The organism is Novosphingobium subterraneum (genome assembly GCF_000807925.1).
GTDB classification, from domain to species: Bacteria; Pseudomonadota; Alphaproteobacteria; order Sphingomonadales; family Sphingomonadaceae; genus Novosphingobium; species Novosphingobium subterraneum.
The window spans coordinates 114,178-163,377 of sequence record NZ_JRVC01000010.1 but is presented as its reverse complement, the minus strand read 5'-3'; the positions used below and the strand labels follow the sequence as shown (position 1 = coordinate 163,377).

The window sequence follows — 49,200 nt, the reverse complement described above, 5'->3', positions numbered from 1 at the left end:
GGCGCCGACAACGGCACCGCCATGCGCGACTACATCGCAGACTGGTGCGCCCAAACATTCAACGAAATGGTGTAGACTGGATCTGACGAACGCCCCGGTTGCAAAGGAGAATGCGCATGATCTTCGCCGATCCCCGCGTGGCTCGCGTGTTCGACCGCTACCGCGACCGCGCAAGAGACGATGGGGATCGCATGAAGACGCTCGGCCTCGCCGGGTTTGCCGTCCGTGACGAATTCCTGCTACCAGTAGGCGAGGATGCCGGACGTTTCATGCATTCGCTAATCCTCGCACGCCGCCCGGCACGCATACTCGAACTCGGCACCAGCTACGGATATTCGACGCTGTTCCTTGCAGATGCCGCAGCGCAGATCGGTGCGCTTGTCGTGACCTGCGAATTGGCCGACTACAAACAGACTTACGCCCGCGAACAACTGGCAGAGGCAGGACTGGATCACTTCGTCGAATTTCGGTGCGGTGACGCTCTGGATTGTCTTCAAGACGATGAAGGGCTTTGGGACTTTGTGCTTCTCGACATCTGGAAAGAGCTCTATTTGCCTTGCTTCGAGGCATTCTATCCTAAACTGAGCGACGAAGGCGTTATTGTTTCCGACAACATGATCGAACCCGAATTCGATCGTCCTAGTGTTCGCCAGTATCGTAACGCAGTCCGCTGCAAGCCCGATCTGCAATCCGTGCTGCTGCCCATCGGCAGCGGAATCGATCTGACCGTGCGCTGGAGCGCCGACAATCCGAAGCTTTGAAAGACCATCGATGATTCACGAAATCGCTGCGCTCACCATTGATCCCGCCCGCATGGACGAATTCGAAGCCGCGGTGGCACAGGCCCGTCCACATTTCGAACAGGCGAGGGGATTTGTATCGTTCGCGTTGCAGAGGGTGATCGAGGAACCGGGAACCTATCGCCTGGTCGTGGGCTGGACCAGCGTGGAAGCCCACATGGTCGACTTCCGGGAAAGCCAGGGCTTCCAGGAATGGCGAGCCTTGGCTGGTCCATTTTTCACGGCCCCGCCTTGCGTCGTGCATGTCGAGAACGTGATCTGACGCCGCTCGGCCGCATGATCATCTTCCTCGGTTGTTTGTTCCCGAGTTGCAGTCAGTTCCGCCCTGACCGACCACTTCCCGCTTATTGATCTTCTCGAACTGCGGCATAAGGTGCGGAAGATCAGCGCGGGGGGCGGCACTCCTTTGTGCCGAAGATAAGCATGGCGCACGACATTAGCGGGACATTCGAACGGCCTGCGCTTGCCTCTCTGGCTGACGAAATGGAGCGCCACGGGACAAGTCGCGATGCCCCCGTGCGCGAAATCATGGCGCTCCTCGGTGACCGGTGGTCGACTCTGATACTTCTGGTGCTTGCTACCGGAGAGCTTCGCCACGCCGAACTACGGCGCCTGCTTGCCAGGCTCTCAGCCGAACGCGCCATTTCCCAGCGCATCCTCACAATGAAGCTCCGCACATTGGAACGGGATGGCTTTGTCACGCGCAGGATCAGCGGCGATGTGCCACCGAAGGTAAGCTACAACCTCACCCATCTGGGGGAGTCCTTGCACGTTCAGACGCGCGGCTTGATCAACTGGATCAACGCCCACCAGGACCTCATCCGCGCTTCCCGCGCGGCGTTTGACAGTGAGGAAGAGTAGCCCCCTCCATCAACGCAAGGAATTGTTCATCCGCCACGGGGACTTTGCGGTCCCGACGAAGTCCGGGTCGACGCGCTCTCTTGCCTGGCCGCTCCGAAAAGTTAGGCTGCAGCAAGCAGTGCGCGGCTTTCGGGAAGGCATCCGTGATGTTTGATTTTATTCGCAAGCAGTTTGTCGATGTCATCGAGTGGCTGGAGCAGCCCGGCGAACTGGCTTGGCGCGTGCCCTTTGCCGATCGCGAAATCCAGCACGGCGCCCAGTTGACGGTGCGCGGAGGACAGATCGCGGCATTTGTCAATGAAGGCCGCATCGCAGATTTCTTCGGACCGGGCCTGCATACGCTCGAAACCGCCAACCTGCCCCTGTTGTCCAACCTGATGAACTGGGACAAGGCTTTCAAATCGCCATTCAAGTCGGACGTGGTGTTCCTCTCGCTGAAGGAGCAGCATGGCCTGAAGTGGGGAACTGCCCAGCCAGTTACAGTGCGCGATGCTGAATTCGGCGCGCTGCGCCTGCGTGCATTCGGCTCATATTCCTTTCGCGTAAGCGAAGTCGCACCATTCGTCTCGCGCGTGATGGGGACGCTGGCCGGCATCTCGGTGCCCTCGCTCGAACCGCAATTGCGTGCCGCGATCCAGACCGCGATAGCCACTGCCCTTGGCGGCAGTGGCATTGCCTTCCTCGATCTGGCGGCAAACCAGCAGGCGCTTTCTGACCAGATCAAGCTCGAGGTCGACAAGGCCTTTGCGCAGTGGGGACTGACCTGCCTTACGTTCTACGTCGAAAGCGTGTCGCTGCCCGATGAAGTCCAGGCCCATCTGGATAAGGCCAGTTCGATGCGAGTGCTTGGCGATCTCGGAAATTACACTCGTTTCCAGGCGGCAGAAGCAATCGAGGATGCTGCAAGCCAGGATGGCGGCGGGGTGGCCGGTATCGGCGCCGGGGTTGCTGCTGCAACGGTATTGAGCGGCGCGATGGCCCAGGGACTTGGCCAGGCAACGATCCCCGCAACTGCTCCCGCTGTCACCCAAGAAGATCCCCTCGCGATGATCGAGAAACTCCACAGGCTGGTAACGCTGGGCGCATTGAGCCAGCAGGAGTTCGATGCCAAGAAGGCCGAGCTGCTCGCGCGAATCCGCTGATTGCGCGCTCGCATTGGGGGGAAGAGGGACGTGATGAAATGCCCTTCGTGCGGAGCGCAGGTGCCGTTGCGAGGCCCGTCCCTTCCCTATGCGACATGCCCCTACTGCCAGACACTGATCCTGCGCCACGGGCTCGGTATCGAGGATGTGGGCAAGGTTGCAGTCCTGCCATTCGATGTTTCACCGATCCAGCTTGGCACCACGCTGGTGGCCGAGGGACGCAGCTTGGTCGTGGTCGGCCGGGTGCGCTGGGCCTGGGCCGGGGGCTCGTGGAACGAATGGCTGGCCATGGCCGAAAGTGGCGCGCAGTTCTGGCTGGCCGAGGCAGCTGGCATGTTCATGCTGACAGCCGAGTGGCCACAACTGCTCGACCGCGCGGACGTCCGCGCCTTTGCGGAAGGCGGCACAATAACGCCGGGAGACGTGATCGAGGTTGATGGACGCCAGTTGTTTGCAAGTGACATCAAGCAGGTCGAATGCCTTGGCAGCGAGGGTGATCTGCCTATCCCCACGCAGATCGGCACGAAGATGACCAGCGTGGACTTCCGCTCCGCCAGCGGCGAAGTCCTTTCCCTTCAGCGCGATGAGCGCGCGACAACGGCGTGGTTTGGCGATAGCTGGGACCTGATCAGCCTCAAGCCCGGAAACCTGCGTCAGATCGAGGGCTGGACTGTGCCCGGAGAATTGCGGTGACTGCTGGCTCTGCAGGCGCCAAAGCGGTCACCTGCCCGGCCTGCGGCGGGACGATCGAAGTGCGGGCGGCGGGATTTACGGTCAACCTTGCCTGCCAGCATTGCGGATCGCTGCTCGATGTATCGCGGCCGGAAGTGGCGCTGATCCGCAAGTACAAGCGCGCCAATGAGAATTTTGCCTTGGAACTGGGCAAGCGCGGCACGCTGTTCGGGCAGGAATGGGAGGTCGTCGGCGCGCTGCGCCGCAAGGACCAGATCACCATCTGGCAGGAGTTCCTGCTGTTCAACCCGTACCTCGGCTATCGCTGGCTGGTGGCCTGCGATGGCGAATGGCAATTCGGCACGATGCTGGCGGATCGGCCTCAAGGCCCCCGTGACAGGGTCTACTGGCGGAGTACGCCATTCACGCGCATGGGCCGGGACCAGACGACCTCGACTACCGCGGTGGCGGGGGAATTCTACTGGCGCGTGAAGGCAGGCGATACGGCAACCGCCACGCTGTTCCAGTCGGGCCAGACCATGCTCTCGCGTGAGGTTTCGGAAGGTGAGGAGAACTGGACACAGCTTGTGCCGGTGCCTGAAGCCGATGTCGAAGCCGCCTTCGGCCTCAGGCGTCGCAGTCTGCCGAGGCGCAAGGCAGCGAGAGGGCCGATGCTGTTCCGGCCCGCGATCGGCATGGAGCAGGACGACCTTGGCAACATGTTCAAGCTCGCACTGGCTGTCTCGATCATCGCCGCGATCGCCATGGCTGTACTCGCCGGGCCGAGCACCAGGACAAGTGCGATGGTTCAGGTTCCGGTCGGCGGGCAGATCGCCCCGGTCAAGGTCGGCACGATCATCGTGCGCAGGCCATGGCAGTTCGTTACCATCGAAGCGGACACCAACCAGTTCGAAAACCGCTGGGTCGATCTCGAATACAACCTGGTCGATCGTTCAAGCGAGCAGTCGATCGATGCGTTCGGTCTGGTCGAGCACTATGCGGGCACCGATTCCGATGGGGCGTGGAGCGAAGGCAGCCATCATGGCGACACCATGTTTGGCCACGTGCCGCGCGGCACCTACGATGTCTACGTCAGCGGTTCTGCGCATGGCTGGCCGGTCGACCCTGGAATCAACGACGCCTGGGGCTCGGTCGAGACGATCAATGTCTGGGTGGAAGCAGAGACCGGCGCAATGTCGTGGCGAATGTGGTGGACATTGGTCATTGTCCTGTTCGCCTGGCCAGTCACCATCCTGTGGTGGAGGTTCCGCGACAAATGACCAGACGCCTGATCCTGTTCGCGCTGTGGAGCCTTGCGCTGCTGGCAGCGGCGCTGTTCGCCGCCTTCAACGCCTATTCGTTCTACAGCGACGAGGAAGACCGCCCCGTCGCATCGGGCCACACCGGCCCATCGCACAAATGATCACCGGATCCTGAAAGGAGCCTGCCATGCTCACCGCAAACGTCTTCCTTGCCACGATGCTCTATGCCGGACTGGGGATCGTCATCTTCATCGTCAGTTTCGTATTGGTCGACAAGCTGACCCCGGGCGAGTTGTGGCGCGAGATCATCGAGCGCAAGAACCTGGCCGTGGCGCTGCTCGCCGGAGCCGTTGCCATCGGCATATCCAATATCATCGCCGCCGCCGTGCATGGATGAAGCACCGCTTGCCGTCAGCAACGCCGGGCGGGATGCAGCGCCGGCTTCGCTTGCGGTCATCCTGCTGGTTTCGGTCCTAGTCGTTGCCACCTGCGGCCTGATCTATGAACTGCTGGCGGGCACGCTGGCAAGCTATCTGCTCGGCGACAGCGTTACCCAGTTCTCCACCGTCATCGGGACGTACCTGTTTGCGATGGGCGTCGGCAGCTGGCTGTCGCGCCATGTGCGTTCGGGCGAGATGGCGGTGTTCGTCCGGGTGGAAATCCTCATTGCAGCGCTGGGGGGATGGTCTGCGGCCGGTCTGTTCCTGCTTTTCCCGCTGGTGGGAGACTTTCGGGTTGCGCTCTATGCCCTGGTGATGACCATCGGCGTGCTGGTCGGGCTGGAAATCCCGCTGCTGATCCGCATCCTGCGCCACCGGTTCGCCTTCCGCGAACTTGTCTCAAACGTGCTGACGTATGATTATGTCGGTGCGCTGATCGCCTCGTTATTGTTCCCTCTGGTGCTGGTGCCCAAACTGGGCATGATCCGCACCGGCTTCGTTTTCGGCCTTGCCAACGTGGCCGTAGCGATCGCCTTGCTGATCGCTCTGCGTCGCCAGGAACGCATCTGGCGCGACATGATCGCGGCGGTGCTGGTCGCCGCCTCGCTGCTTGGTGGTCTTGCCTTTGCCGACCGGCTGCAGCGCTGGAGCGAAGTTGCGTTCTACAACGAGCCCGTGGTCTATGCCCGCTCCACGCCCTACCAACGCATCGTGCTTACGCGGCAGGACGGTGATCTGCGGCTTTATCTCAACGGCAATCTGCAGTTCTCCACGCGCGACGAATATCGCTATCACGAAGCATTGGTGTGGCCGGTGCTGGGCCGGGTCGCTGCGCCTCGGCAGGTGCTGATACTCGGCGGCGGCGATGGCCTTGCCGCCCGCGAGGTGCTTCGTGACGGCCGCGTTGGGCATGTTACGCTGGTCGATCTCGATCCCGAGATGACCCGCCTCTTCCGCGATACGCCGCAACTGGCGCATCTCAATGCCGGGGCGCTTGCCTCCCCTCGGCTCACGATGGTGAATGCCGATGCCTTTCGCTGGGTGCGCGAACAACGGCGCCAGTTCGACGCGATCATCGTCGATTTTCCCGATCCCACCGAATTTTCGCTGGGCAAGCTCTATACCGAGACATTCTACCGCCAAGTCGCTCGCCTCCTCGCCCCGGGTGGCGTGATGACGGTGCAGAGCACCTCCCCGCTCATTGCGCCGCGCTCCTATTGGACCGTCGCCAGCACGCTGGAGGCCGCCGGGCTCACCGTGCGCGGTTATCATGCCTATGTGCCGAGCTTTGGCGAATGGGGCTTCACCATGGCTGCCCACGTCTTCCCGTCCGATGCGGTGCAACTGCCGAAAGACCTCCGATTCCTTACCCCCGCCAGCGAACGCGCAATGTTCGATTTTCCGCCCGATATGGCCCGTCGCCCAGCGCCCGTGAACAGGCTCGACAACCAGGCCCTGGTGCGCAGCTTCGCCGCGGAGTGGGGCCGCTATGAAAGCTGAGCCAACCCGGCGGCAGGTGCTTGCTGGCGCAGCGGTCGGAGCGGGGGCGACGGCGCTGCTCGGGGGATGCAGCCAGCCAGCGCTGCCCGGCACCCTGTCCGGCACCGATTGGCAGCGGGGCCACCTGATCCGGGAAGGCCGGTTTCCGGCACCATCAGGCCCGGTAGAGGAAATCGACATCCTGATTGCGGGCGGCGGTGTCGCAGGCCTTGCCGCCGGCTGGCGCCTGGCCGAAGCCGGCTTTACCCGCTTTGCCCTGTTTGAACTTGAAGACGCGCCCGGCGGCAACGGGCGATCGGATCGCAACGCCATCAGCGCCTATCCGCTTGGCGCGCATTACCTGCCGGTGCCAAACCGTGAAGCCCGCGCCCTGCGGCACATGCTGAGAGGCTTCGGCATGATAACGGGCGAAGCGAACGGCGCGCCGGTCTATGATCCGCTGCAGCTTTGCGCCGACCTTGAGGAGCGATTGCTATGGCGCGGCAAATGGCAGGAAGGTCTTGTCCCCCAGACCGCGCTTTCGAATGACGATTACGCCCAGCAGGCAAGGTTCACGTCTGCGATGTCCGGGTTTCGTGAGGCCATCGGGCGGGATGGCAGGCACGCATTCGCGTCACCCATGGCGCTCTCTAGTACGGATGAGCGATACCGCTCGCTCGACCGGCAAAGCTTCGCGCAATGGCTTGATGAACATAGCTATACTTCAGCCCCATTGCGCGCCCACCTGCGTTATTGCTGCAGGGATGACTATGGCTCGGAGCCCGAGAACGTCTCGGCCTGGGCGGGCATCCACTATTTCGCCGGGCGTCGTGGCTGGGCAGCGGGCGCCGACGGTGACCGCGAAATGACCTGGCCCGAAGGCAATGGCCGGCTGGTCCGGGCAATGGCTGACAGGATCGCGCTACATCTGCGCTTGGCGCGGTCATTGATCCGGATCGAAACGGACGGATCAGGGGTACTCGCCCATGTCTTCGATCATCGCGCCAGCGCCACACGCATCGTTCGCGCCCGCGCCGCCGTCCTCGCGATGCCCCACTTCGTCGCCCAAAGAATAGCGCCGCAACACACGGCCAGCGGTCACTTCACCTATGCGCCGTGGGTCGTGGCGAATGTCACGGTCAGCCGCCCGCCGCGTGGCAAGGGCGCACCATTGGCGTGGGACAATGTCTCGGCAGCGAGCGAAAGCCTCGGGTATGTCGTCGCCACGCACCAGACCTCTTCGGCGGATGGCGGTCCGACCGTACTGACCTGGTATGTCCCGCTCAGCCGTGAAACGCCGAGCCAGGCCCGCAAGATTCTCATGACCCGCACGTTGCAAGCCTGGCAGCGCATCGTGCAGGATGATCTTCTGGCGATGAACCCCGATCTTTCGGGCGCGATCGAGCGGATTGATGTGTGGCGCTGGGGCCATGCCATGGTGCGGCCCGAGCCGGGCTTTCTGTCGGATCCAGCCAGGATGGCGGCGCAGCGCGGGGCACCGCCGCTGTGGTTTGCCCACTCCGACCTTTCGGGCCTTTCCCTGTTCGAGGAAGCGCACTATCGCGGCGTGATTGCCGCCGAAAGCGCCCTTGCCCATCTTGCGCATCCGTTCGAAAGTCTCGCCTGATGGTTCATCTTCCCGGCACGAGTGTCCATCTCATCGCCGATCTTGATGGATGCTGCAGGCTTGATGATGCCGTGCATGTGGAACAGGTCCTGCGCATGGCTGCTAGCGCGGCCAAGGCGCACGTCGTCGGCGTGCATCTGCACCATTTCGGTGAAGCCATGGGATTGACCGCGGTGGCCATGCTGGCGGAATCGCACATATCGATCCATACCTGGCCGGAGACCGGAGTAGCGGCGGTAGACCTGTTTGTCTGTGGCGAGAACGCCGATGCTGCGGCTGGCTTGGCGGTAATTGCCTCCATGCTCGGTGGCAGGATTGCGCGGCAGCATTCGCTGCAGCGTCTCGGGACTGACAAACCCTGCCACTTGCCCTAAGGGCGCGGCATGGAATCTTCGGTCACCGTCGCAGCGCTTTACCGTTTCACGCCAATCGCGGACCCTGCCGCCTTGCGCGATGCGCTGGAAAGCACCTGCAAGGCGCAAGGCATCAAGGGTACGCTGCTGGTTGCCCACGAAGGGCTGAACGGCACTATCGCCGGTAGCGCCGAGGGCATTGCCCATGTGGTGGATTTCATCCGTGCCCAGCCCGATTGCGCGGATACCGACGTCAAGTACTCCCACGCATCCGCCATGCCGTTCTACCGCATGAAAGTGCGGATCAAGCGCGAGATCGTGACGATGGGCGTCGAGGGCATCGACCCGCGCGCAAGCGTTGGCACCTACGTTTCGCCGCAGGACTGGAACGCGCTGATCGCCGATCCCGAAACCATCGTGATCGACACCCGAAACGACTACGAAGTGGCCGCTGGTACCTTCGAACGCGCCATTGATCCGAAGACGACAACTTTCCGCGAGTTCCCCGGCTGGTTCCGCCGTGAACGCGAGCGGCTGCTGGGTAAGGGAAAGACCCCCAAGGTTGCCATGTTCTGCACCGGCGGCATCCGTTGCGAGAAATCCACCGCCTTCCTCAAGGCTGAAGGCATCGAGGAGGTTTACCACCTGAAAGGTGGCATCCTGAAATACCTCGAGGAAGTGCCTGAAGATGAAAGCCTGTGGCGCGGCGAATGTTTCGTCTTCGACGAGCGCGTGACTGTGGGCCATGGCCTTGCGCTCGGCAGCCACGTCCTTTGCCGTGCCTGTCGCCGACCCGTGGATGAGGAAGGGCGTGCTTCACCTCTCTATGAAGATGGGGTCTCCTGCGCAGGTTGCTACGATGAGCGGACAGACGAACAACGCGCTTCGGCCCGCGAACGTGACCGTCAGGAGAAGCTCGCGCGCGCCCGCGGCACGAGTCACATCGGTGCTACACGCCCCTGATAAACGCGACCATCTCATCCGTAAGACGGCGATCGGCGGTGCCGATGTGCATGGCCATGGAATAGTGGTTATGTCCGGACAGGATCATGCCGTTCGGTAAAGCGCCGTGCCGTTCGAGACGCTCTGCCATCAGGCCAAGGAATTCGGCCTGGAAGCGTGGAGGATCGTACTGCGCACAGCAGATGAACAAGGGGATGCTGGTCGAGGCAATGGCCTGACGCGGCATTCTGGCCGCGTAGTCCTCGTTCAGGCCGTAGTACGGCTCGTCCTTGGCATCCAGCGGGGTGTAACCATACAACCCCGAAAGCAGCACCGCCCCGGCCACCGGCAGATCCGGCTGCAGCTTCAGCGCCGTGGCGATATGCACCGCCCCCGCCGAGGTGCCAACCACCACGATCCGCGCCGGGTCACCACCATGCTCTGCGGCGTTGTCGCGAAGCCATTCCACCGCCGCCGCCACGTCCTCGCCACCCTGCGGCCAGCGCGCATCGGGCAGGAGCCGGTAGTTCATCGCCGCGCCGAGGAACCCGGCCTCCGCCATCGTCCGAGCCACCGCGGCATTTTGCCAGGAACCTTCATCACCCTTGTCGCCAAGCCGGAAACCGCCCCCGTGCACGAACAGGACGACCGGCAGGTCGCGATCGGCGGCAGTACGATAAAGGTCGAGCCGATGGCGCTCATGCGGGCCATAGACGCAATCGACGGCCAAGGCCGGCACGCGTGCGGCAAGCCCGCGCTGCTCGTCATCGAACAGCGCGCGACAAGCCTCGACCACCTGCGGGCCGAGCGCACTGCCCATCGCGGCAATCGCATCGGCAGCAGACATCACGCCTCGTCGATGACGGGGTTGGTCAGGGTTCCGACCTTGCCGATCGAGATTTCGGCCACGTCTCCGGCCTTCATGTAGAGTGGGGGGGTACGCTTGTCGCCCACGCCGCCGGGGGTGCCGGTGGCGATGACGTCGCCGGGTTCCAGCGTGGTGAAGGTCGAGCAGTATTCGATCACGAAAGCCACGTCCCAGACCATGTCCGACACAGGCTGGTCCTGCACGAGCTGGCCGTTGATCCGGGTCTGCACGCGCTGTTCGGCCAGATCGGGCAGTTCGTCAGGCGTGACGAGCGCAGGGCCGAAGCCGCCGGTGCCGGGGAAGTTCTTGCCGGGCGTGAACTGGATGTTGTGGCGCTGCCAGTCGCGCACCGAACCATCGTTGAACACCGAATACCCGGCGACGTGCTCAAGTGCCTTTTCGCGCGGGATGCGACGGCCGCCCTTGCCGATCACCACGGCGAGCTCGCCCTCGTAATCAAAGCGGGTGGTTTCGGGCGGGCGCACCAGCGGTTCGCCATCGGCGATCAGGCTGTCGGCCCAGCGCGTGAAAATCGCCGGGTATTCCTTCTGATCCCGCCCGGTTTCAGCGACATGCGTGGCATAGTTGAGGCCGACGCAGAGGATCTTGTTCGGGTTGGGGATAACCGGGAGCAGGCGCACGTCGGCGCGGGCATAGCTCGCGGTGGCAGCCAGCACGGAAAGGTCACCTGCCACGGCGTCCTTCAACCATGCCGCAGCGCCTTGGGCGCCGAGGTCATGTACGGTCTCGCCATCGAGGCGGCCGAAGCTGGGGGTCCCGTCGGGACGGCGGAAACTGATGTAACGGGCCATGGTCTTGTCTCCCCTGAGGACGCCTTTTGCCTGCACCGCCGATCCGGTCAGTGCAAGGGCGGCTGCGCCGCCGACGAAACCTCGTCTGTCGATGTTCAAAGTGGTGCCGGTTCCCAGTCACGGCGGCAGCGGAAGCGCTCCTCGGCCACACGCAGGCCGGCAAAGTCCTTGTCCGAGATGCCCCACTGGTCGATGCGCTGCTCGGGCCAGGTCCAGTCGTCCGGCTTACCGGTGCGATAGTCTGCCGGAACCTTCTCGACTGCGGTCGAATACTCGATCACCGGGCCGAACGGGGCGATGTAATAGGCATAGACATTGTCGCCGGGGCCGTGGCGGCCGGGGCCCCATGCCGGTGCAAAGCCGTTGTCGCGCATCCAGCCAATGCCGCGCATCACCGCATCGAGATCGTCCATCTCGAACGCTACGTGATTGAGGCTGGCAAAGCCGGCGCGGGCAAAGGCGGTCGAATGATGGCTGTCGTTGCAACGCACGAAGACCATGCCCTTCGTCCGGTCAGAGACGCGGAAGCCCAGCACCTCCTCCACGGCGTGACCAAGGAGTTCGGCATCGGCAGAGTTGAACACCACGTGCGTCAGCTTGACCGGCGACACGCGCTTGCTGGCCTTGGCAAAGCCGTCGATGGCCTCGACCTCGCTCGATCCGGCCAGGAAGCGAAGGATCGTGCCCTCGGGCAGTTCGACAAGCAGGCCCGCACCCTCGCCGGGATCGGCAGAGGTTACCGGCTTTGCTGCCCAGCCCTTGTCGGTCACGCGCGCCTTGATGGCGGCAAGTTCCTCGCCGGAACACACGAAAGTGGTCGACCGGACGTATTCCTCATCCGATTGCTCGAACGCGACGAGGTAGGGCATCGTGCCGGTGCCGCGCAGGTAATGCGTGCTGCCGCGCACATCGGCGGGATAGAGGCCCCAGACGTCAACCATCCACGCGGCGGCGCCGGCGGGATCGGGCAGGGCAATTTCGATGCTGCGCAACTTCACGCCGGTATCTCCTGATTGAAACCTGCGGCCCTGAGCCCCGCGAGCGCGCAGTCCTCGTCGCAGTCGCCGGTATCGCCGCTGATGCCCACGGCACCGATGATCGTGCCAGCCTCACGGATCAGCACTCCACCGGGCGAGAAGGCAATGTTGCCGCCCACCGCCACGCTCACGCTCTGGAAAAAGACCGGGTTGCCTTTGGCCCGCTCGGCCAGGACGCGGGTATCATCGCCCATGCCGAGCGCGCCCATCGCCTTGGCGCGAGCAATGTCATGGCGGAACAGGCTCGCCCCGTCCTCACGCGCAAAGGCAACCGGATGTCCACCGGCATCAAGCACCACCACGGCGAGCGGCTTGGCACTGCGCGACCGCGCATGGGCCAGTGCAGTGCTAATGATCGTCTGGGCTGCGGCGAGTGTCAGGCTCACGCTGCAATCTCCTGCCTCTGACGAAGCATCGCATCTCGCAACGCGAGCAGTTCGGCTGCAGAGCCTGTGCCGAACACATAATGGTCGGGACGAACCAGCACGGCCTCGACTCCGCGCGCGTCGAGCCACTGCTCGACCGCGCCGTTGTCGGGCAGCTCGCTGGCAATGATTGCGCCCTCACCACCGCCGTCTCGTACGAACAGCCGCCAGCCTTGACCGACCAGATCGTCGAGCTTGCGCCCATCGGCGAGGACCGGCTGGATGAAGCGCTGGCCCGCTGCGGGCGTGCCTTGCGCAACAAAGCCGGTAGAAATCGCCGGAATCAGGTCTGCAGCCGTTTCGCCCTGCTTCTGGGCTGATTGCGCACGGATGCTGGCATCGCGCTCCGCCGCCTTGGCCGGATCGAGTTCGCAGATATAGCGCCCTGCCGCCACCGCCGCGCCGATGACGCCGCGCACGTGCGGGTCACGCTCGGACTGGTAGGTCGTCAGGATGGCCTCGTCCGCGCCCTCATTGACGATCGCCGCCATCTTCCAGGCAAGGTTCGCCACATCGCGAAGGCCATGGCACATGCCTTGGCCGAAGAACGGCGGGGTCTGGTGCGCGGCATCGCCTGCGAGGAAGACACGGCCGACCTGCCACTGCTCCGCCACCAGCCCGTGGAAGCGATAGGTCGCGGCGCGCACGATCTTATGCGGCACTTGCCTCATCCATGCCCCGACCAGTGCCGCGACGTTCTCCTCGCGCATCATTTCGGCGTCGTCTTCGTGCGGCAGGAGCATGAACTCCCAGCGGCGATGGTTGCGACGGCCGGGAACGACCGTGGCCGGGCGAGCCGGATCGCACATCATCACCGACAGGCGCTGCAAGTCGGCCCCCTCGGGCACGCCGGTCAGGTCCGGGAAAGTCACCGGCCCCTCGACCTCGGCATCGACCACCAGCCACGGCTCTTCGAAGTCAAGGTCGTCGAGCTTCACGCCCAATGCCTTGCGCACCGGGCTGCGCGAGCCATCGGCGGCGATCACCCAGCGTGCCGTCAGGCTGCGCTGTGCGCCATCCTGCGCGAACGTCACAGTCACGCCGCCCTCATCCTGGACAAGCGCGGTGAACTCGGCGCCCAGCAGCAGGCCGATCCTGCCATTGTCGGCAAAGGCCGCGCGCAGATGGGCCTCGAACTCGGGCTGGTAGAAGAAGTAGTCGTTGGCCCACCCGAACGGGCGCGGCTTGCCGACCGTGCCCATGTAGCGGATCACGCCGTGGTCGGCGCCGACATGCAGGTGCCCATCGGTCGCTACCATGTCCGGCTCCACCCGGTCGATCACCCCGGCGCTCTGGAACAGCCGCATCATCTCGTGATCGAGATGGACCGCACGCGGCAGCGGATAGTGCTCGGTCTCCTTCTCGAGCACGACCACCGAAAGACCCTGCCTGCCCAGCAGGTTGGCCGCCATGGCGCCCACGGGACCGCAGCCGATCACGGCAACATCGAACATCGTCGTCATCAGGCGGCAACCTCCACGGGTGCCTTGTACAGGGCACCGCCCTTCATGATCATGGCGATGCGGTTCTTGTCCTGCAGGATCGACACGTCCTGCGTCGGATCGCCTTCGACCAGCAGCAGATCGGCCAGCCAGCCCTGCTTCACGCGGCCAACCTCAAGGTCCATCAGTTCACCGCCCAGGGCCGTTGCTGCCTTCAGCGCCTCGGCCGGCGTGTAGCCGAAGTGATCGACGAAGATCTGCAGGTCGCGAGCATTGCGGCCATTGGGATTGAAGGGAAAGCCATAGTCGCCGCCGATCAGGATGCGCATGCCCCGGGCCTTGAGGGCAGGCACCAGCCTGGCTTCCAGTTCCATCCGCTCGGCCGCGCTTTTCTTCATGTGGCTCATGTGGATGTGCGGGGGTGGCGTCGCTTCCAGCGCGGCGATCGAGACACCGGGCGAAGGAGCATAGAACGTCGTGTCCTTGGCCGCGATCATTGCATCGGCGGCGGCCTCGTCGGCATAGGAGGCGTGGTAGATGATCCGTGCGCCTGCTTTCAGCGCAAGCTCGATCGCCTTGGGGTAATAGGCATGGGTCGCGATCCACAAGCCGGCCTCACGCGCCGCTTCGCCAGCCGCCTCCATCTCCTCGTCGGTATAGAGCACGTCGCTGGCCGAGCCGGGCTTCAGGGCGTCTTCGCCCGAAACCACCAGCTTGAGCGAGCCGATGCCCTGCTCCTTGCAATAGGCCACGAACTTGCGGATCGCTTCGGCCCCGCGCCCGTTGAACACGTCACCGGTGTCGACGCCCTCGGCCCCTTCCGGGCTGCGTTCCAGTGTCGAAGGCACCAGACGAGGCCCCGGCGTCTCGCCCGCTTCGATGGCGCGCGCCAGTTCAACCTCGATGCCATCACCCAGCGCGCCTGCCGAATAGGCGCTGGTAAAGCCATGGTCGAGCAACACTCGCGCATTGCGCCAAGCCGCGACCTTCAGTTCGTCTTCAGGCAGGATGAACTGGTGGTAGATCTTCTCGACCGACGAGCCCCAAGTCAAATGCGCATGCGCCTCGACCATGCCCGGCATCAACGTGCGGCCAGCACCTTCAACGAGCGTTGCCGCCCCCTCCACCGCTGGCTCTTGACCCGCATCAGTCACGGTAGCGATTCTACCCTCGCGCACGATCACCGACTTTGCGCCTTCGAGCAGCTCCTCGCCGTCAAACACCCGGACGTTTCGGATCACCACGGTCTTCGGGGTTGGCATCGCATTTCTCCTGTTCTCCAGGATGACCTAGCTCCCGCATCAGGGCTGGAAAAGTATCGATAAGCAATGTTTGGATAGACAGAACCTATGGAATGCCGTTGTCTCGGCCAATCACAACTCAAGCAGGCTGTCCTGTCGGACAAGGCTGACGAGTTTCAGCCCATGACTCGCCGCCTGCTCGCAGGCCAACGTGGACGCTGCCGATATTGTCGCCAGCACCGGGACCTCCGCAATCACGGCCTTCTGCACCAGCTCGAAACTGCAGCGCGCGGTGAGCAAGACGAAATGATCCGCCATTGCCAGACCCTCTCGCGCTGCTGCACCAATCAGTTTGTCGAAGGCATTATGCCGACCGACATCCTCGCGCACGAGGCGGATCTTGCCAGTCGGATCGCATAGCGCGGCCGCATGTGCTGCGCCCGTTGCGCGGCCCATCACCTGTTGGTCGCGCATCTGGGCGGCCGCGCTGAAGATTGCATCTGCCCCGATCCGGACTCGGGCGGTCACCGGCTGCAGCGGCCGCATGACCTGCTCCAGGCTCTCGATTCCGCAAAGTCCGCAGCTCCCTTCGGCAAGGCGCAAACGCGCCCTTTCGAGCAGTGGAGCCGCTCCTTCGGCACCAAGCTGCACGCGCAGCATCCACCCGCCTGCGCCCCCGCCTGCATCGACAGGCGCGGCCTGTGCCGAGACAAATTCGTGCGGTGAGGCGATCAACTGTTCCGACAGGCAGAAGCCGAGGGCATAGTCTTCGAGATCGACCGGTGTTGCCATCATCACGGCATAACCCACGCCGTTGATTTCCAGGGCAACCGGCGCCTCTTCGATGAGCGGCCTGTCCAGGGCGCGTGACACCCGGCCATCAGCGAACTCTTCGCGAAATGGGAAGGCCCTTGTGCCGTCAACCGGCATCGGAGCCATGGACCTGCGGATCGGTTGCGCGGGTCTGCGGGGCCGGAATGCCCCGTCAGCCACCCGCGCCATGGCCTCTGCCGCCACCGGATCAAGCCCGGCAGAGCCTTGCGCGATCAGCGTATCGATCATGCGCGGCGTCCAGAACGAAACGATATGGTCCGCCACCGCGGCCACCGGCTTGTCGTCATGCACCAGGTTGCGCGCAATCTGGTTGGCCATGTACGCCAGCTTTTCGGCCGTATGCGCGCTCATTCGGCAGGCTCCATCGCGCTGTCATGGCCTACTATCCGGCGCGAGCGCGAGGCTTGCGCCTCGTAGTCTTCCTGCCAGTCGGTCGGGCCGTTGGATGGCGTGATCTGCACCGCGGTCACCTTGTATTCCGGGCAGTTCGTCGCCCAGTCGGAATAGTCGGTAGTGACCACGTTTGCTTGCGTCGCCGGGTGGTGGAAGGTGGTGTAGACCACGCCCGGTGCCACGCGATCCGTCACCAATGCTCGCAGGGTCGTCTCCCCTGACCGGCTTGCCAGCTTTACCCAGTCGCCAGACTTGAGGCCCCGGTTGTCGGCGTCAGTCGGATGAATTTCGAGAACGTCTTCCGGATGCCAGACCGTATTCGCCGTGCGCCGGGTCTGCGCGCCGACGTTGTACTGGCTAAGGATGCGCCCCGTGGTCAGCAGCAGCGGGAAGCGCGGGCCGGTGCGCTCGTCAGTGGGCACGTAGTCGGTCACTACGAACTTGCCCTTGCCCCTGACGAAGCCGTCGATGTGCATGATCGGCGAGCCATCGGGGGCCTTGTCGTTCACCGGCCACTGCAGCGATCCTTCGGCATCGAGCCGCTTGTAGTTCACGCCCGAGAACGTCGGCGTCAGCCGCGCGATCTCGTCCATGATCTCGGACGGGTGGGTGTAGTTCCAGTCCAGGCCGATCGCCCGCGCCAGTTCCTGCGTGACCTGCCAGTCCTCGTATCCGTTGAGGGGCTCCATCACCTTGCGTACCGGCTGGATGCGCCGTTCGGCGTTGGTGAAGGTGCCGTTCTTTTCGAGGAAGGTCGATCCGGGCAGGAAGACGTGCGCGTAGTTCGCAGTTTCGTTGAGAAACAGGTCGTGGACGATCACGCATTCCATCGCGGCAAGGCCGGCGGCCACGTGCTTGGTGTCGGGATCGGACTGCAGGATGTCCTCGCCCTGGATGTAGATCGCCTTGAACTGCCCATCGGTGGCGGCGTCAAGCATATTGGGGATGCGCAGGCCGGGCTCGGGATCGATCTTCACGCCCCATTCGGCCTCGAACTGGTCGCGCGTCGCCTTGTCGGAAACGTGGCGATAGCCTGAAAGCTCGTGCGGGAATGACCCCATGTCGCACGCGCCCTGCACGTTGTTCTGCCCGCGCAGGGGGTTCACGCCAACGCCGCGACGGCCAATGTTGCCGGTGGCCATGGCCAGGTTGGCGATGGCCATGACGGTGGACGAGCCCTGGCTGTGTTCTGTAACGCCTAGGCCGTAGTAGATCGCGCCGTTCCCGCCCGTGGCGAACAGGCGCGCCGCGCCGCGGATGGCTTCGGGATCGACGCCGATCACCGGCGAGAGGAACTCGGGACTGTTGCGCTCTGCCGAAACGAATTCGGCCCAGTGCTGGTACTCGTCCCAGTCGCAGCGCTCGCGGATGAACGCCTCGTCGGCGAGGCCCTCGGTCACGATTACATGGGCAATGGCCGTCAGGATCGCGACGTTGGTGCCCGGACGCAGCGGCAGGTGGAAGTCCGCCTCGATATGCGGCGAGCGAACCAGATCGGTGCGGCGCGGATCAATGACGATCAGCTTGGCACCTTCACGCAACCGGCGCTTCATGCGGCTGGCGAAAACGGGGTGCCCGTCGGTCGGGTTGGCACCGATCACGAGGATGACGTCGCTGTCCTCGACGCTGTCGAAGTCCTGCGTGCCGGCAGACGTCCCGAACGTCGTCTTCAGGCCATAGCCGGTTGGCGAATGGCAGACTCGGGCGCAGGTATCGACGTTGTTGGTGCCGAAGCCGGCGCGGATCAGCTTCTGGACGAGGAACGTCTCCTCGTTGGTGCAGCGGCTCGAGGTGATCCCGCCCAAGGCGTTGCGGCCATAAGTCTCACGGATGCGGTTGATCTGGCCCGCCGCATAGGTCAGCGCCTCCTCCCACGGAACCTCGCGCCAGGGCTGGTCGATGGACTCGCGGATCATCGGCGAGAGGATGCGCTCCTGATGCTGGGCATAGCCCCAGGCAAAGCGCCCCTTGACGCAGGAGTGCCCGCGATTGGCCTTGCCGTCCTTCCACGGCACCATCCGCACCAATTGCTCGCCCCGCATTTCGGCGCGGAAGGTGCAGCCAACGCCGCAATAGGCGCACGTGGTGACGACTGCGCGCTCCGGCTTGCCGATTTCCTTGACCGCCTTCTCCTGCAAGGTAGCGGTCGGGCAGGCCTGCACGCAGGCACCGCACGAAACGCACTCCGAAGCCAGGAAGCTGTCGGAGGTCAGGCCAGCAGAGACCTTGCTGTCGAACCCGCGCCCGTCGATGGTCAGCGCCAGCGTGCCCTGCACTTCGTCGCAAGCGCGCACGCAGCGCGAACAGACGATGCACTTCGAAGGGTCGAAATCGAAATACGGGTTCGAGATGTCGGGCATCGCGCCGAGATGGTTCTCGCCCTCATAGCCGTAGCGCACATCGCGCAGGCCCACGGCGGCGGCCTGATCCTGCAACTCGCAATCGTTGTTGGCGCTGCAGGTCAGGCAGTCGAGCGGGTGGTCCGAGATGTAGAGTTCCATCACCCCCTTACGCAGCTTCTGCAGGCGCGGCGTCTGGGTGTGGACTTTCATGCCCTCGGCAACGGGCGTGGTGCAGGATGCAGGCGTCCCGCGCATGCCGTCAATCTCGACCAGACACAGGCGGCAGGAACCGAACTGCTTGAGGTTGTCGGTGGCGCAAAGCTTGGGGATGGAACCGCCCGTCAGAGCTGCCGCGCGCATGACCGTCGTGCCAGAGGGCACGGTTACTTCGCGCCCGTCGATAAAGCAGGTCACTTCCGTCTCGCTGCGGACTTCCGGGGTGCCGAAATCGGTCTGGCGTTCATAACCCATGGGATCGCTCCTCGGCGGCCATCAGATCCGCCGGTGTATTGATATTAGCAGGATTTTCGAAGAATCGCACGGCCCGCGCTCCAATGGCCTCGGCAAAGGCGCGCATCGAATGTCGTGCGTCGCTGGTCAGCAGCGCATCGAGCGTGGCCGAGGCACTGACGGGCCATAGTCCGATCACCGGCTGGCTTTCGCAATAGGCGGGCGCGGGATGCAACTGGGCGGCCAGATCGTCGGCAATGCCGATGCTGTCGACAGAGCAGGTCAGCACTTCGTCATAGCCTGCGTCTCTCGCATGGTGGAGCGCAGCGGCGATGCCACCCAATGGCCCCATGTCCGCGCGCGGCCAATCGGGCAGCGTCGGCGCCGGAGCCTCCACCCGCCCCACGACCACCACCGCATCGCACTGCGCCGACAGGGCATCCACCGTCCGGGCCAGCAGCGTGCGGCCAGCCAGTTCGGCCAGCGCCTTGTCGCTGCCAAAACGGGTGGACCGGCCACCGGCGAGGACGGCGCCGAGGATCATGGTTGCACCGCTGCGCCTGCATGCTTCGACAAGCTCAGCATGAGCGGGTCGAGAGAGATACCTCCAACCAAACTCCGCTCATCCTGAGCCTGTCGAAGGATGTTCACGCAACCCATCACTCGGCCGCTTCCCGCGTCAAATCTGCCCCGAAATCCTCGGGGAAATTGCGCAGCGCCGAAAGGACCGGATAGGGCGTGAAGCCGCCGAGCGCGCAGAGGGAACCGAACTTCATCGTCTCGCACAGGTCTTCGAGCAGAACGATCTCGTCCGCCAGCGTCCGCTCGACCTTGCGGGCGTTGTGCATCTGCGGCAGCGCCTCGACCTTGTCCGGCACGCGACCGGACCTGGCACGGATGCGGTCAATCAGCTCCACTCCGCGGGTCGAGCCAATGCGGCAAGGCGTGCACTTGCCGCAGGATTCGGCCGCGCAGAATTCCATCGCGAAGCGGGCTTGCCTGCTCATGTCCGCCGTATCGTCGAACACGGTGATCCCGGCATGGCCGATCAGGCCATCGGCTGCGGCGAAAGCTTCGTAATCGAACGGCAGGTGGAAATCGGCGGGCGAGTGATAGGCTCCCAATGGCCCGCCCACCTGCACTGCGCGCACCGGTCGGCCCGATGCGGTGCCGCCGCCGATGTCGCCCACCAGTTCGCCCAGCGTGATCCCGAAGCCCACTTCGAACAGTCCGCCGTGCTTCACGTTGCCCGCGATCTGGATCGGCATCGTGCCCTTGGACCGGCCGAAACCGACCGCCGCATAGGCCGCGGCGCCATTGGCCATGATCCATGGCACCGCAGCGAGCGTCAGCACGTTGTTGACCACCGTCGGCTTGCCGAACAGCCCCTCGAGCGCTGGCAGCGGCGGCTTGGCGCGCACTTCGCCGCGCTTGCCTTCCAGGCTGTTGAGCAGCGAGGTCTCCTCGCCGCAGACATAGGCGCCCGCGCCCACGCGCACTTCCAGTTCGAACGGCGCGATGAGGTGCGCCGACGCGCGCACTGCCGCTTCCATCTTGGCAATCGCGTGCGGATACTCGCTGCGGATGTAAATGTAGCCCTTCTGCGCGCCGACGGCATGGGCGGCAATGACCATGCCTTCGACCAGCATGAAGGGATCACCCTCCATCACCATGCGGTCGGCGAAAGTGGCGCTGTCGCCCTCGTCGGCGTTGCAGACGATGTATTTGCGGTCGGCCTGGGCCTTGGCGACAGTCGTCCATTTGATCCCCGCCGGGAAGCCTGCCCCGCCCCGCCCGCGCAGGCCGGATTCCGTGACTTGCGCAATCGTTGCCTCAGGCCCGACCTCCCGCGCCTTGGCAAGACCCTGCCAACCGCCGTGCTCGGCGTAGTCTTCCAGGCTCAAGGGACGGGTCTTGCCCGCGCGGGCAAAGGTAAAGCGCTGCTGCCGGGCGATGAAGGGATGCGCTTCGATGGCGCCGATCGCCTTGGGCGAGGTCCCCGCGAGCACTGCGGACACGTCGCCCGGCTCAAGCGGACCAAAGCCCTGGCCATCGATCTCTGCCAAAGGTTCCAGCCAGTGCATCCCCCATGAAGACACGCGCTCCACAGTGCAGCCCGCCGCCACGAAAGCCTCTGCCACTTCGTCCGCGCCGCAGGCCAGCGCCAGCGCATCGTCGCTGATCCGCACCACAGTCATGCCCCCAGTCACGTTGCCAGTCACGCCAACGCCTCCACCAGCGCGCCCAGCCTTGTCGCATCGAGACGTGCGTGGACCTTGCTGCCGATCATCGCATTGGGGCCCACCGAGCACAGCCCGAGGCAATAGACCGTCTCCACCTTCACCCGCCCGTTCTCGGGCAATCCCGCCGCCAGCACATCGACGCCCCGCGCCTGGCAGGCCTCAGCCCGGCACAGCTTCAGGACCGGGCGCGCGTCAGGCTCGGCGTGGAAGTCATGGTAGAAGCTGACGACACCCTGCACCTCGGCGCGGCTCAGGTTCAGTGCCTGCGCGATCGTGCGGATGGCCTCTTCCGAAACATGGCCATATTCGGCCTGCACATCGTGCAGGATCGGAAGCAGCGGGCCTTCCCGGCCAGCGTGGGCGGCTATGATGTGGGGCAATCGTTCCATGGCAGTCCGATCTTGTCCGAAAGACACGTCCGGTCAAATCGAAAAAGTCGAAGCCTGATAGGATTATCCTATCAAACTCCGGCAAGACTGCGTGCCACGGCCAGCGCCGTGCTGGCCATCGGGCTCAACGGCACGCGATTGACGACCACCAGCCCGATCCGGCGCGGTTCGTCACCATCATCGAGCACGGCGCAGCGTGCCCACTGCAGGCCCGCCAGCAGGGTGGCATAAGTATCTGGCACGATTGTGCAGAACCCGCCCGAGCGGACCAGATCAAACAGCGTGACATAACTGTCGGCTACTGCGCGCGGCGTGATTGCCAAGCCGCGATCCAGCATTCGCGCATCGAGAATCCGCCGGAACTGCATGCCCTGATGCAGCAGGCAGAGCGGTTGCGCAGAAGCCTCCTCCCACCCGATCTCGGTCAAGTTCCCGAGCGGACCATCAGCCCGCGTCACGAACAGGTAGCGCTCAGCGTGCAGTGGAACGGACAGGACATTGGCCGGAGTTTCGTGATCGAGATAGGTCAGGCCTGCGTCGCATTCGAAATTATTCAGCGCCCGCTCGATCTCGCGCGATGTGGCTGAACGCACCGCAAGGCTCAGGCCTGAATGCCGCTTCAGCAGGGTCTCGCCGAACTGTCCGGCCAGCGGCAGCGCGGCGGGGATGGCCGCGAGCGCGAACTGGCCGGTAATCGCCGCAGAACTCGCGGCGACCGAGCTCGTCATGCCTGCAACGGCGCCAAGGATCTGTTCGGCCCAGGGCAGCATGGCCTCGCCGTGCGCGGTCAGCCCCACGAATCTCCGGTCACGCTCGATCAGCCGATGACCAACCTCGCGCTCCAGGGCGGAAAGCCCGGCAGACAGCGTTGGCTGCGAAACACCGCATTCCTGCGCCGCATTGGCGAAATGCCGCAGCCGGGCAATGGTCACGAAATAGCGGAGCTGGCGGGGGTGCATCATCGCAGCCTAGGTTGATAGGATGCACCTATCAAGAGTGCCCCTTCCCCAAATGGCAGGTCTCGCAACCGCCGGACGAGGCCCATATGCAGCCAATGGAACGTGCGCAGCCCCCGGAACCGAACCTGATGGTGTGGTATGATGGCGCCTGCCCGATCTGCTCGCGCGAGATCGCGGCAATGCGGCGGCTTGATCGCAAGGGCGCGATCGCTTTTGTCGACATCGCCGATCCTGCCCAGCCGTGTCCGGTCGATCGCACCGAAGCGCTGGCGCGGTTTCATGTGGCCGAGGGCGAGCGGATCCTGTCGGGCGCGGCGGCGTTTGCGGCGATGTGGCGGGCCATTCCGGCGTTGCGCTGGCTTGGCCTGCTGGCCCGCTTGCGCCCGGTGGAGCATGTCTTGGAGCGCTGCTATCGCGCGTTCCTGCTGATCCGTCCCCGATTGCAAAGGCTGTTGAAATGAGCGGATCGCGTTATCGCAAGGTGCCTTCGGCGCGGCTATCGCGCCTGGCTGCGTTTGGCCAGCTGGCAGGCGGCGTGGCGGGGGGCGTGCTGGCGGAAGGCGCGCGCAGGCTGGCGCGCGGCGAAGCGCCGAAACTGTCGGACCTTTTGTTGACTCCCGGCAATGCCATGAGAGTTGCCGACCAGCTCTCGCGCCTGCGCGGCGCGGCGATGAAGCTGGGGCAGATGATCTCGCTCGACGCCGGAGATGTTCTGCCGCGCGAACTCTCCGAAATCCTGTCTCGATTGCGGGATTCTGCGCATTACATGCCGCCCGCCCAGTTGGAACGCGTGCTGAGCGCTGAGTGGGGTGCGGGGTGGCGCTCTAAGTTTCGGCACTTCGGGGCGCAGCCGATTGCCGCCGCCTCGATCGGGCAGGTGCACAAGGCAGTCCTGCCCGATGGCCGTGTGCTGGCCATCAAGGTGCAATACCCTGGAATTGCTGCCAGTATCGATGCCGACGTGGACAATGTCGCCACGCTTCTGCGCGTCTCCGGGCTGCTGCCTCAGGGCCTCGACATCAATCTCCAACTCTCCGAGGCAAAGCGGCAACTCCACGAGGAGTCTGACTATCTCCGCGAGGCAGAGATGATGCAACGCTATGGCAAGATGCTTGCGGACGACGATGCATTTCTGGTCCCCCAGGCATACGCCCCTCTTTCGGGCCGCAACGTCCTGGCGATGGATTTTATCGAAGCGCGTCCGGTCGAAAGCCTACTCACCGCGCCTCTGGAAGTGCGCAACAAGGCCATGGGGGCGCTGCTCGGCCTGACCTTGCGTGAACTGTTCGCGTTCGGGTTCATGCAGACTGATCCGAACTTCGCCAATTTCCGCTGGCAGGCTGAAACCGGCAAGCTCGTGCTGCTCGATTTCGGTGCCGCGCGTGAGGTTCCGGTGGCCACGAGCGAGGCCTACCGGCGGATGATGCTGGCGGGGCTGGCCGAGGATCGCGATGCGCTGCGCGTGGCCCTGACCGAAGTCGGTTTCGTTTCCGATCAACAACTTGCTCGTCACGGCGCGGCGTTTGACCGGATGCTGGACATATTGATCGCCCATCTTGGAAAGCCCGGCCTGTTCGATTTCTCCGACCGCTCCTTTGTCGAGCGTGTCCGCGCCGAGGCCGAGAAGGTCGCGGCAGACCGCGCATCGTGGCACGTCCCGCCAGTCGATACGCTGTTCGTCCAGCGCAAGGTCAGCGGCACCGCGCTGCTGGCCATCCGCATGAAGGCGCAGCTCACATTGCGGGAGATGGTGGCCGAAGCGATCGGCGGCGACTGTCCTCCACAGCGAACGCTTCGTCGCGCAATGGGTTAGCAACGGAACAGGCGAGTGGAAATTCCGTTTGCCTTTCATGCAGATAGATCTCGACCAGCGAAGCACCACTGGCCCCCGGTTCCAAAGCGACACGATCCAGCAGACGCTGGCCCGCTGGAACCGTGAGCGGCTGAGTCCGCAGTTTCCGTCCGACGACTGGAACCAACATTTCGAGCATGAAGCGCAGATGCGCTATCTCGAAACCTCGTTTCTCGAGGAACTGCGCGCCGAGGTCCGCGAGCGCGCAGGCGAAGCGCCAACCGATGTCGACGGCTTTGTCGAATGGTTCGAAGACCTCAAGCAAACCGGTCCCGGTCAGGGCGATCCGCTGTTCCCCTGGCTCGCGGAAAACGCCGATGAAGCGCAACTGCGCTGGTTCTTCGAACAGGAAGCGGCAGGCGAAGCCGGGTTCGACGATCTTGTCGCCTATACGCAGGTCAAGCTCCCGGTCAGCGCCAAGCTCGAACTTGCTCGCAACTACTGGGACGAGATGGGCCGTGGCAACGTGCGCGGCATGCACGGACCGATGCTCAACGATTTGGCCATGACCATGGGCGTGGAACCGACCATCGAGAACACCGTGTGGGAGAGCCTTGCTCTAGCCAACGCGATGACGGGCATGGCTACCAATCGCGGTTTCGCGTGGCATTCGGTCGGCGCGCTTGGGGTGATCGAACTGACCGCTCCGGGCCGTTCGGCCATGGTGGCCAAGGGTCTGCGCCGCATCGGCCTGTCCGACCGTGAACGCCGCTACTTCGATCTTCATGCCGTGCTCGACGTGAAGCACAGCGAGGACTGGAACCGGGAAGCGTTGCGCCCGCTCGTCGAGGAAGACCCGCGCCGTGCGACGGCCATGGCCGAAGGCGCGCTGATGCGTCTGATGTGCGGTGAGCGCTGCTTTGCACGTTATCGTGCGACACTCTGGGGATAGCCTCACATCACGATGTGATTTCTGTTGACCTGTGCCATCGCGATGTGACAAACGCGACTCATGGCACAGGACATTGTGGCGCGTGCGCGCAAGCTCATCGAGGATCGGGTCATTTCGCGGGCGGCGCTTGCCCGCGCGGCAGGTCTGCACCCCAACACCTTGCGCGACGCCCTGTCGCCTGACTGGAATCCCACCGCAGATACGCTGACCAAGCTCGAACGGGCAATGGACGACAGTGACGATGAGGACTTCGCGCTGGCGACGGTCGAGGAAATCATTGCCGACGTCCGCAATGGCCGCATGGTCATCCTCGTCGATGACGAAGACCGCGAGAACGAAGGCGATCTGGTCATCCCGGCACAGATGGCAACCCCCGAATCCATCAACTTCATGGCCACCCACGGCCGCGGGTTGATCTGCCTGTGCCTCACGTCCGAACGCGCCGACAAGCTCGGCCTCGAACTGATGAGCCGCAACAACGGCACGCGCCATGGCACGGCCTTCACCGTCTCGATCGAGGCGCGCGAGGGCGTCGACACCGGCATTTCCGCAGCGGACCGCGCCCGCACCGTTGCCGTGGCGGTCGATGCCACCAAGGGCCGTGACGATATCGTGACTCCGGGCCACGTCTTTCCGCTGATCGCCCGCGATGGCGGCGTCCTCGTCCGCGCCGGCCACACCGAAGCCGCGGTCGACCTGCCGCGCCTCGCCGGCCTCAACCCCTCGGGCGTGATCTGCGAGATCATGAACGACGATGGCACGATGGCGCGCCTCAACGACCTCATCCCGTTCGCCCGCAAGCATGGCCTCAAGATCGGCACGATCCGCGACCTGATCGCCTATCGCCGCCGTCACGACCATCTTGTCGAATGCCTCAACCAGGCACCGTTCCACACCGATTACGGCGGCGAGTTCACGATAAAGACCTATCGCAACAAGGTCGACGGCTCGGTCCATCTCGTGCTGCAGAAGGGCCACATCCTGCCCGACACACCGACGCTGGTGCGCATGCACTCGATCTCGGTCCTGTCCGATGTGCTCGGCCAGCCGGGACCGCGCAAGCGCATCCTGCAGCGCGCCATGAGCGAGATTGGCGAGGCAGGCTCAGGCGTCATCGTGCTGCTGATGCCCACCGATCCCGAACAGCTGATCCGCGAGGTCGGCGGCACCGCGGGGCACGACATGGAGCTGCGCAGCTACGGCATCGGCGCGCAGATCCTTGCCGACCTCGGCATTCACGACATGATCCTGCTGACCAACTCACACCACAACCTCGTCGCGCTCGAAGGCTATGGCCTGAACATCGTTGGCGAGCGGGCGATTCCCGCAGCCTGAAGCTTCGGCACGAACGACGAACGGTTCAGGTCGTGGCGCTTGCCGCCATGACCTGACGTCCATCGGCGGCAAAGGCGGCGAGTTCGACCGCGCCCCCATCCTCGCGCATTACCAGATGCAGCGCCTCGCCGCAGATCGCTGGCGAAAGCCCCCGAAAGGCAAAGCTTTTCAGCGCGTTGTCGCCCAGCTCTGCCTGCGCCAGATCGAGCAGGAGCGTCGCCGTCAATGGCCCGTGCACGACCAGCCCGCGATAGCCTTCGACTTCCGTGGCATATGGCAGGTCGTAGTGGATACGGTGGCCGTTGAAGGTCAGCGCCGAATAGCGGAACAGCAGCGGCTCGTCCGGGGTTATCGCCCGGTGCGCGGTCCATGACCCCGGATGGAAGGTGCCCTCCCCCAACGGCGGCGGGACCAAGGGCAAGCCAGCGGCGGCGGCATCGCGATAGACCACGCTCTGCACTTCGCGCACGGCCAATTCGCCATAGCACAGCGTCTCATGAGCAACATCCACGAAGACCAGCGCTCCACTGGCACCCCGTTTTTCAGTGATCGCCGCAACCGAAGACCGCCGCTCGACCGCCGCGCCAAGCACGAGCGGCGCAAGAAACTCCACCTTGCTCGACGCCCACATCCGGCGCGGCAGCGGCACCGGCGGCAGGAAGCTGTCCGGGCTGTCATCGCGCAGCGGATGACCGTCAGCCCCAAGCGCCGATGTCGGCGCATCGGGCGTGCACAGGCACCAGTGGAAGCCTTGCGGCATGGTCCCGTCGGGGGGCGCCGCGCGATCGAGCGTTGCCAGCCAGCGCGCGGCAAGTCCGGCGTCGGCGCGGTCAACCCGCCGCTCGGTCCGGCCAATCCACGCGTCCCACCGATCCCCGGCCACGTCACCCATCAATTGCGCCCTTCCAGCAGCCCGCGCGCGATGACCTGCGCCTGTATTTCCGCCGCGCCTTCGAAGATGTTGAGGATGCGCGCATCGCACAGCACCCGGCTGATTTCATACTCAAGCGCATAGCCGTTGCCGCCATGGATCTGCAGCGAGGCATCGGCGTTGGACCATGCCGCGCGCGCCGCCAGCAGCTTGGCCATGCCGGCCTCGATATCGCAGCGCTTGCCTGAATCCTTGGCGCGGGCGGCGGCATAGGTCAGCTCGCGCGCAAGGACCATGTCGACCAGGCTCATCGCCAGCTTGTCGGCCACGCGCGGAAACAGGACGATGGCTTTGCCGAACTGCTTGCGGTTCAGCGCGTAATCCAGCCCCAGTTCCAGCGCGCGTCTTGCCACGCCGACAGCGCGCGCGGCGGTCTGGATGCGCGCACCCTCGAAAGTCCGCATCAGCTGCTTGAAGCCCTGCCCCTCCTCGCCGCCGAGCAAGGCATCGCCCGGCGCGCGCAGGCCATCGAACTGCAGCGCATATTCGCGCATCCCGCGATAGCCGAGAACCTCGATCTCGCTGCCGCTCATGCCTGCCGCCGGGAAAGGTTCATCCTCCGTCCCGCGGGGCTTGGGCACCAGCAGCATCGACAGCCCGCCATAGCCCTTGGCATCTGGGAGCGTGCGGGCCAGCAAGGTCATCAGGTCCGACCGGGCGGCATGGGTTATCCATGTCTTCGCGCCATCGATCACCCAGCCCTCGCCCTCCCACCGTGCGCGGGTTTGCAGCGAGCCGAGATCGGACCCGGTATCGGGTTCGGTGAACACCGCCGTCGGCAGGACCTCCCCGCTGGCGATGGCTGGAAGCCACTGTGCCTTCTGCGCCTGTGTCCCGCCCAGGACGATCAGCTCGCCCGCAATCTCGGAGCGCGTGCCGAGCGACCCGGCGCCGATCCAGCCGCGTGAAAGTTCTTCGGTGACGAGGCACATCACCAGCTTGCCAAGACCAAGCCCGCCGAACGCCTCGGGGATGCACACCCCGAACGTGCCGAGATCGGCCATTGCCCGTACCGTTTCGTCCGGAATCAGCGCATTGGCGAGGTGCCACTTGTGGGCGTGGGGCACGATCTCGGCATCGGTGAAACGGCGGAACTGGTCGCGGATCGTATCGAGATCGGCATCGCCGAGGCCTTCGGACGGCCACTGCCCCGCGGCAAGATTGCTTGCCAGTTCGGCGCGCGCTTCGGCATGGTCAACTTCGAGCAGGCCGGCGCAATCCTGCGCCAGTTCGCGCGCCTCGGCGCTCAGCCCCAGATCGGCCGGGCGCAGAATCTCGTTCTGGCCCATGGGCAGGCCGCCCACCATCTGGCCCAGCGTCTCGGCGAAGGCCAGGCGGGCCACCGCTTGGTCGAGCGCAGAGCCAGACCGTTCGGCCCATTCCGCCACTGCCTCAAGCGCGGCAACGCTTGTCGCGATCCAGGCAAGGCCGTGGGCGGCACGCTGATGCTCATCGATCCGCGCGCCTTCCAGCCGCTTGGCCAAGGCCCCCTGCGCCGCTGCCTGATAGCGGCTTGCCGCGCCCAATTCCTCCTCAAGCATCCTGTTCTTTTTCCGGATTGTAGAATGTAAGCATTGCTATTATCGCCACGGCATGAAAGTCAACGTGGCCTTCTTGTCATCTGACGTCGGGCGCCTGTTCCGCAAGCGCTTTGCCGCCAGTGCCCAGCACTTCGGCGTGACCGGACCGCAGTGGCGCATGCTGGCCGCGATCCAGCGCGATCCGGGCACCAACCAGGGCGCCCTGGCAGGCTGGCTTGAAGTGGAGCCGATCACGGCCGGACGCATGATCGACCGGCTCGAGAAGATGGGGCTGGTCGAACGGCGCGATAACCCCGCCGACCGGCGCTGCTGGTGCCTCTATCTTACTGCGAAGGGCGAGGAGCTGATCCGGTCGATGACGCCGCTGGCGCAGCAGGCCATCGGCGAGGCGGTTTCCGGCCTGACGGATGAAGAACACGCTCAACTCCTTTCGCTGCTCGAACGTGTGCGCAGCAACCTTTCCGATGACCCCACTCCCGAAGCGAACCTGATCCATGGCCGAGGCTGATCCCTTTCCCCCCCAGAACGCACCTGCCGCGCAAGCCGCGAAGGAGCACGTTGGCGAGACCCGTTCGAGGCGCTCCCGCACGATCCTCATGGTGCTCGGGCCCGTCGTCGTCGTGGCCGGCGCGCTGTGGTACTGGTTCGGCAACCAGGGCACCGTCTCCACCGACAACGCCTATATCAAGCAGGATATCGTCGCCGTCGCCGGCGAGGTCAGCGGCCTGATCACCAAGGTCAACGTGCGCGAGAACCAGCACGTCAAGGCGGGCGACGTCCTGTTCACGATCGACCCTGCCACTTTCGACGCCACGATCCGCCAGGCCGATGCGCAGATTGCCACGGCGCAGGCCAAGGTTACCGCCTTGAACGCCGACGTCGCCGCCAAGGCCGCGGCACTTGCCGCCGCCAACGACGACCTTGCCCTCGCCCAAGCCAACTTCTCGCGCGAGAAGGCGCTGATGGACAAGGGCTTCAACACCCGCGCTCGCATGGACGCGGCAGAGCATGCCGTGGCCGTGGCTCGCGACCGCATCGTCTCGATCCGCGCCGAAGTGGCGCAGGCCCGCTCGGAACTGGCCACCGGTGCGCAGGTGCCGGGCGTCAATCCCGCCATCGCCGCCGCGCAGGCCAATCGCGCCAAGGCCACTCTCGACATGGAGCGCACGGTCGTGCGCGCGCCCGCCGATGGCGTGGTCACGCAAGTCACGCGCCTGCAGGTCGGCCAGATGGTCTTTCCCGGCGTGCCGATGGTCTCGATCGTGCGCGACGGCAGCGCCCGGGTGGACGCGAACTTCAAGGAAACCGACCTGAACCACATGCGTCCCGGCCAGCCGGCCGAGATCGAGATAGACGCCTATCCCGGACTGAAGCTGAAGGGACACGTCGAATCCATCGGAGCCGGCACGGGTTCGGAATTCTCTGTTCTCCCGGCGCAGAACGCCACCGGCAATTGGGTCAAGGTGATCCAGCGCGTGCCGGTCCGCATTGCCATCGACAGCAAGTCGGAGCGACCGCTGATCGCCGGCCTCAGTTCCGACGTCACCGTCCATGTCGGCAAGTAGCGCCGAGCAACCACCGCTGGTCTCGCGCAACCGGCCGCTGATGCTGGTCGGTTCGATGGCGGCGATGGTGATGTACACGCTCGACACCACGATCGCCAACGTCGCCCTGCCGCACATGACGGCTTCGCTTAGCGCGACGCAGGATACCATCACCTGGGTCCTGACCAGCTATGTGCTGGCCTCGGCCGTGGCGCTGCCGCTGGCAGGCTGGCTGGTGGACAAGTTCGGCATCCGCAACATGATGCTGATGTCGGTGTTGCTGTTCACCGTGGCCTCGATGCTGTGCGGTGTGGCGCAGAATCTTGAACAGATGGTGTTTTTCCGGATCCTGCAGGGACTCGGCGGCGCGTTCCTCTCGCCCTTGGCCCAGACAGTCACGCTCGATTCCAGCACAGCGGCGGAACGGCCCCGGATGATGGGGCTTTATACCCAGGGCGTCATGCTGGGACCGATCACCGGGCCGATCATCGGCGGCTTCCTGACCGACAACTACAACTGGCGGTGGGTTTTCTACGTCAACCTGCCGGTGGGCCTGATCTGCTTCCTCCTGCTGTGGCTCTATCTTCCCAAGACCCCGACGCGGCAGCGGCGCGTGGACTTCACTGGCTGGCTGCTGGTGGCGCTGACAGTCTCGGCGCTTCAGCTGATCCTAGACCGGGGCCTGACGCTCGACTGGTTCGCCTCGGCCGAGATCGTGACTTACGCGGTCGTGGCCCTGGCCGGAGCCTGGCTTGCCGTGTTCCATCTTTCCGGCACGGCGCAGCCGCTGTTCCCGACGGCGCTATTCCACGACCGCAACTTCACCGTCGGCCTGGCCTTCATGTTCCTGATCGGCCTGGTGATGATGTCGGTCATGGCGCTGCTGCCGGGTTTGCTTCAGCAAATCTACGGCTACACTCCGCTGCAATCAGGCATGCTGCTGGCCCCGCGCGGCATCGGCATGCTGGCCTCGATCACCCTGTTCGGGCGGTTCATGACCAAGGTCGATGCGCGCGCCTTGCTGGCGCTGGGCCTGCTGCTGATGGGCGGCTCGATGTGGCTGATGACCGGCTGGTCGCTGGAGATGCCGCGCGGCCCGATTATCTTCGCCGGGCTGCTGCAGGGGCTGGGCCTGTCGTTCACGTTCATGCCGATGAACCTGATCTCCTTCGCCACGCTGCCGCCGCACTTGCGCACCGATGCCTCGAGCCTTGGCAACCTGATGCGCAACCTTGGTTCTTCCATCGGCATTTCGGCCGCTTCGGTGGAGCTTGCCCGCAACATCCAGGTCAATCACGCCGAGATCGGCGCGCATGTCACGCGCACCCTGGTGCCGTTCGATCTGGACCGGGTGACGGCCTATGGCGGCATGGGCGAGACAATGTTGCGGGTGATGGACGGGATGGTAAACCAGCAGGCCGCGATGATTGCCTACATCAACGACTTTTACGCAATGGCGATCGCCTGTGTTGTGGCCATTCCCCTGCTCATGCTGGTGCGTCCGGCAAAGCCAGCTCCGCCTCGCTGATCCTGTCACCGCTGGACAAAAAAATGGGGCCGACTTGCGCCAGCCCCTTTTGAAGTTTGGGAGAGGATGCCTGAAAGGCCTGTTCGCTATGCGAGTTCCTCCGGATTCAAGCAAATGAGAATAACGCCTCTAAATTTGCGTTTTATGCAACTGCAGCGCGCTTGGCAGCGAGGACCGTATTGCTGAGCAGGCAAGCGATGGTCATCGGACCAACCCCGCCCGGCACCGGAGTGACCGCCTTGGCGTGATCGAGCTCATGCGTCGCACAATCGCCGACGATTTTCGTGTTGCCATCATGATCGACGACGCGGGTGATGCCGACGTCGATCACCACCGCGCCGGGCTTCACCCAATAGCCGCGCACCAGATGCGGCGCACCGGCCGCGGCGACGATGATATCGGCCTTGCGCGCCACGTCGGGCAGGTCCTTCGTCTCGATGTGCGTTACCGTGACCGTTGCTTCGCGTTCGAGAAGAAGCATGGAGACAGGTTTGCCTACGATATTGGACTTGCCGATCACCACGACGTTCAGGCCGCGATAGTCGTCGATCACGCTATCCAGCAGGAGCATGACCCCCAGCGGAGTGCAAGGAACGAGGCCGCCCGTACCGGTGGAAAGGCGGCCGACGTTGACGGGGTGAAAGCCGTCGACATCCTTGCCGGGATCGATGCGATCAAGCACCAGAGCTGCGTCGATGTGCTTGGGCAGAGGCAACTGGACAAGGATGCCATGGACCTTGGGGTCAGCATTCAGCTCGTCGATCAGGGCCAGCACCACGTCCTGCGCGGTGTCCGCAGGCAGGCGATGCTCGATCGAGCGGATGCCGGCCTTGCGGCACTGGGCAATCTTGCGACCGACATAGACTTCGCTCGCCGGATCGTTGCCGACAAGGATCACGGCAAGGCCGGGCGCATCACCGCCCGCTGCGACGATTTCCGCCACTTCTGCGGCGGTGCGCGCCAGCACCTGCGCGGCCAGCGCCTTGCCATCGATAATCTGGGCCATTGCCTGTTCCTCAACCGATAATTTGTATGTGTTGCATACAATATTAGCGATGGGATGCGCCGAATGCAACCGCTTCGGGCACGACGTCTGCCAGCACGTGGGCCAGTGCCCGGGCATTCAGGTCGCGCGCCTTCTCCTCGGTCTCCGCCTCGCTGTAGCAGCGCAATTCCGGCGCATTGCCGGAGGGACGGAAATGGATGATCGCGCCATCAGCAAAACTCATGCGATAGCCATCGGTCGTGTCGATGCCGGTGGGGAAGCCGGCAATCTCGCCGAACAGGCGGGCGATGCGGGCAAGCTGCTCGTCTTCTTCGCCGTGGCTGAGGAAGGCAATCAGCGCGGCGCTGTTTTCCTGCGGGAAATCGGCGACGCGATCGGAGAAGGTGAAGCGCGGCGGCAGTTCGGCGACGACTTCGGCCAGAGGGCGTTCCCTGGCATTCATCACCACCGCGATGATCGGTAGCAGGGCATCGCGCGTTGGCAGTGGCGCCAGATCGTCGACCGCGCTGCCGAGCAGGAACCCGCCGTTGGCCTCGTAACCGCAAACCCGCGCGCTCGTGTCCGCGTCGGCCGCGTCCATCATCGCGCGGATCACGTAGGGCGAGCCGATGCGCGTGCGCACCACCTTTGGCGCCGCGCCGCTCAATTCCAGCACGGTGTTTGAGCTGACCGGCGTCACCACCACGTCCGCTGCCACCGCCCGCGCGCACAGCAGGCCGACGATGTCACCGCGCAGCCACGTCCCGTTGGCATCGGCCACCAGCGGACGGTCGGAATCGCCATCGGTGGAAATGATCGCATCGACCTTGTTCTCGGCCGCCCAGCTGGCAGCCAGTGCAATGTCTTCCTCGCGGATCGCTTCCGTATCGACCGGCACGAACACCGTCTCGCGCCCGAACGGCACGGCAGTGGCGCCCAGCGCCTCGACCGCCCGGACCAGCACATCGCGCCCCACCGCAGTGTGCTGATAGACGCCGATGGTCAGTCCGCTGAGCGCATCTGCCCCGAAATGACGGACATAGCGCGCGATGTATTCGTCCTCGACCGGCGTCACCTCGGGCAGGGGCACCGGCGCCAACAGGCTGTCATCGTTGCCGAAGCGCGAGGGATCGATCTTGACCCGCTGCCCGACGATGCCGGCCTCGTCGCTCTTCAGCACTTCACCGTGCGGACGATAGAACTTGATGCCATTGCGGTCGGCCGGAATGTGACTGCCCGTGACCATGATCGAAGGCATGCCCACGCCAGCGTTGTTCCCCATCGCATGGAACGCCAGCGCCGGCGTCGGCGTCAGCCCGCAGAACACCACCTCCCCGCCGCAATCACGCACCGCGGTGGCACAGGCGGCCAGGATGCGCGGCGTGCTGGTCCGGAGGTCACCGGCCAAGGCAACGCGATCTCCAGTGGAGAACTCTCCGATCTGGCGCAGATACTGGAGAAAGGCAGTGGCATAGGCATGGCACAGCTTGTCGGTCATGCTGGAGGCCAGCCCGCGCACGCCGCTGGTACCGAACGGGACCCCGCTCGACGCCATCAGTTCGGCCACGGTCACGCCTGCTTCAACGCCCAAGTCGTTCATTCGCCATCACTTTCCAGTTTCACCGCTTCGCACGAGACATCCGCGCCAACGGTGCATGAGCGCGTGCGGCACGCCCTCGCTAGGTCGCGCCACACCCACCGAGGCGAACCGGAAGCCGTGGGTTCCGTTCCCGATTCACCGTTCGCACCGGCGCTTTATCCGCTCGAACGCTCCTCGTCTGCCCCCGAGCACACCTTGCAGGACAGCAAAAAAAGTTCACACAACGTTGGCACAAAGTCACCGAACCATCCCCATTTGTGCTGCAACTGCGAAGAACGGATTCTCGAGACACGATGGCAGCCCCCCAGACCGACGCGTCCGCACAAGCGGAGCACCACCCTGTTCCCACCTTCCGCGACTTCTTCCGCTGGGCAGGGCCGGTGCTGGGGCCGGATACGGCGTTCTTCCGTCTCGCATTGCTGTTCGGCGCGGCGATCTCGCTGCTCTCGCTGGCGACGCCGATCTCGGTGCAGTTGCTGATCAACTCGGTCGCCAACACCGCCATGCCGGCACCACTGCTCACGCTGGCCGCGATCCTGTTCGTCCTGCTGCTGATCTGGGGCGTACTCAGCGCATTCCGCGTCCATCTCCTTGCCAAGTTCGAGCGCCGCTTCTTCGCCCGCCTTGTCGCCGAGATCACGCTGCGCGCGGTTCATGCGCAGAACCCGTTCTTCGTCGATTCCCGCCGCGGGGACCTGTTCAACCGCTTCTTCGACATGGGCATCGTCCAGAAATCGCTGACCAGCCTGCTGATCGGCGGCTTCACCATCGTTCTGCAAAGCTTCGTCGGACTTGTGGTGACGAGCTTCTACCACCCGTTCTTCCTTGCCTTCAACGTGGTGCTGGTGCTGATCGTGCTGGTGATCTGGCGGATCTGGGCCAATTCCTCGATCGCCAGTGCCGTCGCGAAGAGCCATGCCAAGCACGCCACTGCGCACTGGCTTGGCACGGTCGGCGGGTCGAACGGCGTCTACAAGTCCAGCCGGCACATGGCCTATGCCATCCGGCGCTCGGAAGAGATGACGGCGGGTTATGTCGCGGCGCATCGCCACCATTTCCGCTACACCTTCGGCCAGACGATTGCCTTGCTCCTGCTCTATGCCCTGTCCAGCGCCGGCCTGCTGGCGATGGGCGGATGGCTGATCCTGCAGGGTGAGCTGTCGATCGGCCAGCTGGTCGCGGCAGAGCTGATTCTCTCCGGCGTGTTCTACGGCATCGCCCAGCTCGGCACGTACCTTGAAGTGCTCTACGAGCTTTCGGCGAGCCTGGAGGAACTGCACCTGTTCTGGGAAGTGCCGCAGGAAGCATCACCCAAGGACAACGCCGCCTGCCCGCCCGATGGCGCGATCCGCCTGCGCCAGGTCCACCACGGCGATCACTTGCTCGATTTCTCGGTGCCGAGCGGCGCGCAAGTCGGCGTGCTGGCCGCGCCCGGAGTGGAGCGAACGCTCGCCACCTTGCTCAAGCGGCTGGAAGTGCCGCGTTCGGGCATCGTCGCGGTCGGCGGGGCTGACCTCGCCACGCTCGACATGTATCGCCTGCGCTCGGACGTGATCGTGCTTGACCGGCCGACCATCGTCGAGATGTCGGTGCGCGAATACCTCGGCCTGGGAGACCCGACCCGTCCCGAGGCGCAGATCGATGCGCTCGAGATTGTCGGGCTTGCTCGGCGTGTCGGCTCGCTGCCGGGCGGTCTCGACGCTCTGCTTTCCAGCTCGGGCTATCCGCTGACGGTGGGCGAGACGATGGCGCTCAAGCTGGCAGGCGCTCTCGTCGCGCGGCCGCGCGTGCTGATGCTCTCGCCACTCTACGACATGCTCCCGCCAGCCCGCCTGGAACGCGCGCTTGCCGCGCTGCGGCCCCACGGCACCACGATCCTGCAGTTCACCAATCGTCCCGAGGGCCTCAAGCGTGACTCCTGGCTGTGGCTTGGCCCTGACAGGCAGGCCGAGGGCCTGACCGTGGACGACGTGATGCATTTTGCGCACACGGCCCTTGGCGCAGGAGGGGAGGGCTGAGCCATGGCTGCCAAGACCTCTACCCACGGGCACGACCTTTCCGGCTTCGCCACGCTGTCGAGCCTGAAGGTGCCGCGCACCACCCGCACGCTCGGCCGCATGATCGCCATCGCTATCCCGCTGCTGCTGGTGCTGCTTTTCGCAGTCAAATGGGTGCAGACAGCTCCGGGCCGCGGCGATGTCATCGCGCTCAACCCCGAAGACCGCGTGCAGCAGGTAACCGCGCTCGTGCCCGGCCGCGTCGAGAAGTGGTTCGTCGTCGATGGCCAGCTGGTCAAGCAGGGCGATCCGATCGCCCGGATCATCGATAATGATCCCGACCTGCTCACCCGCCTCGCGGCAGAGCGCGAGCAGGTGGTGGCGCAGATTGAAGCCGCCCAGCAGGCGATGGCCACTGCCCGGCTCGACGTGAACCGCTCCTCGCAACTCTACGCCGAAGGGCTTGCCGCCCGGCGCGACTACGAGGCCACGCAAATCAAGGTGGCCGAACTCAACGCCAAGCTGGCCGAGGCCCGTGCCAAGCTGAGCAAGGTCGACATCGCGCTCAACCGCCAGTCGGCGCAGCTGGTCCGCGCCCCCCGCGACGGTCGCATCCTCTCGCTCAACACCGCCGCCGGGGCCACGCTGATCAGCGCCGGCGATCTCCTCGCCACGATCGCGCCAGAGCGGCAGCAGCGCGTTGTCGAGCTGCTGGTCGATGGCCGCGATGCCGCGCTGGTGCGCAAGGGGCAGGCGGTGCGGCTGAACTTCGAAGGCTGGCCAGCCATCCAGTTCAGCGGCTGGCCCTCGGTGGCGCAGGGCATGTTCGATGGCCGCGTGCTGACGATCGACCCTTCGGCCCAGCCCAACGGCCTGTTCCGCGTGCTGGTGGAACCGATGCCCGGCAAGCCTGCCTGGCCGAACGACAACTACGTCCGCCTCGGCTCCAAGGTGCGAGGCTGGATCCAGATGGAAACGGTGACGATCGCCTACGAACTGTGGCGCCAGCTCAATGACTTCCCTCTGGAATTCCCCACCCCGGTCGATGCCGGGCCGCGCAAGGGCAATGGGCTCAAGGCCCTGTCCGACAAGGAGGAGACCAAGGGCAAGAACGACGCCAAGGGCGGAGCCTACGGCAGCGGCAGTTACGGCGAGGAAGAGGACGCGAAGTGATCGCCCGTTTCCTCGTCGCCCTGCTCGCCCTGCTCGCCTTGGGCGGCGCGGCGCGAGCGCAGGAGCTGACCCTGCGCGAGGTGCTGCAATCCTCGGCCACCCACGCGCCGCAAATCCTCGAGGCGATGGCCCGCCAGCGCCAGGCCGATGCCCGCCTGCTAACTGCCGAGGGCCAGTTCGACCTCGTCTTCAATGCCGAGGCGACGGCCCGCCCCTTGGGCTACTACAACGGATCCACCGCCGAGGTTTCGGCATACCGACCGCTGCAGAACAACGGCGGCCAGGTCTATGGCGGCTATCGCAAGTCGATCGGCGATTTCGCCTCGTACGAAGGCAAGTCCATCACCAACGAACTCGGCGAGATCAAGGCCGGTGTGCTGTTCTCGCTGCTGCGCGACCGGGTGATCGACGAACGGCGCGGCCGGCGCGAACTGGCCGGCTTCGATATCGAACTGGCCGAACTCGATCGCGATCTTGTCGCCATCGGCGTGCAGCGCCGCGCAATCGAGGCATACCAGCTGTGGGTCGCGGCGGGCCTGCGGGTGAAGATCTACCGCGAGATCTTCGAGCTCGCGCGCGAACGGCAGAGCTCGATCGAGCGCCAGATCGTTCTCGGCGCGCGGCCTTCGATCCTCGGCACCGAGAACCAGCAAAACATCGTGCGCCGCCAGGCCCTGCTCGTCCGCGCCGAACAGGACCTGCAACTGCAGGCCAACGCGCTCTCGCTGTTCCTGCGCGATGGCCTTGGCCAGCCGGTGGTCCCCTCGCCGGATCGCCTGCCCCCGCGCCAGGTTGACAACGTCACTCCCCGCCTTGTCGACCAGAGCAGCGCCATCGCCGCCCGGCCCGATCTCCAGGCGCTGCTCACCCGGATCGAGCAAACCGGCATCCGCGCCCGCCTCGCCGAGAACGAACTCAAGCCTCGGCTCGACGTCCGCGTGGAAGCATCGAAGGACTTCGGGGACGGATCGCCGGTGCGCCGTCCGACCGAGGGCATTCTTGGCCTGCGCTTCTCGGTCCCGCTCGAACAGCGCGCCGCCAAGGGACGCATTGCCGAAGTGGCGGCAGAGCAAGATGCACTGTCGCTGCGCCTGCGCCTGCTTGAAGACCAGATCGGCGTCGAGATCGCCAACTTGCGCACGCAGGTGACCGGCGCCGAAAAGCTGGCCGGGCTCGCCACCGCCGAAGCCGCCCTCGCCCGCAAGATGGCCGAGGCCGAGCGCCGCCGCTTCTCGCTGGGCGCCAGCGACTTCCTCGTCGTCAACCTTCGCGAGGAAGCGCTGGCCGATGCCACGATCCGCGAGATCGACGCCAATTACCGCCACGCCGCCTCGCAGGCGGAACTCGTCGCCGCGCTGGCCGACCGCGAGCAACTTGGACTCTAAGCAGAATTGCTGATGGCGTTCCTCCAAAGGTATAAACCACACGCGGTCTAGTTCGGGGCACCCTTCCCCGGAGCTTGCGAATGTCCGTCCTCGCCGCTGGCCTTTCTGCCGGCCTTGCTATCCTCCCCGCGCCAGCCGCCGATGTGCCCGCCGAAGCCGAATCGCAGGACGAGATCGTCGTCACCGCGCAGAAGCGGTCGGAAAAGGCGAGCGACGTGCCGATCTCGCTCTCCGTGCTCGGCGGCGAGAACCTGGAAGCCGCGCGCTTCGCCCAGGCTGACGACCTCGCCGCCCGCATCCCCAACCTGCGCTTCAGCGCGACGGTAGGCGAGAACACCCCGATCTTTGCGCTGCGGGGCGTATCGATGTCGGACTTCAGCCTCAACCAGGCCGGACCCGTCGCCGCCTATTATGACGAGGTCTACAAAGGCAACTTCGCGTTCCTCGGTCTGGCCCTCTACGATCTCTCACGCGTCGAGGTGCTGCGCGGGCCGCAGGGCACGCTCTATGGCAAGAACACCACCGGCGGCGCGATCAACTACGTTTCGGCCCGCCCGGTCTTCGCCAGCGAAGGCTACCTCAGGCTGGGCGCGGGCAACTACAATCGCCTCGAGGCGCAGGGCGCGCTGAACATGGCTCTCGGCCCGACCCTTGCTGCTCGCGTGGCCTTTACCGCCGCCAGCGCCGATGGCTGGTTCCGCAACCGGCTTGCCGGACAGCCGGACCTGTCCTCCACCCGCGAATACGGCATTCGCGGTTCGCTGCTGTGGCAACCGTCCGACAGCGCCGAGCTGATACTGCGCCTCTCGACCAGCCTGCAGCGCCCACGAAACTACGGCAACTATTCCAAGCCGCGCCCCGATGGCGTCGGCAACGGCGCTTACGAGGCCTACGGCCAGGGCAGCAGCTACTTCCGCGAAGGACTGGGAATTCGCGAACTTGAGGCGAACTTCACCGCCCGCCGGCTCGCCCGCACCTGGTCGGCCGCGCTCACCGGCACCTTCAAGCTCAGCGATTCCTTCACCCTGATCTCCGTCACCGGCTGGGACAAGGGCAGCCTCTATGTCCCCGAGGACACCGACGGCAGCCCGCGCCAAGTGCTCGAAATCCCCTACACCGATCGCGGCACCCAGTTCGGACAGGAACTGCGCCTCGCATGGGAGGGCGATGGCCCGCTGAGCGTCATCGTTGGCGCCCATCACCACCGCGAGGATCTGTTCAACGCGACCGACCTCAACTTCTGGACCGATCTTGACGTCGACGGCAACGGCCGCGTCGATGTGGACGACTGCACCGCCAATGCCAGCCTGTTCGCTTGCGTCATCTCCAATCGCTTCGATCAGGACAAGCGCAGCTGGGCCCTGTTCGGCGACGCCCGGTTGAAGCTCGGCGGCGGCACCACCCTACGCGGGGGCCTGCGCTTCACACATGACACAGGCCTGCAGGCCGGGCTGACCTCGGAAATCCGGGGCGTTGACGGTGTCCTCGTCGCCACGCCGATCGCACCGCTCGACCGCCGCTTTTCCGGCAACAACCTCTCCGGCAAGCTCGCGCTCGATCACAAGCTCGACGATGGCACGCTGCTCTTCGCCAGCTACAGCCGCGGCTACCGCGCCAGCGGGTTCAACGCCCAAGCCTTCTTCGATCCGTCCGAAGCGGGCGTCGCCAAGCCCGAAATTCTCGACGCCTTCGAAGCGGGAGCCAAGGCGCGGCTGGGCGGCATGGTCTCGGTATCGCTCACCGGCTTTTGGTACGATTACCGCAACCAGCAGTTCCTTTCGGTCAACCCGGTCGACGCGACGCAGACGCTGGTCAACCTCGATCGCTCGCGCATCTATGGCGCGGAGCTGGAGCTGGACGCGCGGCCCCTGCCGACCCTGTCGCTCAACGCCGGGCTCGGCCTGCTCCATGCACGGGCGACGCGCGGGGTGATCAGCGGCCTCGACGTGCGCGGCCACCGCCTGTCCAACGCCCCTGCCCTCACCGCCAATGCCGCGATCGACTGGACCGCTTGGGAAGTCGGCAACGCCCGCCTCACCCTCCGCGCGGATGCGTCTTATGTGTCCTCGCAATACTTCGAGATCGTCAACATCCCCCGCCTGCGCCAAGGCGGCTACGCCCTGCTCGGCGCCGGGATCGACTACGTTCGTGGCGACTGGACCGTGTCACTGTGGGGCCGCAACCTCACCGACAAGATCTACTTCACTTCGCGCATAGACCTCTCAGGCTTCGGCTTCGACTACAACCACGTCGGTACACCGAGGACGTGGGGCGCGAGCGTGAAGCGAGCGTTCTGATCGTGTTGGGGGACTAGCGCGGGGCTGACAGAAGAAGTGGCGGTGCGGCTACTGCCTAACCTTTGGCCGGCACCGGAAACGCCAGCGTGAACGTCGAGCCCTTGCCTTCGGTAGTCTTTACCGAGATTCGGCCGCCGTGGAGTTCCATGTAGAACCGCGCCGCGTGCAGACCAACGCCGCTGCCCTTGAAGCGGCGCGCGTTGCTCGAGCGGAAGAAGCGGTTGAAGAGCTTTGATAGCTCATCGGAGGGAATTCCGATCCCCTCGTCCGTCACCGAGACCATCACCTCGCCGTTGCGGGCAAAGCAGCGCACGCGGACCGGCTGTTCCTCGGGCGAATACTTGATGGCGTTGCCGATCAGGTTGTCGAGCACGCGCAGCACCAGAACCTGGTCGAGCATCAAATCGGGCACATCGTCCAGTTCGGCTACGAACGGACGATGTGGATGTACCGAGCGCTGGGCGAGGAGCGCGCGTTCCACCATCGGTCTGATGTTCGCCCGCTCAGGCTGGAAATCGACGCGGCCGTCCTCGATCGAGGCCCAGCCCAAGGTACGATCCACCGCCTCGGTCATGCGGCGCGCGGTGTCGCGGATCGTCTCGGCGCGTTCGGCGATCACGCTGCCGGGTTCCGCCAGACGGGCGATGCGACGGGCCGAACCGTCGATCACGCTCAGCGGCGTGCGGAAATCGTGGCTGGTCACCGACAGGAACTGGCGCTGCGTCTCGGCAATCGTGCGTTCGCGCGCCAGCGCCTTGTGCAGGCGGCGCTCGGCCCGGTAGGCCCGGGTCACGTCGGCCTGGCTGACCATGAGCGAAAGCCTGCCCGTCACCGGATCGGTCAGGCGGCGGAGCGTGACCTCGTGCATGCGGAAGGACGGACCTGCCATGCGCAGGGTCGCTTCCGCACTGCCGCTTTCGAGCGCCCGCGCACGCAGGGCAATCGCCTCGTCGGGATGGGCGAACAGCGTCGCGAAGTTGTCCAGTCCCGGCAGGTTGGTGCCGTGCAGCCGGTTGATCAGCGCTTCGGCCGCAGGGTTGTGCATCAGCCACTGCCCGCCCTCGCTCAGTAGCGAGATCATCAGCGCCGATTGCCGCACCGCCTCGATCGCACGCGTCTCGAACGAGCTGTCCGCAACCTGCATCTGCGCATCGGCAGCATCGACCAGCAGCGCCATGCGCCCGTCCTCGAGCGCCACGCCATGAAGGCGGCAGTCACGCTGGAAGGGCTGGCCCTGTGGATAGAAGGTCCACCGCTCACTGCGCACTTCGCCCCTCGCCAGCGCATGGCGCAGGTTCTCCAGCCGCTCGGCCGTGCCCAAGGCAGTGGGGTTCAGGTCCCGTGCACAGAGCGCCTCGAGGCTTTCAGCCCGCCAGAAGCGCAAGCCGGCGGGATTGGCCCAGATCATGCGCACATGATCGAAATCGTAGATCCACACCGCACGGTCAACCAGCGCGAGCAGGCGCAGCGCATCGCCATGGCCAGGTGGCAAGTCCGCCGCCTGCGCAGAATTCTGCCCTTCCGGCCTGTGTCTGTGCGCGCGCATATGGGATTCTGCTTAGAGCCGACAATCTAAATTTAGTATTTCCAGGGGTATACGGCAGGTCAGCAAGGAACAACGGGTGTTCGCAGGACTCGCACGAAAAGGTCAAGGCAGGCAAACCACGCTGGCCCGATGGCTTGGCGCGTCCTATCTGCGTACCGCCGTCATACCGCTTTGCCTGATCGAACTGGGCTTTCTGTTGAGCTACTGGGCGACGGGGAACTTCACGTATCAGCAGAATGTCGCGACGGTAACGGCGGTCTCGGAGAAGTACCTGACGGACATTGCCGCGCGTGAATCGGCAAACATCACCGCCACTCTCGGTGGTGTCGAAGGCATGACGCGCCTTCTTGGCGCGGAAGCTGGCGAAGCGCTGGCTACGCCCTACGATCCGCCCCCAGAGGAAAAGGCACGGTATCACATCGGTTCGGACAGGGTATTTCACACAACACGAGGGCGCCCCGACGATGCTGCCGCATTCTACAGCGGCTATCATCCCGTCGGCGCGGATGAGATCGAAAAGGTCTGGCGCTCCACGCGGCTCGATCACACCATGCGCCACATCAAGGCTGCATCGCCGCTGGTGCGGCAGGTCTATCTCAATACCTGGGACAGCTACAATCGCATCTACCCGTACTTCGACGTGCTGAGCCAGTACGCGCCGAAAATGAACATCCCCACGTACAACTTCTACTACGAAGCGGATGCGCAGCATAACCCGCAACGCAAGGTGGTCTGGACCGATGCTTATGTCGATCCGGCAGGTTCGGGCTGGATGGTCTCGTCGATTGCGCCGGTATACAGCGAGAAGCGGCTGGAGGGCGTCGTGGGGATCGACATGACGCTGGATACCGTGGTCAGCCGCATCCTCTCGCTCAACCTGCCCTGGCAGGGCTACGCGATGCTGGTGGGGCGAGACGGAACCATCCTCGCCCTGCCCCCGGCAGGCGAAAAGGATCTTGGGCTGACCGAACTCAAGGACCACAAGTACGCCGATGCGATACGGTCCGATACGTTCAAGCCGGACCAGTTCAACATCACCCGCCGCCCCGAACTGAAGGCACTTGCGCAGGCGGTCGGCAGTGGCTCCTCCAGGATAAGCCACGTCATGCTGGGCGGCCGCGACATGCTGGCCACGAATGCCAGGGTTGCTGGTCCTGGCTGGACGCTGGTGGTGCTGGCACCCGCTTCGCAGATCCTGGCTGACGCCAATTCGCTGCACGATCAACTGGTCACTGTCGGCGTGATCATGCTGCTGATCCTGCTTGCCTTCTACGTGGTGTTCTTCGCCTTCCTCGTCTGGCGCGCGCGGGTGATGAGCCGACGCCTTGCCCGGCCCTTGCGCGAAGTGGAGCAGCTCATGGACCGGATCGGTGCAGGCGAATACAACCAGACCGCGCCAAAGTTCGGCGTGAGCGAAGTCGACAACCTTTCAGGCCGTTTGGTGGAAATGGGCCAGAAGCTTGGCGAAGCGCATCAACGGATCGTGGCCCAGGAAGCCGAAGTGCGTCGTTCGTATGATACCGAACGCCGCATCACCACGGGCCAGAGGCGGTTCATCAACATCCTCAGCCACGAATTCCGCACGCCGCTCACCGTGATCGATAGCAGCGGCCAGATCCTGAAGCGGCGGGCGTCACGGCTTACGGAAGACACCGTCGTGGAACGGTCCGACATGATCCGCCGCGCCGTTTCGCGCATCCGTGACGTGATGGAAAGCGCGCTGCAACTGGTACGCATGGAAGAAGGGCAGACGACGTGCCGCCCTGCAGCGGTTGCTCTGGGCAGTATTCTGCGCGAAGCGGTTGCCTCGGCAGGCAGTGAGCGCGCCATTGAAATTCGCATCAACGACGACGTCGAGCGCACGGCCCTGTTTGTCGATCGCCAGCTGATCCACTCCGCGCTCGTCGCTATCCTCGAAAACGCCTGCCGATTCTCGCCGAGAGACGGCAAGGTGTGGATCGAAACGCAGATCGAAGAAGGGCGTTGCATCATATCGGTGCATGACCAGGGCCCCGGCATACCGGCTGAGGAGCTCCCCCTGGTGCGCGAGCGCTTTTATCGCGGGTCGAACAGCACGGCCGTTCCCGGCGCCGGCACGGGCCTCTATCTTGCCAACAGCCTGATTGACGCCAACGGCGGGCTGCTCGACATCCAGTCGACGCCTGGACAAGGGACAGTGGTGAGCTCCAGTCTGCCACTGGCGACGGTCACGACGACCGAATTCTGGGAGGCGGCGTGATGAGTGCATTCTCACCCAAGGACTTCCGTGTTCTCTGTGTCGAGGACGAGCCAGAGATCCTGCGCGACATTGCAGAGGAACTGGCCGACCACGGATTCCAGATCGACAAGGCGGAGAACGCCGAGGCTGCGCTTGCCCGGATGGACGAAGCATTGCCCGATCTCGTGCTCTGCGACGTGCAGATGCCTGGGATGAACGGCATCGAGCTTCTTGAAACCCTGAGGGCGCGCCGCAATGCGCAGTCGCTTGTTCCGTTCGTGTTTCTGACCGCGTTCAATGATCGCACGACAATGATTTCGGGTCGGCGTGCAGGGGCAGATGACTATCTGGTCAAGCCAGTCGATTATGACCTGTTGATCGCCACGGTCGAAAGCCACCTGCAGAATGCCGCCCAGCGCCACGCCGCAGCCCGGGAGGAACCGGACCCGGACGGACGTGCGACTTTCCTGGCCCGACTTTCCCGCGCCAGACCGGGCGAAGCGGTGGCAGTGGTGAAGATCGACAGCCAGCCCGAGTTGGCAAGCAGGTTCGAAGGACAAGGCGAAGGCCGGATCCAGACCTTGATCGACAGGATGGCGAGGCGGGCCGGTCTTGAAGTGTTCAAAGTGCACGGCCATGCCTGGGCGGTGATCGGCAACAGCCTCGCTGTTCTGGAGCAAGCCTTGCAGCCGCTGGTCGAACTCAAGGTTCGCGACAGCAAGCCTTTGACCTGGGTGCGGTCGCGTCTTTCCCTTTCGGCGGTGACGGCCGAGATCGGCATGGCAAAGTGCGGGGAACCCCTGCTTGAACGTCTGATGGAAGCCGCGCGACTTCTGCGGCGCGAGGGTGGTGGGCGACTGCTCCAGCTCGAAGGGGCGGCCATGTCCGACATGCGTCTGGCCAGTTCGATCCGTGCCGAGCTGATAACGGCGTTGCAACAGGGCCAGCTGCACGTCTGCTATCAGCCCAAGGTCTGCGCGGAGAGCGGACGTCCCTTGTCGGCCGAAGTGCTGGTCCGCTGGGAAAGCCCGTTGCTCGGGCATCTCTCTCCGGCAACGTTCATCCCCGTGGTCGAACGCGCGGGTCTGCTTTCGCATCTGACCGACTGGGTCCTGCGCGAAGCAGCGGTCGCGCAACTGGCTCTGGTGAAGAAGGGCCTCCCCCCTCGCCTGGCGGTCAATATTGGTGCATCCGAATTCACCCCCGATCTGCCCGCCAGGATTTCGCGGATCTTTGCCGATTATGGTGCGAGCGAGCATTTGCTCGAGGTTGAAGTGACCGAAACGTCGGTCATTACCGATACGCGACAGGCCGATTCCATCGTGAAGGCTCTGCATGCCCGCGGCATCGCCGTTGCTCTGGACGATTTCGGCACTGGTTACTCCTCGCTCGCCCACTTGCAGGCCTGCACCGTGGACACCATCAAGATCGACCGCAGCTTCGTCCAGCGCGTGGCGGAGTCTGGCCCCGACCAGAAGATCGTGCTGGGCATCATCGGTCTGGCCAAGATGCTGGGGTTGGAAACGGTGGCCGAAGGTGTCGAATTGGAGTCACAGCGGCGCTGGCTGGCAGAGAACGACTGCAATACGCTGCAGGGTTTCGTCATCTCGAAACCCCTCCGTTTCGACGAGTATTGCCAGCTGTTGCAAGCGTGGCCATCCTCCTGATGCGACGGATGCTGGCTGAAGCCGGTTGATCCGGGAAACCGCCGCCCATCTCATGCAGTTCTCTTGCGAGCGTCCGGCATTCTGTCGGAGCTGCTGACGCGGAGAATTTCATGTCTGGCCAAATTGCCCTCGATCTTGACGACGCGCACACCGAGCAACCGAGCCTTGATGGCAAGCGGGTGGTCGTTACCGGTGGTACAACGGGAATTGGCCGCGCGATCGCCGTGCTTCTGGCCAGCGAAGGAGCATCCGTATTTATCTGCGGCCGCGACGAGCAGCATCTTGCCGATGCGCTCGACCGGATCAACAACGTCGGAAAGGGCGATGGCGTTGCGGTCGATCTGGCACGGCCTGAGGACATGCGCCGGTTCTGGAGTGCTGCCGACGCAGCATTGGGCGGTGCGATCGATGTTGCAATCATCAACGCTGCAGTTCCCGCGCAGACCCCGATGGACGTCAACGAAGGGGAACTGCGCTATCAGTTGGAAACCGATCTGGTCGCCTATGTGGTTGCATCGCGGGAAGCGGCGCGGCGGATGGGCAACGGTGGCGACATCGTGTTGATCGGGTCGATGTCGGCAGTCTCTCGCGGCAAGGGCAGCTCGGTCTATGTCGCGGCAAAGTCCGGCGTCCAGGGCTTTGCCGCCGCATTCCGGGAAGAAATGGCACCCAAGGACATCAAGGTCGGCCTGATCGAACCGGGGCTGACCGGCGCCGACTTCCAGTATCCGGAGTACTCTGACGAAGATCAGCGCAATGCCATCAATGCCCAGAAGATGCTTCGTGCAGAAGACATTGCGGTTGCCACGCACTTCATGCTGACCCAGCCTCGCCGCACAGCTGTCTCGCTAATTCAGGTGGAACCCCGCGTGGAAAGCTGAGCCGAAGATCCACAGGGAACCATCAGGCGGGGGCTTCCGGAAACTTATCGTTCCGAGATTCTGGAATGCGAACGGGCGAGGCCAGATAGCCCCGCCCGCCCGTTTGCCGACTTGCCCTCATGCCAGTCGGCGAGGGAGTTTCTCCCGTCAGAACTTGACGCCGGCACGGACACCATAGGTGCGCGGATCGGCGAAAGTGACAGCTCCGAACAGCCCGGTGCTTGCTCCGGTTACCACGAGGTTGTTCTCGAGGTTTTCGGCAAATGCGGCGAAGTAGAAGCGATCCTCCGGCGCTCTGTAAGTCACCGAGACGTCGGTCTTCGTCGCTGCCGGCTGGTAGAAGTAGGCAAAGTTGGCGAGGTCGGTCACTTCGTAACGGCTGCGGGCCGCAGTCTGTGCGTCGAACACGATGCGCCCTTCGCCCACCGGCAGGACATAGTTCGCCCCGGCAACCCAGCTCCACTTCGGGCTGCGATTGAGCGCACGACCGGCGAAATTCACCGAGCGGCGTACATTCGGCGTGACCGAAGTATCGTTGTATGCAGGAGCATATTCGTCATATCGGGCATCGAGCCAGTTCAGTGCCAGCCTGACCGTCAAGCGATCCGAAGGCTGGATCTGGGCATCAAGCTCCACGCCATCAACCTTCGCCTTCGCAGCGTTGGTCGTAACCTGGCAAGGCCCACCGCAAATGTCGGACAGCTGCGAAAGCTGCAGGCCTGCATAGTCATAGTGGAAGATCGTGCCGTTGAGGCGGAATGCCGGGCTGAAGCGGAACTTGAAGCCTGCTTCATAAGCGGTGAGGGTTTCGGGAT

At 64.5% G+C, this 49,200-nt stretch carries 44 protein-coding genes (1 of these 44 only partly in view); 26 read left to right on the top strand and 18 right to left on the bottom strand.

Features of this window, described 5'->3' with window-relative positions:
• Positions 1-116: 116 nt before the first annotated feature.
• From NJ75_RS11805 to trhO, 12 genes are all read left to right on the top strand, one after another.
• Positions 117-761, top strand: a complete 645-nt coding sequence (locus NJ75_RS11805) for an O-methyltransferase (protein ID WP_039334639.1) — start codon at positions 117-119, stop codon at positions 759-761.
• A gap of 10 nt (positions 762-771) precedes the next feature.
• Complete coding sequence (locus tag NJ75_RS11800; RefSeq protein WP_039334636.1) at positions 772-1,062, top strand: antibiotic biosynthesis monooxygenase family protein; 291 nt, start codon at positions 772-774, stop codon at positions 1,060-1,062.
• 161 nt (positions 1,063-1,223) lie between these two features.
• Positions 1,224-1,661 carry a winged helix-turn-helix transcriptional regulator gene (locus tag NJ75_RS11795; protein ID WP_039334635.1) on the top strand — a complete coding sequence of 146 codons (438 nt, stop codon included), beginning with the start codon at positions 1,224-1,226 and terminating at the stop codon, positions 1,659-1,661.
• 146 nt (positions 1,662-1,807) lie between these two features.
• Positions 1,808-2,803, top strand: a complete 996-nt coding sequence (locus NJ75_RS11790) for an SPFH domain-containing protein (RefSeq protein WP_039334632.1) — start codon at positions 1,808-1,810, stop codon at positions 2,801-2,803.
• A 33-nt stretch (positions 2,804-2,836) separates the two neighbouring features.
• Positions 2,837-3,496, top strand: coding sequence for a DUF4178 domain-containing protein (locus NJ75_RS11785; RefSeq protein WP_039334630.1), 660 nt, complete (start codon positions 2,837-2,839; stop codon positions 3,494-3,496).
• Entirely contained in the window at positions 3,493-4,755 is a 1,263-nt protein-coding gene (locus NJ75_RS11780; RefSeq protein WP_039334628.1) for a DUF4178 domain-containing protein, read from the top strand. The genes NJ75_RS11785 and NJ75_RS11780 overlap by 4 nt, the downstream gene beginning before the upstream one ends.
• Positions 4,752-4,898: a hypothetical protein gene (locus tag NJ75_RS24740; protein WP_169745717.1), complete on the top strand. Its 147-nt coding sequence runs from the start codon at positions 4,752-4,754 to the stop codon at positions 4,896-4,898. The genes NJ75_RS11780 and NJ75_RS24740 overlap by 4 nt, the downstream gene beginning before the upstream one ends.
• 26 nt (positions 4,899-4,924) lie before the next feature.
• Positions 4,925-5,134, top strand: a complete 210-nt coding sequence (locus NJ75_RS11775; RefSeq protein WP_039334627.1) for a DUF350 domain-containing protein — start codon at positions 4,925-4,927, stop codon at positions 5,132-5,134.
• The gene (locus tag NJ75_RS11770) at positions 5,127-6,677 is read left to right on the top strand and encodes a polyamine aminopropyltransferase (RefSeq protein ID WP_039334625.1); all 1,551 of its coding nucleotides are present in this window, start codon (positions 5,127-5,129) and stop codon (positions 6,675-6,677) included. Before NJ75_RS11775 ends, NJ75_RS11770 begins: the two co-directional genes overlap by 8 nt.
• On the top strand, positions 6,667-8,283 hold the full coding sequence (locus NJ75_RS11765) for an FAD-dependent oxidoreductase (protein WP_039334623.1): 1,617 nt from the start codon (positions 6,667-6,669) through the stop codon (positions 8,281-8,283). The genes NJ75_RS11770 and NJ75_RS11765 overlap by 11 nt, the downstream gene beginning before the upstream one ends.
• Positions 8,283-8,657, top strand: a complete 375-nt coding sequence (speD, locus tag NJ75_RS11760) for an adenosylmethionine decarboxylase (protein ID WP_039334622.1) — start codon at positions 8,283-8,285, stop codon at positions 8,655-8,657. Before NJ75_RS11765 ends, speD begins: the two co-directional genes overlap by 1 nt.
• Positions 8,658-8,666: 9 nt before the next feature.
• The gene (gene trhO, locus NJ75_RS11755; RefSeq protein WP_039334620.1) at positions 8,667-9,599 is read left to right on the top strand and encodes an oxygen-dependent tRNA uridine(34) hydroxylase TrhO; all 933 of its coding nucleotides are present in this window, start codon (positions 8,667-8,669) and stop codon (positions 9,597-9,599) included.
• Here the strand turns inward: trhO and NJ75_RS11750 are convergent.
• From NJ75_RS11750 to NJ75_RS11695, 12 genes are all read right to left on the bottom strand, one after another.
• Entirely contained in the window at positions 9,586-10,425 is an 840-nt protein-coding gene (locus tag NJ75_RS11750) for an alpha/beta hydrolase (RefSeq protein ID WP_039334619.1), read from the bottom strand. The two genes, trhO and NJ75_RS11750, sit on opposite strands and share 14 nt — an antisense overlap.
• Positions 10,425-11,258 (bottom strand): fumarylacetoacetate hydrolase family protein, encoded by an 834-nt coding sequence (locus tag NJ75_RS11745; RefSeq protein WP_039334727.1) that lies wholly within the window; start codon positions 11,256-11,258, stop codon positions 10,425-10,427. The genes NJ75_RS11750 and NJ75_RS11745 overlap by 1 nt, the downstream gene beginning before the upstream one ends.
• Positions 11,259-11,353: 95 nt before the next feature.
• A complete protein-coding gene (locus tag NJ75_RS11740) occupies positions 11,354-12,256 on the bottom strand; it encodes a VOC family protein (RefSeq protein ID WP_039334617.1) in 903 nt (300 codons plus the stop codon).
• Positions 12,253-12,681: a GlcG/HbpS family heme-binding protein gene (locus tag NJ75_RS11735; RefSeq protein WP_039334615.1), complete on the bottom strand. Its 429-nt coding sequence runs from the start codon at positions 12,679-12,681 to the stop codon at positions 12,253-12,255. Before NJ75_RS11735 ends, NJ75_RS11740 begins: the two co-directional genes overlap by 4 nt.
• Positions 12,678-14,174, bottom strand: coding sequence for a bifunctional 3-(3-hydroxy-phenyl)propionate/3-hydroxycinnamic acid hydroxylase (locus NJ75_RS11730; RefSeq protein ID WP_039334725.1), 1,497 nt, complete (start codon positions 14,172-14,174; stop codon positions 12,678-12,680). Before NJ75_RS11730 ends, NJ75_RS11735 begins: the two co-directional genes overlap by 4 nt.
• A gap of 8 nt (positions 14,175-14,182) precedes the next feature.
• The gene (locus NJ75_RS11725) at positions 14,183-15,424 is read right to left on the bottom strand and encodes an amidohydrolase family protein (RefSeq protein WP_039334613.1); all 1,242 of its coding nucleotides are present in this window, start codon (positions 15,422-15,424) and stop codon (positions 14,183-14,185) included.
• A gap of 111 nt (positions 15,425-15,535) precedes the next feature.
• Positions 15,536-16,588 (bottom strand): formate dehydrogenase accessory sulfurtransferase FdhD, encoded by a 1,053-nt coding sequence (gene fdhD, locus NJ75_RS11720; RefSeq protein WP_082013360.1) that lies wholly within the window; start codon positions 16,586-16,588, stop codon positions 15,536-15,538.
• A complete protein-coding gene (gene fdhF, locus NJ75_RS11715) occupies positions 16,585-19,443 on the bottom strand; it encodes a formate dehydrogenase subunit alpha (RefSeq protein ID WP_039334611.1) in 2,859 nt (952 codons plus the stop codon). Before fdhF ends, fdhD begins: the two co-directional genes overlap by 4 nt.
• Entirely contained in the window at positions 19,433-19,966 is a 534-nt protein-coding gene (gene mobA / locus NJ75_RS11710) for a molybdenum cofactor guanylyltransferase (protein WP_039334609.1), read from the bottom strand. The genes fdhF and mobA overlap by 11 nt, the downstream gene beginning before the upstream one ends.
• A gap of 115 nt (positions 19,967-20,081) precedes the next feature.
• Entirely contained in the window at positions 20,082-21,620 is a 1,539-nt protein-coding gene (locus NJ75_RS11705) for an NADH-ubiquinone oxidoreductase-F iron-sulfur binding region domain-containing protein (protein ID WP_039334606.1), read from the bottom strand.
• A 20-nt stretch (positions 21,621-21,640) separates the two neighbouring features.
• Entirely contained in the window at positions 21,641-22,054 is a 414-nt protein-coding gene (locus NJ75_RS11700; RefSeq protein ID WP_039334605.1) for an NAD(P)H-dependent oxidoreductase subunit E, read from the bottom strand.
• 71 nt (positions 22,055-22,125) lie between these two features.
• Positions 22,126-23,013, bottom strand: coding sequence for a LysR family transcriptional regulator (locus NJ75_RS11695; protein WP_039334720.1), 888 nt, complete (start codon positions 23,011-23,013; stop codon positions 22,126-22,128).
• A 95-nt stretch (positions 23,014-23,108) separates the two neighbouring features.
• Here NJ75_RS11695 and NJ75_RS11690 point away from each other — a divergent pair, with 95 nt between their 5' ends.
• Genes NJ75_RS11690 through ribB form a run of 4 tightly spaced genes read left to right on the top strand, consistent with a single transcriptional unit; the run spans position 23,109 to position 27,092 of the window.
• Positions 23,109-23,474 carry a thiol-disulfide oxidoreductase DCC family protein gene (locus tag NJ75_RS11690; RefSeq protein WP_039334603.1) on the top strand — a complete coding sequence of 122 codons (366 nt, stop codon included), beginning with the start codon at positions 23,109-23,111 and terminating at the stop codon, positions 23,472-23,474.
• Positions 23,471-24,826 carry an ABC1 kinase family protein gene (locus NJ75_RS11685; protein WP_052242391.1) on the top strand — a complete coding sequence of 452 codons (1,356 nt, stop codon included), beginning with the start codon at positions 23,471-23,473 and terminating at the stop codon, positions 24,824-24,826. The genes NJ75_RS11690 and NJ75_RS11685 overlap by 4 nt, the downstream gene beginning before the upstream one ends.
• A 37-nt stretch (positions 24,827-24,863) precedes the next feature.
• The gene (locus NJ75_RS11680; protein ID WP_052242390.1) at positions 24,864-25,757 is read left to right on the top strand and encodes an iron-containing redox enzyme family protein; all 894 of its coding nucleotides are present in this window, start codon (positions 24,864-24,866) and stop codon (positions 25,755-25,757) included.
• A 60-nt stretch (positions 25,758-25,817) separates the two neighbouring features.
• Entirely contained in the window at positions 25,818-27,092 is a 1,275-nt protein-coding gene (gene ribB, locus NJ75_RS11675) for a 3,4-dihydroxy-2-butanone-4-phosphate synthase (RefSeq protein ID WP_039334601.1), read from the top strand.
• 25 nt (positions 27,093-27,117) lie between these two features.
• Here the strand turns inward: ribB and NJ75_RS11670 are convergent, their stop codons facing one another.
• Together NJ75_RS11670 and NJ75_RS11665 are read right to left on the bottom strand one after the other, a co-directional pair.
• Positions 27,118-27,984, bottom strand: a complete 867-nt coding sequence (locus tag NJ75_RS11670; protein ID WP_039334599.1) for an HTD2 family dehydratase — start codon at positions 27,982-27,984, stop codon at positions 27,118-27,120.
• The gene (locus NJ75_RS11665) at positions 27,984-29,564 is read right to left on the bottom strand and encodes an acyl-CoA dehydrogenase family protein (RefSeq protein ID WP_039334597.1); all 1,581 of its coding nucleotides are present in this window, start codon (positions 29,562-29,564) and stop codon (positions 27,984-27,986) included. Before NJ75_RS11665 ends, NJ75_RS11670 begins: the two co-directional genes overlap by 1 nt.
• 52 nt (positions 29,565-29,616) lie before the next feature.
• On the opposite strand from NJ75_RS11665, the gene NJ75_RS11660 reads away from it, so the two are divergent.
• The 3 genes from NJ75_RS11660 to NJ75_RS11650 are packed head-to-tail and all read left to right on the top strand — an operon-like array spanning position 29,617 to position 32,636.
• The gene (locus NJ75_RS11660) at positions 29,617-30,072 is read left to right on the top strand and encodes a MarR family winged helix-turn-helix transcriptional regulator (RefSeq protein ID WP_039334595.1); all 456 of its coding nucleotides are present in this window, start codon (positions 29,617-29,619) and stop codon (positions 30,070-30,072) included.
• Positions 30,059-31,129 carry an HlyD family secretion protein gene (locus tag NJ75_RS11655; RefSeq protein ID WP_039334593.1) on the top strand — a complete coding sequence of 357 codons (1,071 nt, stop codon included), beginning with the start codon at positions 30,059-30,061 and terminating at the stop codon, positions 31,127-31,129. The genes NJ75_RS11660 and NJ75_RS11655 overlap by 14 nt, the downstream gene beginning before the upstream one ends.
• Positions 31,116-32,636, top strand: coding sequence for a DHA2 family efflux MFS transporter permease subunit (locus NJ75_RS11650; RefSeq protein WP_039334590.1), 1,521 nt, complete (start codon positions 31,116-31,118; stop codon positions 32,634-32,636). Before NJ75_RS11655 ends, NJ75_RS11650 begins: the two co-directional genes overlap by 14 nt.
• A gap of 142 nt (positions 32,637-32,778) precedes the next feature.
• Here the strand turns inward: NJ75_RS11650 and NJ75_RS11645 are convergent, their stop codons facing one another.
• Positions 32,779-33,642 (bottom strand): bifunctional 5,10-methylenetetrahydrofolate dehydrogenase/5,10-methenyltetrahydrofolate cyclohydrolase, encoded by an 864-nt coding sequence (locus NJ75_RS11645; protein WP_039334588.1) that lies wholly within the window; start codon positions 33,640-33,642, stop codon positions 32,779-32,781.
• 43 nt (positions 33,643-33,685) lie between these two features.
• Positions 33,686-35,221, bottom strand: a complete 1,536-nt coding sequence (locus NJ75_RS11640) for a phosphomannomutase (RefSeq protein ID WP_039334586.1) — start codon at positions 35,219-35,221, stop codon at positions 33,686-33,688.
• A 293-nt stretch (positions 35,222-35,514) separates the two neighbouring features.
• On the opposite strand from NJ75_RS11640, the gene NJ75_RS11635 reads away from it, so the two are divergent.
• The 4 genes from NJ75_RS11635 (at position 35,515) to NJ75_RS11620 (ending at position 42,073) form a co-directional block, all read left to right on the top strand.
• The gene (locus NJ75_RS11635) at positions 35,515-37,239 is read left to right on the top strand and encodes an ABC transporter transmembrane domain-containing protein (protein WP_052242388.1); all 1,725 of its coding nucleotides are present in this window, start codon (positions 35,515-35,517) and stop codon (positions 37,237-37,239) included.
• A gap of 3 nt (positions 37,240-37,242) precedes the next feature.
• Entirely contained in the window at positions 37,243-38,391 is a 1,149-nt protein-coding gene (locus tag NJ75_RS11630) for an efflux RND transporter periplasmic adaptor subunit (RefSeq protein ID WP_039334585.1), read from the top strand.
• Positions 38,388-39,776 (top strand): TolC family protein, encoded by a 1,389-nt coding sequence (locus tag NJ75_RS11625; protein WP_039334582.1) that lies wholly within the window; start codon positions 38,388-38,390, stop codon positions 39,774-39,776. The genes NJ75_RS11630 and NJ75_RS11625 overlap by 4 nt, the downstream gene beginning before the upstream one ends.
• Positions 39,777-39,856: 80 nt before the next feature.
• Entirely contained in the window at positions 39,857-42,073 is a 2,217-nt protein-coding gene (locus NJ75_RS11620; RefSeq protein WP_039334581.1) for a TonB-dependent receptor, read from the top strand.
• 55 nt (positions 42,074-42,128) lie between these two features.
• On the opposite strand, the gene NJ75_RS11615 is transcribed toward NJ75_RS11620, so the two are convergent.
• Positions 42,129-43,565 carry a sensor histidine kinase gene (locus NJ75_RS11615; protein ID WP_236727133.1) on the bottom strand — a complete coding sequence of 479 codons (1,437 nt, stop codon included), beginning with the start codon at positions 43,563-43,565 and terminating at the stop codon, positions 42,129-42,131.
• 130 nt (positions 43,566-43,695) lie between these two features.
• Here NJ75_RS11615 and NJ75_RS11610 point away from each other — a divergent pair, with 130 nt between their 5' ends.
• From NJ75_RS11610 to NJ75_RS11600, 3 genes are all read left to right on the top strand, one after another.
• Positions 43,696-45,858: a sensor histidine kinase gene (locus tag NJ75_RS11610; RefSeq protein ID WP_052242387.1), complete on the top strand. Its 2,163-nt coding sequence runs from the start codon at positions 43,696-43,698 to the stop codon at positions 45,856-45,858.
• Positions 45,858-47,504, top strand: coding sequence for a two-component system response regulator (locus NJ75_RS11605; protein ID WP_039334579.1), 1,647 nt, complete (start codon positions 45,858-45,860; stop codon positions 47,502-47,504). The genes NJ75_RS11610 and NJ75_RS11605 overlap by 1 nt, the downstream gene beginning before the upstream one ends.
• A 110-nt stretch (positions 47,505-47,614) precedes the next feature.
• Positions 47,615-48,385, top strand: a complete 771-nt coding sequence (locus NJ75_RS11600; protein WP_039334578.1) for an SDR family oxidoreductase — start codon at positions 47,615-47,617, stop codon at positions 48,383-48,385.
• A gap of 147 nt (positions 48,386-48,532) precedes the next feature.
• On the opposite strand, the gene NJ75_RS11595 is transcribed toward NJ75_RS11600, so the two are convergent.
• Positions 48,533-49,200, bottom strand: the final stretch of a protein-coding gene (locus tag NJ75_RS11595; RefSeq protein WP_052242385.1) for a TonB-dependent receptor. 1,573 nt of this gene lie beyond the right edge of the window; only the last 668 of its 2,241 coding nucleotides appear in the window; the start codon falls outside the window, past its right edge — the gene reads right to left on this strand; its stop codon occupies positions 48,533-48,535.

Excerpts from the sequence above, each read along its gene's own strand:
- NJ75_RS11805 (WP_039334639.1), top strand. The coding sequence starts at position 117 with ATGATCTTCGCCGATCCCCGCGTGGCTCGCGTGTTCGACCGCTACCGC.
- NJ75_RS11800 (WP_039334636.1), top strand. The coding sequence starts at position 772 with ATGATTCACGAAATCGCTGCGCTCACCATTGATCCCGCCCGCATGGAC.
- NJ75_RS11795 (WP_039334635.1), top strand. The coding sequence starts at position 1,224 with ATGGCGCACGACATTAGCGGGACATTCGAACGGCCTGCGCTTGCCTCT.
- NJ75_RS11790 (WP_039334632.1), top strand. The coding sequence starts at position 1,808 with ATGTTTGATTTTATTCGCAAGCAGTTTGTCGATGTCATCGAGTGGCTG.
- NJ75_RS11785 (WP_039334630.1), top strand. The coding sequence starts at position 2,837 with ATGAAATGCCCTTCGTGCGGAGCGCAGGTGCCGTTGCGAGGCCCGTCC.
- NJ75_RS24740 (WP_169745717.1), top strand. The coding sequence starts at position 4,752 with ATGACCAGACGCCTGATCCTGTTCGCGCTGTGGAGCCTTGCGCTGCTG.
- NJ75_RS11775 (WP_039334627.1), top strand. The coding sequence starts at position 4,925 with ATGCTCACCGCAAACGTCTTCCTTGCCACGATGCTCTATGCCGGACTG.
- NJ75_RS11770 (WP_039334625.1), top strand. The coding sequence starts at position 5,127 with ATGGATGAAGCACCGCTTGCCGTCAGCAACGCCGGGCGGGATGCAGCG.
- NJ75_RS11765 (WP_039334623.1), top strand. The coding sequence starts at position 6,667 with ATGAAAGCTGAGCCAACCCGGCGGCAGGTGCTTGCTGGCGCAGCGGTC.
- speD (WP_039334622.1), top strand. The coding sequence starts at position 8,283 with ATGGTTCATCTTCCCGGCACGAGTGTCCATCTCATCGCCGATCTTGAT.
- trhO (WP_039334620.1), top strand. The coding sequence starts at position 8,667 with ATGGAATCTTCGGTCACCGTCGCAGCGCTTTACCGTTTCACGCCAATC.
- NJ75_RS11750 (WP_039334619.1), bottom strand. The coding sequence starts at position 10,425 with ATGTCTGCTGCCGATGCGATTGCCGCGATGGGCAGTGCGCTCGGCCCG.
- NJ75_RS11745 (WP_039334727.1), bottom strand. The coding sequence starts at position 11,258 with ATGGCCCGTTACATCAGTTTCCGCCGTCCCGACGGGACCCCCAGCTTC.
- NJ75_RS11730 (WP_039334725.1), bottom strand. The coding sequence starts at position 14,174 with ATGTTCGATGTTGCCGTGATCGGCTGCGGTCCCGTGGGCGCCATGGCG.
- NJ75_RS11725 (WP_039334613.1), bottom strand. The coding sequence starts at position 15,424 with ATGCCAACCCCGAAGACCGTGGTGATCCGAAACGTCCGGGTGTTTGAC.
- fdhD (WP_082013360.1), bottom strand. The coding sequence starts at position 16,588 with ATGAGCGCGCATACGGCCGAAAAGCTGGCGTACATGGCCAACCAGATT.
- fdhF (WP_039334611.1), bottom strand. The coding sequence starts at position 19,443 with ATGGGTTATGAACGCCAGACCGATTTCGGCACCCCGGAAGTCCGCAGC.
- mobA (WP_039334609.1), bottom strand. The coding sequence starts at position 19,966 with ATGATCCTCGGCGCCGTCCTCGCCGGTGGCCGGTCCACCCGTTTTGGC.
- NJ75_RS11705 (WP_039334606.1), bottom strand. The coding sequence starts at position 21,620 with ATGACTGTGGTGCGGATCAGCGACGATGCGCTGGCGCTGGCCTGCGGC.
- NJ75_RS11700 (WP_039334605.1), bottom strand. The coding sequence starts at position 22,054 with ATGGAACGATTGCCCCACATCATAGCCGCCCACGCTGGCCGGGAAGGC.
- NJ75_RS11695 (WP_039334720.1), bottom strand. The coding sequence starts at position 23,013 with ATGCACCCCCGCCAGCTCCGCTATTTCGTGACCATTGCCCGGCTGCGG.
- NJ75_RS11690 (WP_039334603.1), top strand. The coding sequence starts at position 23,109 with ATGGAACGTGCGCAGCCCCCGGAACCGAACCTGATGGTGTGGTATGAT.
- NJ75_RS11685 (WP_052242391.1), top strand. The coding sequence starts at position 23,471 with ATGAGCGGATCGCGTTATCGCAAGGTGCCTTCGGCGCGGCTATCGCGC.
- NJ75_RS11680 (WP_052242390.1), top strand. The coding sequence starts at position 24,864 with ATGCAGATAGATCTCGACCAGCGAAGCACCACTGGCCCCCGGTTCCAA.
- ribB (WP_039334601.1), top strand. The coding sequence starts at position 25,818 with ATGGCACAGGACATTGTGGCGCGTGCGCGCAAGCTCATCGAGGATCGG.
- NJ75_RS11670 (WP_039334599.1), bottom strand. The coding sequence starts at position 27,984 with ATGGGTGACGTGGCCGGGGATCGGTGGGACGCGTGGATTGGCCGGACC.
- NJ75_RS11665 (WP_039334597.1), bottom strand. The coding sequence starts at position 29,564 with ATGCTTGAGGAGGAATTGGGCGCGGCAAGCCGCTATCAGGCAGCGGCG.
- NJ75_RS11660 (WP_039334595.1), top strand. The coding sequence starts at position 29,617 with ATGAAAGTCAACGTGGCCTTCTTGTCATCTGACGTCGGGCGCCTGTTC.
- NJ75_RS11655 (WP_039334593.1), top strand. The coding sequence starts at position 30,059 with ATGGCCGAGGCTGATCCCTTTCCCCCCCAGAACGCACCTGCCGCGCAA.
- NJ75_RS11650 (WP_039334590.1), top strand. The coding sequence starts at position 31,116 with ATGTCGGCAAGTAGCGCCGAGCAACCACCGCTGGTCTCGCGCAACCGG.
- NJ75_RS11645 (WP_039334588.1), bottom strand. The coding sequence starts at position 33,642 with ATGGCCCAGATTATCGATGGCAAGGCGCTGGCCGCGCAGGTGCTGGCG.
- NJ75_RS11640 (WP_039334586.1), bottom strand. The coding sequence starts at position 35,221 with ATGAACGACTTGGGCGTTGAAGCAGGCGTGACCGTGGCCGAACTGATG.
- NJ75_RS11635 (WP_052242388.1), top strand. The coding sequence starts at position 35,515 with ATGGCAGCCCCCCAGACCGACGCGTCCGCACAAGCGGAGCACCACCCT.
- NJ75_RS11630 (WP_039334585.1), top strand. The coding sequence starts at position 37,243 with ATGGCTGCCAAGACCTCTACCCACGGGCACGACCTTTCCGGCTTCGCC.
- NJ75_RS11620 (WP_039334581.1), top strand. The coding sequence starts at position 39,857 with ATGTCCGTCCTCGCCGCTGGCCTTTCTGCCGGCCTTGCTATCCTCCCC.
- NJ75_RS11605 (WP_039334579.1), top strand. The coding sequence starts at position 45,858 with ATGAGTGCATTCTCACCCAAGGACTTCCGTGTTCTCTGTGTCGAGGAC.
- NJ75_RS11600 (WP_039334578.1), top strand. The coding sequence starts at position 47,615 with ATGTCTGGCCAAATTGCCCTCGATCTTGACGACGCGCACACCGAGCAA.